At 39.9% G+C, this 57,671-nt stretch carries 46 protein-coding genes (2 of these 46 running past the window's edge); 15 read left to right on the top strand and 31 right to left on the bottom strand.

All coding sequences use genetic code 11. The annotated features are described in order from the left end of the window. A protein-coding gene (locus tag MED121_RS23530; protein ID WP_009831991.1) for a CHASE domain-containing protein crosses the window boundary here: on the top strand, positions 1-1,702 show its 3' portion. The gene continues 803 nt to the left of window position 1, outside the view; the window shows 1,702 of its 2,505 coding nt (coding positions 804-2,505); the start codon falls outside the window, past its left edge; the stop codon is at positions 1,700-1,702. A gap of 18 nt (positions 1,703-1,720) precedes the next feature. Then, positions 1,721-2,134 carry a response regulator gene (locus MED121_RS02360; RefSeq protein ID WP_009831990.1) on the top strand — a complete coding sequence of 138 codons (414 nt, stop codon included), beginning with the start codon at positions 1,721-1,723 and terminating at the stop codon, positions 2,132-2,134. A gap of 90 nt (positions 2,135-2,224) precedes the next feature. On the opposite strand, the gene MED121_RS02355 is transcribed toward MED121_RS02360, so the two are convergent. From MED121_RS02355 to MED121_RS02345, 3 genes are all read right to left on the bottom strand, one after another. Further along, positions 2,225-3,157, bottom strand: coding sequence for an exopolyphosphatase (locus MED121_RS02355; protein ID WP_009831989.1), 933 nt, complete (start codon positions 3,155-3,157; stop codon positions 2,225-2,227). A gap of 153 nt (positions 3,158-3,310) precedes the next feature. Next, complete coding sequence (locus tag MED121_RS02350; protein WP_009831988.1) at positions 3,311-5,935, bottom strand: cyclic nucleotide-binding domain-containing protein; 2,625 nt, start codon at positions 5,933-5,935, stop codon at positions 3,311-3,313. 26 nt (positions 5,936-5,961) lie between these two features. Then, positions 5,962-6,567 (bottom strand): flavin reductase family protein, encoded by a 606-nt coding sequence (locus MED121_RS02345; protein WP_009831987.1) that lies wholly within the window; start codon positions 6,565-6,567, stop codon positions 5,962-5,964. A 164-nt stretch (positions 6,568-6,731) separates the two neighbouring features. On the opposite strand from MED121_RS02345, the gene MED121_RS02340 reads away from it, so the two are divergent. The 5 genes from MED121_RS02340 to yegD all read left to right on the top strand — a co-directional run bounded on the left by MED121_RS02340 (position 6,732) and on the right by yegD (position 14,107). Then, entirely contained in the window at positions 6,732-8,654 is a 1,923-nt protein-coding gene (locus MED121_RS02340; protein WP_009831986.1) for a PrkA family serine protein kinase, read from the top strand. A 105-nt stretch (positions 8,655-8,759) separates the two neighbouring features. Next, a complete protein-coding gene (locus MED121_RS02335) occupies positions 8,760-10,052 on the top strand; it encodes a YeaH/YhbH family protein (RefSeq protein ID WP_009831985.1) in 1,293 nt (430 codons plus the stop codon). Further along, positions 10,033-11,550, top strand: a complete 1,518-nt coding sequence (locus MED121_RS02330) for a SpoVR family protein (protein ID WP_009831984.1) — start codon at positions 10,033-10,035, stop codon at positions 11,548-11,550. The genes MED121_RS02335 and MED121_RS02330 overlap by 20 nt, the downstream gene beginning before the upstream one ends. 149 nt (positions 11,551-11,699) lie before the next feature. After that, entirely contained in the window at positions 11,700-12,182 is a 483-nt protein-coding gene (locus tag MED121_RS02325; RefSeq protein ID WP_009831983.1) for a GreA/GreB family elongation factor, read from the top strand. 545 nt (positions 12,183-12,727) lie between these two features. Beyond that, on the top strand, positions 12,728-14,107 hold the full coding sequence (yegD, locus tag MED121_RS02320; protein WP_009831982.1) for a molecular chaperone: 1,380 nt from the start codon (positions 12,728-12,730) through the stop codon (positions 14,105-14,107). Positions 14,108-14,148: 41 nt separating this feature from the next. Here yegD and holA read toward each other — a convergent pair whose 3' ends face one another. The 3 genes from holA to leuS all read right to left on the bottom strand — a co-directional run bounded on the left by holA (position 14,149) and on the right by leuS (position 18,272). Beyond that, positions 14,149-15,186: a DNA polymerase III subunit delta gene (gene holA, locus MED121_RS02315; RefSeq protein ID WP_009831981.1), complete on the bottom strand. Its 1,038-nt coding sequence runs from the start codon at positions 15,184-15,186 to the stop codon at positions 14,149-14,151. A 31-nt stretch (positions 15,187-15,217) separates the two neighbouring features. Continuing rightward, positions 15,218-15,754: an LPS assembly lipoprotein LptE gene (lptE, locus tag MED121_RS02310; protein ID WP_009831980.1), complete on the bottom strand. Its 537-nt coding sequence runs from the start codon at positions 15,752-15,754 to the stop codon at positions 15,218-15,220. A 61-nt stretch (positions 15,755-15,815) separates the two neighbouring features. Next, entirely contained in the window at positions 15,816-18,272 is a 2,457-nt protein-coding gene (gene leuS / locus MED121_RS02305; protein WP_009831979.1) for a leucine--tRNA ligase, read from the bottom strand. Between the two features lie 136 nt (positions 18,273-18,408). Here leuS and MED121_RS02300 point away from each other — a divergent pair, with 136 nt between their 5' ends. Next, positions 18,409-18,849, top strand: coding sequence for a leucyl-tRNA synthetase (locus MED121_RS02300; RefSeq protein ID WP_009831978.1), 441 nt, complete (start codon positions 18,409-18,411; stop codon positions 18,847-18,849). Between the two features lie 337 nt (positions 18,850-19,186). After that, entirely contained in the window at positions 19,187-20,734 is a 1,548-nt protein-coding gene (locus tag MED121_RS02295) for a BCCT family transporter (RefSeq protein WP_009831977.1), read from the top strand. A gap of 45 nt (positions 20,735-20,779) precedes the next feature. Here MED121_RS02295 and lnt read toward each other — a convergent pair whose 3' ends face one another. The 5 genes from lnt to miaB all read right to left on the bottom strand — a co-directional run bounded on the left by lnt (position 20,780) and on the right by miaB (position 26,197). Continuing rightward, positions 20,780-22,330: an apolipoprotein N-acyltransferase gene (lnt, locus tag MED121_RS02290; protein ID WP_009831976.1), complete on the bottom strand. Its 1,551-nt coding sequence runs from the start codon at positions 22,328-22,330 to the stop codon at positions 20,780-20,782. Between the two features lie 75 nt (positions 22,331-22,405). Then, a complete protein-coding gene (locus MED121_RS02285; protein ID WP_009831975.1) occupies positions 22,406-23,275 on the bottom strand; it encodes a transporter associated domain-containing protein in 870 nt (289 codons plus the stop codon). Positions 23,276-23,287: 12 nt separating this feature from the next. Beyond that, positions 23,288-23,752 (bottom strand): rRNA maturation RNase YbeY, encoded by a 465-nt coding sequence (ybeY, locus tag MED121_RS02280; RefSeq protein WP_009831974.1) that lies wholly within the window; start codon positions 23,750-23,752, stop codon positions 23,288-23,290. Continuing rightward, positions 23,753-24,808 (bottom strand): PhoH family protein, encoded by a 1,056-nt coding sequence (locus MED121_RS02275; RefSeq protein WP_009831973.1) that lies wholly within the window; start codon positions 24,806-24,808, stop codon positions 23,753-23,755. 33 nt (positions 24,809-24,841) lie between these two features. Next, the gene (gene miaB / locus MED121_RS02270; RefSeq protein ID WP_036178545.1) at positions 24,842-26,197 is read right to left on the bottom strand and encodes a tRNA (N6-isopentenyl adenosine(37)-C2)-methylthiotransferase MiaB; all 1,356 of its coding nucleotides are present in this window, start codon (positions 26,195-26,197) and stop codon (positions 24,842-24,844) included. A 322-nt stretch (positions 26,198-26,519) separates the two neighbouring features. On the opposite strand from miaB, the gene MED121_RS02265 reads away from it, so the two are divergent. Then, positions 26,520-27,623: an HD domain-containing phosphohydrolase gene (locus tag MED121_RS02265; protein WP_009831971.1), complete on the top strand. Its 1,104-nt coding sequence runs from the start codon at positions 26,520-26,522 to the stop codon at positions 27,621-27,623. 65 nt (positions 27,624-27,688) lie between these two features. On the opposite strand, the gene MED121_RS02260 is transcribed toward MED121_RS02265, so the two are convergent. From MED121_RS02260 to MED121_RS02245, 4 genes are all read right to left on the bottom strand, one after another. Then, positions 27,689-28,921: a hypothetical protein gene (locus tag MED121_RS02260; protein ID WP_009831970.1), complete on the bottom strand. Its 1,233-nt coding sequence runs from the start codon at positions 28,919-28,921 to the stop codon at positions 27,689-27,691. A 613-nt stretch (positions 28,922-29,534) separates the two neighbouring features. Beyond that, the gene (locus MED121_RS02255) at positions 29,535-30,173 is read right to left on the bottom strand and encodes an RluA family pseudouridine synthase (protein WP_009831968.1); all 639 of its coding nucleotides are present in this window, start codon (positions 30,171-30,173) and stop codon (positions 29,535-29,537) included. Positions 30,174-30,176: 3 nt separating this feature from the next. Further along, positions 30,177-32,996 (bottom strand): RNA polymerase-associated protein RapA, encoded by a 2,820-nt coding sequence (rapA, locus tag MED121_RS02250; RefSeq protein ID WP_009831967.1) that lies wholly within the window; start codon positions 32,994-32,996, stop codon positions 30,177-30,179. Between the two features lie 5 nt (positions 32,997-33,001). Continuing rightward, positions 33,002-33,616: a YigZ family protein gene (locus tag MED121_RS02245; RefSeq protein WP_009831966.1), complete on the bottom strand. Its 615-nt coding sequence runs from the start codon at positions 33,614-33,616 to the stop codon at positions 33,002-33,004. Positions 33,617-33,671: 55 nt separating this feature from the next. Here MED121_RS02245 and MED121_RS02240 point away from each other — a divergent pair, with 55 nt between their 5' ends. Beyond that, on the top strand, positions 33,672-35,033 hold the full coding sequence (locus MED121_RS02240; protein WP_009831965.1) for a DNA recombination protein RmuC: 1,362 nt from the start codon (positions 33,672-33,674) through the stop codon (positions 35,031-35,033). 45 nt (positions 35,034-35,078) lie between these two features. Here the strand turns inward: MED121_RS02240 and MED121_RS02235 are convergent, their stop codons facing one another. The 3 genes from MED121_RS02235 to MED121_RS02225 form a co-directional block, all read right to left on the bottom strand. Further along, complete coding sequence (locus MED121_RS02235; RefSeq protein ID WP_009831964.1) at positions 35,079-36,302, bottom strand: cation diffusion facilitator family transporter; 1,224 nt, start codon at positions 36,300-36,302, stop codon at positions 35,079-35,081. Positions 36,303-36,532: 230 nt separating this feature from the next. Then, entirely contained in the window at positions 36,533-37,435 is a 903-nt protein-coding gene (locus MED121_RS02230; protein WP_009831963.1) for a recombination-associated protein RdgC, read from the bottom strand. 2 nt (positions 37,436-37,437) lie between these two features. Beyond that, on the bottom strand, positions 37,438-38,016 hold the full coding sequence (locus MED121_RS02225) for a thymidine kinase (protein WP_009831962.1): 579 nt from the start codon (positions 38,014-38,016) through the stop codon (positions 37,438-37,440). A 73-nt stretch (positions 38,017-38,089) separates the two neighbouring features. Between MED121_RS02225 and MED121_RS24705 the strand changes: the two genes are divergently transcribed. Beyond that, positions 38,090-39,163, top strand: coding sequence for a methyl-accepting chemotaxis protein (locus MED121_RS24705; protein ID WP_009831961.1), 1,074 nt, complete (start codon positions 38,090-38,092; stop codon positions 39,161-39,163). Between the two features lie 119 nt (positions 39,164-39,282). Here the strand turns inward: MED121_RS24705 and ybfE are convergent, their stop codons facing one another. After that, on the bottom strand, positions 39,283-39,615 hold the full coding sequence (gene ybfE, locus MED121_RS02215) for a LexA regulated protein (protein WP_009831960.1): 333 nt from the start codon (positions 39,613-39,615) through the stop codon (positions 39,283-39,285). A gap of 32 nt (positions 39,616-39,647) precedes the next feature. On the opposite strand from ybfE, the gene MED121_RS02210 reads away from it, so the two are divergent. Continuing rightward, positions 39,648-39,857 (top strand): DUF2788 domain-containing protein, encoded by a 210-nt coding sequence (locus tag MED121_RS02210; RefSeq protein ID WP_009831959.1) that lies wholly within the window; start codon positions 39,648-39,650, stop codon positions 39,855-39,857. A gap of 48 nt (positions 39,858-39,905) precedes the next feature. Here the strand turns inward: MED121_RS02210 and MED121_RS02205 are convergent, their stop codons facing one another. Continuing rightward, positions 39,906-41,936, bottom strand: coding sequence for a carboxy terminal-processing peptidase (locus tag MED121_RS02205; protein WP_009831958.1), 2,031 nt, complete (start codon positions 41,934-41,936; stop codon positions 39,906-39,908). A 119-nt stretch (positions 41,937-42,055) separates the two neighbouring features. On the opposite strand from MED121_RS02205, the gene MED121_RS02200 reads away from it, so the two are divergent. Further along, the gene (locus MED121_RS02200) at positions 42,056-43,354 is read left to right on the top strand and encodes a M18 family aminopeptidase (RefSeq protein ID WP_009831957.1); all 1,299 of its coding nucleotides are present in this window, start codon (positions 42,056-42,058) and stop codon (positions 43,352-43,354) included. Positions 43,355-43,440: 86 nt separating this feature from the next. Here MED121_RS02200 and MED121_RS02195 read toward each other — a convergent pair whose 3' ends face one another. Together MED121_RS02195 and MED121_RS02190 are read right to left on the bottom strand one after the other, a co-directional pair. Continuing rightward, positions 43,441-44,754 (bottom strand): TolC family outer membrane protein, encoded by a 1,314-nt coding sequence (locus tag MED121_RS02195; RefSeq protein ID WP_009831956.1) that lies wholly within the window; start codon positions 44,752-44,754, stop codon positions 43,441-43,443. 130 nt (positions 44,755-44,884) lie between these two features. Further along, complete coding sequence (locus MED121_RS02190) at positions 44,885-46,144, bottom strand: hypothetical protein (RefSeq protein ID WP_009831955.1); 1,260 nt, start codon at positions 46,142-46,144, stop codon at positions 44,885-44,887. Between the two features lie 156 nt (positions 46,145-46,300). On the opposite strand from MED121_RS02190, the gene xni reads away from it, so the two are divergent. Further along, positions 46,301-47,089 carry a flap endonuclease Xni gene (gene xni, locus MED121_RS02185; RefSeq protein ID WP_009831954.1) on the top strand — a complete coding sequence of 263 codons (789 nt, stop codon included), beginning with the start codon at positions 46,301-46,303 and terminating at the stop codon, positions 47,087-47,089. Here the strand turns inward: xni and MED121_RS02180 are convergent. The 9 genes from MED121_RS02180 to MED121_RS02135 all read right to left on the bottom strand — a co-directional run. Next, a complete protein-coding gene (locus tag MED121_RS02180; protein WP_009831953.1) occupies positions 47,081-47,941 on the bottom strand; it encodes a hypothetical protein in 861 nt (286 codons plus the stop codon). The two genes, xni and MED121_RS02180, sit on opposite strands and share 9 nt — an antisense overlap. A 424-nt stretch (positions 47,942-48,365) precedes the next feature. Beyond that, positions 48,366-48,680, bottom strand: a complete 315-nt coding sequence (locus tag MED121_RS02170) for a DUF3301 domain-containing protein (protein ID WP_009831952.1) — start codon at positions 48,678-48,680, stop codon at positions 48,366-48,368. A gap of 299 nt (positions 48,681-48,979) precedes the next feature. After that, a complete protein-coding gene (locus MED121_RS02165) occupies positions 48,980-49,519 on the bottom strand; it encodes a flavodoxin (protein WP_009831951.1) in 540 nt (179 codons plus the stop codon). An 80-nt stretch (positions 49,520-49,599) separates the two neighbouring features. After that, positions 49,600-50,490 (bottom strand): helix-turn-helix domain-containing protein, encoded by an 891-nt coding sequence (locus MED121_RS02160; RefSeq protein ID WP_009831950.1) that lies wholly within the window; start codon positions 50,488-50,490, stop codon positions 49,600-49,602. 108 nt (positions 50,491-50,598) lie between these two features. Continuing rightward, a complete protein-coding gene (locus tag MED121_RS02155; protein WP_009831949.1) occupies positions 50,599-51,972 on the bottom strand; it encodes a sigma-54 dependent transcriptional regulator in 1,374 nt (457 codons plus the stop codon). Continuing rightward, positions 51,969-54,035: an ATP-binding protein gene (locus MED121_RS02150; protein ID WP_009831948.1), complete on the bottom strand. Its 2,067-nt coding sequence runs from the start codon at positions 54,033-54,035 to the stop codon at positions 51,969-51,971. Before MED121_RS02150 ends, MED121_RS02155 begins: the two co-directional genes overlap by 4 nt. Before the next feature lie 395 nt (positions 54,036-54,430). Then, a complete protein-coding gene (locus MED121_RS02145; RefSeq protein WP_009831947.1) occupies positions 54,431-55,381 on the bottom strand; it encodes an AEC family transporter in 951 nt (316 codons plus the stop codon). A 192-nt stretch (positions 55,382-55,573) separates the two neighbouring features. Beyond that, a complete protein-coding gene (locus MED121_RS02140) occupies positions 55,574-56,251 on the bottom strand; it encodes a response regulator (RefSeq protein ID WP_009831946.1) in 678 nt (225 codons plus the stop codon). A 20-nt stretch (positions 56,252-56,271) separates the two neighbouring features. Further along, positions 56,272-57,671, bottom strand: partial view of an ATP-binding protein gene (locus MED121_RS02135; protein WP_009831945.1) — the 3' portion only. It continues 7 nt past the right edge of the window; the window shows 1,400 of its 1,407 coding nt (coding positions 8-1,407); the start codon falls outside the window, past its right edge — the gene reads right to left on this strand; the stop codon is at positions 56,272-56,274.

The following is a 57,671-nucleotide window of genomic DNA, read 5'->3' as shown; positions in this document are numbered from 1 at the left end:
TGAAGCTTTAGGGTTTGATCAAGACCCTTTATTTTCTAAAGTCGTTAAAGTGAATATGTACGGTAGGCAGTGGTTATTTCAATTACAGTCTACTCGCTTGTTTCGTCACCAAGTCACTAATAATCAACCAAAAATGATCCTCATTGGCGGTATCTGTATTGACCTGATGCTACTCGCATTGTTTTTAATTCTTTCAAGGTCGAATAAAAACGCTATTTCTTATGCAAACCATGTAACCAAAAAGCTGAGAGTGAGTGAGAATAAGCTGCAAACCACGATAGATAGTATGCGTGACGCACTGATAACCATTGATAAAAACAATACTATTTTAAGTTTTAACAAAGCTGCGGAAGCCATTTTAGGTTTTCAAGAGCAAGACTTAATAGGTAAAAATATCACAGCTTTACCCGATCCTAGCTTAGAGGGGCCTGACGAAACGAATCACTACTTAAATGTTAAAAATAAATCGGCCTATGAAGAGAAAAAAATTATTAATATCGCAAGTAAGGAGGGTGGTCTCTTACCAATTGATCTAACGATTACGAAAGCAAGCTCAGGTGCTATTAATTATTTTATCGCTTTAATTCGAGACCTATCTAATGAGGTGAGAATTGAAAAAGCGTTAGAGACCTCTGAGGCACTATTGGATACCGCGGTTAATGCTTCGCCTACAGGGTTTGCTATTTTAAATTTAAATGGTGAATTTATCGAGTTAAACAAATCTATGAGTCGCTGGCTTGAGTATGACAAAGATGAGTTATTAGGCCGACATTTTGAGCTGATATTAGAGGGACAGAGTAAGCCAATTATTCGAAGCATGATTCAGAATATGCTTGAACAAAAACAAACCTCGATCCACATAGAAAATCAATATATTCAAAAGGATGGCTCTTTAGTTTGGGGGCTTTTAACGGGTGCATTAGTGCTTGATAAAAACCAAGTCATTGCAAATATAGTATTGCATATTGTGGATATTCAAAAAGAAAAAGTGCTGTTACAAAATCTTATTCAACAAAATAAAGCGTTAGAAAAAAGTAATGCAGATTTAGAGCAGTTTGCCTATGTTGCCTCCCATGATTTGAGGTCACCTTTAAATGGCATCCAGCAATTAGCTCAGTGGATAGAAGAGGACTGCAGGGAATTGCTTCCTTCTGATTCTAAGGCCCATTTAAACCTAATGATGGGACGTTCCGGGCGTATGATAAAGCTGCTTGATGATTTGTTAAAATATTCACGGGTAAGTCGCTATGACTATAAATATGAAGCGATTGAATTAAAAACGTTAGTGAATGATCAGTTTGCACTTATCGATAGCCCTGATGGGTTTAGTTATAAATCTTCTAATTCACTTTTATTAGTGCCAAGGGTGCCGTTTGAAATTGTGGTCAGAAATATTCTGTCTAATGCGATAAAACATCATGATAAAAACACAGGTGTAATAGAGGTGACATTCAATAAAAGTGAGTCTTTCCAAATTATTACGATCACAGATGATGGGCCTGGCATCCCCCCTGAAATGCAAAATAAAGTGCTTGAGATGTTTCAAACACTTAAAGCTAGGGATGATGTTGAAGGAAGTGGCATGGGGTTGGCTATGACTAAAAGAATCATTAATCACTACAAGGGGGATTTAGCCATTGACTCAGATGGTGTTAGGGGAACTTCATTTATCATCAGCTGGCCTTTACCAGGACAATCATAATGAATAAGGAAATCTAAAATGGATGTTAGTATCCTATTAATTGAAGATGATGATGTAGATGTCATCGGAATCCAAAGATGTTTTAAGAAACGCCATATGCAAAATGAAATAATAAGGGCAAAAAGTGGAAAAGAAGCGTTAGCTTTAATGAAAGCTAATGCAATCCCGTTTCCTTTTATTATTTTATTAGATTTGAATATGCCATCAATGGATGGCTTAGAGTTTCTAGCTTACTTAAGAGAATTTGATAAGTTCAAACACAGTATCGTGTTTGTTTTAACTACCTCAAAATCAGAACAAGATGTACTTCTTAGTTTTGAAAAACATGTGGCAGGCTATTTTCTCAAAAATGAAGCCGGTAAGGGGTATGAGTCTATAGTTGATTGTTTAGAGGCTTATATTCAGGTTGCTCATTTTCCAATCCCCAGATAGTTCTCAACCCTTAGACGTTAGGTTAAATATTTAGTAAGAATAGAAGGCTATTATTCTCTGAGTAGGGCCTTCTATTCAATAAGGAATGACTTAACCGTCTTGGTTGATACGGCTAATAATATCTTTTAGAGCATTATCGGCGTCTTCGTTGGCTACCTGACAGGTGCCAGCATTCATATGTCCGCCACCATTGTAAGATAAGCAAAGTTCTCCGACATTTGTTTTAGCGCTTTTATCTAGAATCGATTTACCTATAGCAAATACGGTATTCTGCTTTTTAAGCCCCCATACTTTATGGATGGAGATATTACAGTTAGGGAATAGGGCATAAATGATAAAGCGGTTTGTGGCGTAGATAACCTCTTCATCAAGTAGATCGAGAACGACTAAATTGTCGTGTTTGGTGGCACAACGGCGAATTTGCGCTTTAGCTTGTTCATCATGCTGATGGTAAAGTTCCACCCTTTCTTTAACATCCTCTAGCTCTAGAATTTGTTCGATAGTATGGTTTTTACAATAATCGATTAAGGTCATCATGAGCTGATAGTTTGAGATACGAAAGTCACGAAAACGGCCAAGGCCAGTACGTGCATCCATAATGAAATTTAATAATACCCAATCTTTAGGGTTGATAATTTCTTCTTCTGAGAATTGCGCTGAGTCGCCTTTATCAACGGCTTCCATCATATCAACTGAAATAGTTGGAAACTTATCAAGGCCACCATAATAGTCATAAACGACTCTGGCTGCAGAGGGCGCTTCGGGGTCAATAATGTGATTTTTGATGTCGGCATCATTCCTCACGGTTTCACTTAAGTGATGGTCGAAAGCAAGGTGACACCCTGCAACATAAGGCAAGTTAGTCGTGATGTCATTCTCACTAATGTCTATTTTACCGTCCTGCATGTCTTTAGGATGAACGAATAAAATGTCATCGATAATATCAAGATCTTTTAACAAGACGGCACAAACTAAACCATCGAAGTCACTTCGGGTAACAAGGCGAAATTTTGTTTCAGACATGGTGTTTTCCAAATAGTTGTATATAAATTACCACTTCAATATTCTTCAAAGAATATAGTGAGTAGAAGATACAAACAATACAATTATAGTTAAATTCAATTTTTGATAAATTTCATAACGCATTGATTTATATATCGAGAATATCAATGTAAATCATGTTTTTTTATGAAAAATAAAGTTCTCAAATGCTAAAATGCATTGGCTAATGAGTGCGTAGCCCTTCTCATTTAAGTGTAATTCATCATCGCAAAAAAGTGTGGTTTTTAACTTTTTATCTTTATTAAAAAAAGCGCTGTAAATATCAATAAAGGCGGTATTTGGCCTGGTAAAAGCGAGTCTTTCTAATAGTTTATTGACCTTAATTATCTCTTGTTGATGATGCATTCTTGCTGGACTTGGTTTAACGCTAACGATAGCGACAGGTAAGTCAGTAAAGTGTTGGTCAATTTTTTCCAGAAGTTGGATATAGTGCTCAGCAATTTGGTTATAACTTTGCCTATTACCAATATCATTATCAGCCAGATATAGCACAAGCGATTTAGGCTGTTGTGCTACCACGAGTCGTTCAAAGTAGTAAACGCAAGCCTCAAGTGTCGCGCCACCAAAGCCTAGGTTGACGGTATTTATATGGCCTAAAGCGTGCTGCATATTCTCCCACAACTTGAACGTTGAGGAGCCATAAAATGCCGCTGCTTGATTCTTATTTGTGATTTGAGCGAGTTGGCTTTCTAATGCTCTAACATCAGATTCAAATTCGGCTTCAACCTGATTTAATTTCAACATGTTTGAGCGATAACCCGGCTGGTGACTTAATGACGGCGTAATGGCAATATCTCTCGCCAGTTGTCTTGCCTCATTAACATAGCCCTTGAATTCGTTTTGATATTTTTTCAAAAACTTGGTTAGGCTGTCTTTACGTTTGAGATTTACCCTATCTGATAATTTAAAGGCGGGCTTAATGACAACCGAATAAATTGTATGGTCAACTCGCTTATCAAAGTTGGCAACAGCAATAGGCACTATCCAAGGCTCTTCATCTAATTTACTCGATTGAGTTAAAGTAAAAGCGGATTCACCAAAAATAGATGGCGATTCTTCTGTAGTAAAACGTGCCCCTTCTGGTGATATCAATAACGGAATATCATCATTAATAACACTCGTTGCATCATTTAAGAAAGATTCATATGAAGCTTCGTCTTGTCCTAATGACTCCCAGCTATCGACAAAAATGTGACCAAATTTTTGATAGTAATCATCTCGCCAGTATTCATTTTTGTTACTTCGACCGACTACCCTCAAGCCGGTGACACCATATTGATTATCAATGATTAAGGCACTAATAAATTGAGCATCTAAGGGGAAATTAAAACCATTGGGCAAGGTTGTGCTTGCGGCATTCGCGAGATGGTTATAAATAAAAAGGCTACCTGCTTTTTTCGGCAAGTTTTCTAACCCTTTGATAACATAGGGTACCTTCTCAAAGGCCTGTTTGAATCTTTGTGCATTTTCTCGGCGTATATCTGTTTTGGGTGTATCAACATCTAACCCATTCACTCTGTCATAGGCTTTTTGTAACTGTAAGTAGAAACCATTTTCTCTTTGTACGTCTTTTAATATATCAAGGCACATGCCCGCAATGGTTTTTTCTAAAGCATTACCAAAGTGAAGGCTCTTATAAATTAAACCAAAGGCTTCATTGGTTGTGATTTGGCTTTTGAGTAGTTCACTGATCTTATATAAGGGCGAACTAACAGAAAGTAGAGCGGCATTTTGAGCAATGACATTGCTTACAGCAGTGACTTCGTTGTTCAGTGTTTGTGATAACAGCCTCATTCTAGCTGCGAGCAAATGGGTTCCCACTAACCAGATTAAGCGATACCAAAATTTATGTTTAATTTTGGGCGATAAGGCTAATAAGTTATCTAGTTTTTCCTGAGAGATATATAAAATACTGCTATCACGTGATGCAATAATCGATGTTCTGTTATTTATGTTCTGATTTGGTGCAGTCCAGCTGAGTACGGTCCCTTTTCTTGAAATAGTTCGTGTGGTTAGAGTGCGGCCTTTATTCGTCTGGTAGCTCACGATGACCTTACCTTGAATTAGCAAATATAAGCCATCGGATGCTTTTTCTTGTTGGCTGATAATATCGCCCTGGTTTACCAGAAAATAGCTAACTGATTTGCTGAAAATTCGCTTTTCCTGCTGGTTAAAGCCTTCAAAGAATGCGCTTGATTTAATCAGTTCAAATGCTTCTTGTGTTGAATAGTTACGACAACTGGTGACTTCTAACGGGCGGGTTTCATCGAAAGCTAAGCTTTCGTTAGAAAAGAAGGGACGGGTCTGGTTCTGCACTTCTTCTAAAACGGGTAAGCAAGATGTATAGATAAAAGACAAGATATCATTACCGAATTCTGGGTTCTGATTAATTAATGTCGTCAAAGGTTGAATAGGTAACCTTAGAAGTTGTGTCTTTTTATGGGCGATATAAGTCGTGGTGTAACGTGCGGGTGACCGAAAAGCAGACCAACCAATAGGGGTGTTTTTGATCTTTACTGTGCCAATATTGTGCTCGACATTATTCTCTTTAAGGGGAATGAGGGTACCGAGTTCTCCTGAAAGTAGAAAATAAAGGTGCTTTCCAATATCAAACTGCTTTACTAGATAGTCATCTTTTTCTAACTCAATAATATCTGCAACCTGAATTAAGCTACTAATGACTTCAGGGGCTGCTTTTTCAATAAAGGGCAGTTGTTTTATTTGCCTGGTTAAATTCACACGACTTCCTCTTCTTATGACTTGATTTAGCTGGGTCTTTTTAGGGTTAGCTTCTCATTTAAAATGCCATAGTCAGCGCTACCTAAACGACTTAAAGGCGATAAGCCTAAGCTATCAATGTAATATCTACCTTCAGACTCATTGATTAGAGAGTCTTCAACATGAACACTGATGACTTCAAGGTAACAGGCGCTTTGTGCATCGCTTAATTGATGAACATCATATAAACGACAATGCATGGCCACTTTTGTGTCTGTTAATCTAGGTAAGTTTTGACTAAAAGGTGTGAGAGCTAAACCTTGTTCACTTACTTCTGACTTACCATACTCAAGAGTTGCTGCACTTGTATTAACATCTTCAGCATTACTTGAACTTGGAATATGCAATACGCATTCCTTTTCTCTCAATAAATTTGCTTTTGTGTCTTTTTCTAGGTGTTTTTCTTTGTTTCCTATCGATACCACCACTAAAGTGGGTTCAGAGCTGAGTGCCGCAAAATAGGAAAAAGGCGCTAGGTTAAAGCTGTCTTTTTCATTAGCGGTTAATATCCATGCGATAGGCCTTGGTAATACGGTTTGGGTGATTAAATGATAGCGCTGATTTGGCGACATTTTTTCGAACTCAAAAATCATACTTAGTTTCTCAATAGAATGCTGATATCTAACATTATTCTTTTTGCATCAATTTGTTAATAGACTTGCCGAAGTTTTGGACTGTGCTAAACCTTAGTTATGGAATCAACAAAAACTTTACCAATAATGGGTAAAGATTAATTTTGATTATAGGGGACAAAAGCATGAGTATATTTGACCATGTTCAATCTCGTTATGATGCTCAGCAAGACGAAGAGATGTCATTAGACGAATACTTGAACCTATGTAAAACGGATGTTGGTGCGTACGCAACGCCTGCTGAGCGCCTGCTAAAAGCGATTGGCGAGCCTAAAATCATAGATACGTCTAAGGAACCAAGGCTGAGCCGTATTTTTTCCAATAAATTAATTAAACAGTATCCAAGCTTTGAATCTTTTTATGGCATGGAAGAAGCGATAGAGAGAATCGTTGCTTTTTTAACACATGCATCACAGGGCTTGGAAGAATCAAAACAAGTGTTGTATTTATTAGGGCCTGTTGGCGGTGGTAAATCTTCTCTTGCTGAAAAACTAAAAGAGCTTATGCAAAGTGTGCCTTTTTACGCGATAAAAGGGTCTCCTGTTTTTGAATCGCCTTTATCAGTATTTGATGTCAGGGAAGACGGCGATATATTAAGCGAAGTATATGGTATTCCAAAACGATACCTTAAAGGCTCTATGTCTCCTTGGGCAACAAAGCGTTTGACTGAGTTTAATGGTGATATTAGTCAGTTTAAAGTTGTTAAGGTTTACCCTTCCATTTTACAGCAAGTTGCGATCTCGAAAACCGAACCTGGTGATGAGAATAACCAAGATATTTCTGCGTTAGTGGGTAAGGTGGATATTCGTAAGCTTGAGTTCTTTGAGCAAAATGATGCGGATGCTTATAGTTTTTCAGGTGGTTTATGTCGAGGAAATAGAGGTATCATGGAGTTTGTTGAGATGTTTAAAGCACCAATTAAAGTGCTGCATCCTCTATTAACTGCTACCCAAGAAGGTAACTACAATGGTACGGAAGGGCTAGGCGGTATTCCCTTTGATGGCATCATCTTAGCTCACTCTAACGAATCTGAGTGGCAAACCTTTAAAAACAATAAAACTAACGAAGCTTTTATCGACCGGGTTTATACGGTGAAAGTACCTTATTGTACTCGAGTCTCAGAAGAGATGAGTATCTATCAAAAACTACTTGAGCATAGCTCTCTAAAATCAGCACCATGTGCTCCTGATACCTTAAAAATGCTTGCTCAATTTACCGTGCTATCACGGGTCAAAGAGCCTGAAAATTCTTCTGTTTATTCAAAAATGCGAATTTATGATGGCGAGTCATTAAAGGATGTGGATCCTAAAGCTAAGTCTCTTCAAGAATATAAAGACGCTGCAGGTGTTGATGAAGGAATGGATGGGCTATCAACTCGCTTTGCCTTCAAAATTTTATCTAAGGTGTTTAACTTTGATCCGATCGAAGTGGCAGCCAATCCTGTGCATCTTATGTATGTCCTTGAGCAACAAATCGATCAAGAACAGTTTGATCAAGAGCGTCATGATAGATATCTAAGAGGCCTTAAAGAATACTTAGCTCCTAGGTATGTCGAATTTATCGGTAAAGAAATTCAAACCGCATATTTAGAGTCTTATTCAGAATATGGGCAAAATATATTTGATCGATATGTAACCTATGCTGATTTTTGGATTCAAGACCAAGAATATAGAGACCCTGAAACAGGAGACATTTTAGATAGAGCTTCGATCAATGATGAGCTGGAAAAAATTGAGAAACCAGCCGGTATTAGTAATCCGAAGGACTTTAGGAATGAGGTGGTTAACTTTGTTTTAAGAGCGAGAGCCAATTACAACGGTAAAAACCCTTCCTGGTTAAGTTATGAAAAACTTAGGATAGTGATTGAACGTAAAATGTTCTCAAATACTGAGGATTTATTACCTGTTATCTCTTTCAGCGCTAAATCATCAACGGAAGATAAAACCAAACATAACGAATTTGTTAAACGTATGGTTAAACGAGGGTATACAGAGAAGCAGGTAAGACTATTGTCAGAATGGTATTTAAGAGTGCGTAAATCTCAGTAAAGAAAACCTTACAGCACCTTCTTTTTAAAGTGGGTGTTGTAAGCCTATTCAAGGTATTGGTTAGATATCAATACCTCTTCTTTAAGCTGCATAGGAGGTGTGCCCATGTCTTATATAATTGACCGCCGCCTGAATGGAAAGCACAAAAGTAGTGTTAATCGACAACGTTTTTTACGCCGTTATCAAAAGCATATTAAAAAAGCGGTTGAAGAAGCGGTTAATGAAAGAAGCATTAAAGACCTTAATCGTGGTGAGCAAATTACCATCCCACAACAAGATATTCATGAGCCTTCTTTTGGACACGGACAAGGAGGCACTGGCTCAATTGTTCATCCTGGTAACAAGGAGTTCAATACTGGGGACCGCATACCTAAACCACCAAGTGGTGGCGGACAGGGGAGTGGGTCAGGAGACGCGAGTGATCAAGGGGAGGGGGAAGATGATTTTGTTTTCCAAATTTCCCAAGAAGAATTTTTAGACTATGTGTTTGAAGACTTAGAGTTGCCTAATCTCTTGCAAAAAGAGCTAAAAGAAATCAAGGAGTTTTCATTAAAGCATGCGGGTATTGTATCTGACGGTACACCCTCTAAGCTCAATATTGTTCGTTCTATGCGTAATGCACAAGCAAGACGTATTGTGATGAGCAAAGGGGCAAGAAGAATGCTTGAGGAAGTAGAAGAGCAGATTGAAGAGATTGAACAAGCTGAAACGGCCTTAAAAGATGAAAAACTGCTCCAAGAGTTATTAGCACAAGCTGAGCAATTGCGTCAGCGTATTGAGAAGACCCCTTTTTTAGATAGCTATGACCTTAGATATAACCATCATGTAAAAGAGCCAAAACCAAGTAGTCAGGCGGTTATGTTCTGTATTATGGATGTCTCTGGGTCCATGACTCAAGAAACGAAAAATATCGCTAAACGCTTTTATATTTTGCTGTATCTATTCTTGCGTCGAAATTATGAAAAAATTGAAGTGGTGTTTATACGTCATCACACCAGTGCAAAGGAAGTGAATGAAGAAGAGTTCTTTTATTCAAGAGAAACCGGGGGAACCATAGTTTCTAGCGCGCTTAAATTAATGGATAAAATAATTCAAGATAGATACCCATCGAGTGCTTGGAACATTTATGCAGCACAAGCATCAGATGGTGATAACTGGGATGATGACTCAGAAACATGCCGTAAAATTATAGAAGAATCTATTATCGATCAGGTTCAATATTTCACTTATATAGAAATTACACCTCGTAACCACCAAAGCTTATGGTATGCCTATGAGCAAGTTCAAAGTATTCATCCAAGCTATTTCTCTATGAGACACATCACTGACTTAACTGATATTTATCCCGTATTTAGAGATTTGTTCCAAAGGAGGTTGCATGAATCAAGCAAAAACTAAGCGAAATTTCTTGTCAACAGGATCTGATTGGACATTTGAATTAATAGAAACCTATGACAAAGAAATTGGCAAAATAGCGGCTGAGTTTGGGTTGGATACTTATCCTAATCAAATCGAGGTCATCAGCTCTGAACAAATGATGGATGCTTATGCGTCTGTTGGTATGCCTTTGGGTTACCATCATTGGTCCTATGGTAAGCAGTTTCTAGACGTAGAGCAGAATTATAAGCGTGGGCGTATGGGGCTCGCTTATGAGATAGTGATTAATTCGTCTCCTTGCATCGCATATTTAATGGAAGAAAATAATATGATGATGCAGGCCTTGGTCATTGCCCATGCCTGTTATGGTCACAATTCTTTCTTTAAAGGTAACTACCTATTTAAAACTTGGACAGATGCAACAGCCATCATAGATTATCTTGTATTTGCTAAAAAATACGTTCAAGAGTGTGAGGAAAAATATGGTATCGAAGACGTAGAGCTCACATTAGACTCTTGTCATGCCTTGATGAACTTTGGCGTAGATAGGTACAAGCGTCCCGTGCCATTATCAGCCGAAGAAGAAAAAGCGAGGGTGACAGAAAGGGAGCACCAACTTCAGCAACAGGTAAATGATCTTTGGCGAACCATTCCTAAATTAGATAAATCCGATGCGGATGAGGATATGAGGGAGTCATTTCCAAGTGAGCCGCAAGAAAACCTCTTATATTTTCTCGAAAAACATGCGCCATTATTAAAACCTTGGCAGCGAGAGCTGGTAAGAATAGTGAGAAAAATGGCGCAATACTTCTATCCGCAAAGACAAACCCAAGTAATGAACGAAGGTTGGGCTTCATTTTGGCATTATACCTTGGTTAATAGCCTTTATGATAAAGGCTTAGTTGAAGACGGTTTTATTCTTGAGTTCCTTCAATCTCATACGAATGTGGTTTACCAGCCTGCGTTTGATTCTCAATATTACTCGGGCATTAACCCTTATGCGTTAGGGTTTGCTATGTACAATGATATTAAACGTATTTGTGAAAACCCAACCCAAGAAGACAGAGATTGGTTCCCGGATTATGTTGATAAACCTTGGCTTGAAGTGCTGGACTTTGCTATGCGTAACTTCAAAGATGAGAGTTTTATTTTGCAGTTTCTATCGCCAAAGTTAATGCGAGACTTCCGTTTCTTCGGCCTTGAAAATGATGTGTTAGATCCTTTTGTTGAAGTAAAAGAAATTCATAATGATGAAGGTTATCGTTTGCTTAGGGATAGGCTTGCTCAGCAATATAATCTGAGTTATCGAGAGCCAAATATACAGGTGCAAAAAGTCAATATTCTGGGAGATAGGAGCCTGGTATTAAAGCACACAATGAATGGTGACCGTCCTTTAAACGAAGATACCGTTGAAGTGCTTAAACACTTTAGACGACTATGGGGTTTTGATGTCAGATTAGAATCTTGGGGAAAAGACGGATTGGTTAAAAGCTATACCTGTACCGAAGAATCTGAATAAACCTTAATTTAACTTCTCTACTAAGCCTTGATTAGCTTAATACTAATCAAGGCTTTTCTTGTATTTAAACCTAGCTTAGCGTATGCCTCTTGCTCTTATGCTTAAGAGTATGATTTCATTTATATTTTGATATCCTGAGTCACTTCTTCATGAACAAATCACATTTAATTCACACCATTAAAAAAATGTTAGAGAAACGCTTTGAAACTGCAGCAACAGCGGCTCACCAAGCCTATGAAGCGGCTACGGATAAAGAGAGTGTTGCAGAAAATAAATACGATACATTTGGATTAGAAGCTTCTTATTTAGCGCATGGACAATCCCAGCGTGTGATTGAATGTGAAAATGATTTAAAACATTTTTTATCGATGACATTTAAAGATTTTAATGAAGATGATGCTATCGCAATGGGAGCCTTAGTTGAGCTTGAAGAAAGTGCAGGTAAGCAGATTACGTGTTTTATTTCTCCTTGTGCTGGTGGGCAGGCCTTTGATTTTGAAGGCAAGAACTGTCTTCTCATTACGCCAAGTTCTCCTTTAGGTCGGGCACTTTTAGGTGCTAATTTAGAGGATGAGGTGAAAGTTACGATAGGCGCTGATACTAAATTCTATGAAATTACCCATTTAAGCTAAGGGTATTGCAAGTGTAAAGTGACGCCTTGTTTGACACTTTTTCCCCATATACCTTTAATGAGTAGACTGAGAAGAGGTAACTTAATCACAGGTTTCTTAGTGTGAATAGGCTGCCTGAGACTTAAGGTAATTGGCATCACTCAGTCATTTATTATTGATAGATCAGGTTCAAAATTTATAGATAAGGCTTCGAGGTTTTGTCTTATGGAATCTGTTCTTTCAAATCTGATCTATCAAATCTGATCTATAGAACCTTAGTATTTTTTTGCATGCAGCATTATAAGGTGGTGCCCTAATCAAGCTTGTTTAGGGGGAAGCTTGTTTAGGGGGAAGCTTGTTTAGGGGGAAGCTTGTTTAGGGGAAGTTTGATCTAGGGGGAGGGTTGAGAGAGATAAGCAAGTTGCAGGTTTTTACTAGCATCTACAGCTCATTTTTTATCAGATAATTTGAATATTTTGCTTTCACATGGATAAAGACTCGAATCCTTTTTTTAGCTGTGTTATTTTGCCCGCCCTTTTTTAATTGAGAGAATAGGCTGATACAAAATGATAGCAGGCTTTGATTACGGTACCTCCAATTGCGCAATATCAGCCATAACAGATAACACAGTTGCACACCCGCAAGTGTCATTAGTTGAATTAGAGCAAGGTAAGCCTTTTGTACCCTCAACTTTATATGCGTTAGAGCGTGAACTTATTGTTGAGTCAGTTGCATTAAATATCCAAAACGATACACATAAGTCTGAGTTTCTTCAAAGCCGAAAGAATCAGCTCGCTATGGCGCAAAGAGTAAGGCGTGAAGCGGATATCCAGCAAGATGAGCAAAGTTTATTCTTTGGCCGCGAGGCTTTTGCTCAATACTTGGCACAACCTGATGAGGGCTATTTTGTAAAATCGCCTAAATCTTTCTTAGGGGGAAGTGGCTTTAGAGCAGAATTTATTCACTTCTTTGAAGATGTTGTAACCGCCATGATGCAAAACATTAAGCAGCAAGCTGAGCATACGTTAGGGCAGGAACTTTTGCATACGGTAATTGGCCGCCCTGTAAACTTTCAGGGAATAAACGCAGATAATGCGAACCGTCAAGCGCTAGATATATTATCAATTGCTGCTAAACGTGCTGGCTTTAAATCGGTTGAGTTTTTGTATGAGCCAATTGCTGCAGGTTTAGCCTTTGAGAGTCGATTAGAACAAGATAAAACGGTTTTAGTAGTTGATATTGGTGGCGGTACTAGCGATTGCGCCATGGTGAGAATGGGGCCAAGTTACCGCTCGAACTTAGATAGGTCTGCTGACTTCCTTGGTCATACTGGTGAACGTGTTGGCGGTAATGATCTAGATATTCAACTAGCGGGTAAAAATCTCATGCCTCTTTTTGGTATGGAGTCCAGTTTAAAAAATGGTTTGCCTATGCCTACCCAGGTGTTTTGGGATGCGGTAACAACCAACGATGTTAGCGCTCAAGCAAGCTTTAATAGTTTGCAGACACAGGTGCACCTCGAACAAATGTATCGAGATGCTAAAGAGCCAAATTTGCTAGAGCGTTTTATAAACTTACGTGACGAAAAACAAAATTTTCATCTTGTTAGGGATGCAGAGCAATGCAAGATTGCTTTGTCTGATAAGCTGACTCATACCCTAGATCTTGGCTATATTGAGTCCGGCTTAACCTGTGATGTTTCTCGTGACAGTTATGCGGATCGTATTCAACCACCTTTAACAAAAATGCTGAATCTGATGGAAGACGTGGTTAAGCAAGCGGGCTCCCAACCTGATCTTGTATTTGTCACCGGTGGCTCAGCTCAATCTCCCGTTATTAGAGAAGCAATTGCTCAGCGTCTAGGCAATATTGAAATCTTGGATGGGGATCATTTCGGTAGTGTTGCAGCGGGCTTAGGAGTGTGGGCAAATAATATCTATCGTTAATCAATGATGAGAATCGACCCATTAAGTTAGCGTCAACTTAGCTAACTTAATGGGTCAATATCTAATTCTGTTTTTACTGCCTTGACGCCACAAAACATCATCACTAAATTTCTTAGACCTGTTTCAATATCAAGGGCATGTAACCCCTTAATTGTTTGATCAACTAATGCCATATACCTTTGCATATAGTTTAATGTATTGATGTTATGTCGACTTAAGGCGCTTTCATAAAACGGGATACGTTTATCCCAAATCCTTTGTTTCTGGCATGCCTGTCTGATAGACATACTTGCACTTGCCTGTACTAGCTTATCTAATGTTTGAATTTCACGATTTAGAAGCCAGAGCATGATGTTGTGATCCACACCTTCTGCACCAAGTTGCTGTAAGCAATGAAGTGATTCTTTCACCTTGCCCATGAGTATTCGATCACTTAAATCATAAATAGAATAACGACTACTATCTGAAACTGAGTCGGCAATGGTTTGCTCATCAATTCGACTGCCAGGTCCTTGTATTAAAACCAGTTTTTCAAGTTCTTGAGATAGCGCAAGCAGGTTGCCTTCGTTGCGTTCACAAATAAGAGCAGCAGCATCTCGCGTTAAACTTAGGTCAATGGCACTGGCTCTTTTTTGTAGCCATTGTCCGAGTCGGTTCGCTTCAACTGGCCATATTTGTACAAATACACCTTGAGATTCTAGTTTCGTGAACCACTTAGTCTTTTGTGTACGGCTATCTAATTTAGGTAATGTCAGTAAGATAATATTGTCACTCGTTAACTCATTGCCCAATTGAGTGAGTGCTTTGGTGTGCTTTTCAGACATTTTATCTATCTGAATATCAAACAAACGCTGAGAGGAAAATAAGGACAATGCTTGGTTTTCTTGCAGTACCTCTTGCCAGTCGAACTGGGCGTCGGCAACAAATCTAAGCCTCTCATCTATCCCCTTACTGGGTAATAGCTTACGAATAGAATCACTTGCTTCTTGTATTAATAAAGGTTCATCGCCTGAAATAATATAAATAGGATGAAGTTCTTTATTAATGGTCTGCTCAAGTTGCTCTGCTTTAATTTTCATAGGCTAACAGATGCGTAAGTGAGTAGGTTGATTATAAGGGGGCATAGGCAAGATCACTTACTAGTTGTTTTGCTAAATCATCAGTCATATCAAGCATTTGCTCATTATTATAAGCAAGTACAGTATCGTCACTCGCATCTTGATTTGATAAGGTCCTGGTAACAGTGACTGAACGAGGGCCGTATAAAGATTTGCCTGTTTTGTTACGAATAAAATAGCTGGCTTTTAAGCGTCGTTCTTTTTCTGTGACATCATTATTGCTGGCGGTTGAAAGTACTCTATCTGTATAGGTTATTTTCAGGACTTTTAACTCAAGTACATCATTATCAGTGGTTGAGTTTTCATCTAACAAAGAGACTTTGGCAAGTTTTAATTGTTTTTCTAAAGATTGATCAAAATTTGGCATCCCACTTTCAGACGCCAACTTAAGGGTCATGAGTACTTGTGGAATAGGAAGTTGACCTTTTAGGTGAAAGCCACAAGCGCTAATAAAAAGTGCTAATAAACTAACCACTAAGGTTTTAGACCAGTTTGAAAAAAATTGCGTGAGAAGTTGAGAAAATACCATTTAATTGTCCAAGCAAAGAATGAAAGAGAGTAAGAGGTTTGCCCTTACTCTCTTTGTCGCATTAATTTGCGACGATATTAACAAGTCGACCAGGTACGACGATGACTTTACGAACGGTTTTACCTTCAATGAATTTGATAACGTTTTCATTGGCAAGCGCAAGTGCTTCAATTTCATCATTGGTTGCATTGGCAGAAACAGACATCTCAGCACGCTTCTTACCTAATACTTGAACAACGATCGTTAGCTCATCTTTAATCAATGCGCTTTCATCAACGGTTGGCCAAGGCGCATCAACGACGTTAGTGTCATGGCCCAGTGCTCCCCATAACTCGTGTGAGATATGTGGCACGATCGGAGAAAGACATAAGGTCGCAGCTTCTAAGGCTTCTTGTTCTACCGCTAATCCAAGCTCTGATTTGTCTTCGTATTTACTGATTTCATTACACAGTTCCATAAGCGCAGCAATAGCCGTGTTGAAAGTCTGACGACGTTCAATATCATCCGTTACTTTAGCAATGGTTTCGTGTGTCTTACGGCGTAATGCTTTTTGATCTGAGGTTAGTTTGCTGGTATCAAGCTTACCCACTGTACCTGCATTATTATGACGATAAGCCAAGGCCCATAATCGGCGTAGGAAACGCGATGATCCGTCAACACCCGCATCGTTCCACTCAAGTGATTGCTCCGGCGGTGCAGTGAACATGATAAATAGACGTACTGTATCAGCGCCGTACTTCTCAATCATTTCTTGAGGATCCACTGTGTTGCCTTTAGATTTAGACATCTTAGTACCATCTTTATTCACCATACCTTGAGTAAGAAGGCGTTTAAATGGTTCGTTAGATGTTACTAGACCCGCATCACGAAGTAGTTTGTGGAAAAAACGAGCATAGAGTAAGTGCAAGATAGCATGCTCAACGCCCCCAATGTATTGGTCAACAGGAAGCCAGTAGTTTGCTTCTTCTGTTAGCATCATCTCATCACTTTCAGGGCTGCAATAACGAGCATAATACCAAGAGGATTCCATAAAGGTATCAAAGGTATCTGTTTCACGTTCTGCTTGCATGCCATCAAATTCAATGGCAGAGAACTCAGGGTTGTTTTTGATCGGTGAATTAACGCCATCCATCACAACATCTGTTGGAAGTTCAACAGGAAGTTGATCTGCAGGAACGGTTTTAACTTCGCCATTTGGCATGTTGATCGTAGGGATTGGTGTTCCCCAATAACGCTGACGGCTAACACCCCAATCACGTAGGCGGAAGTTAACTTTAATGTCACCTATCCCTTGGGTCTTCATCCATTCACTGACCGCTTTAAATGCTGCGCTGAAATCTAAACCATCAAATTCACCAGAATTACATAACACACCTTTTTCAGTGTAAGCGGCTTTTGTTAAATCAAACTCTTCGTCAGCGGCTATGATTACTTGTTTGATTGGCAGGCCGTAGGCATTAGCGAATTCAAAATCTCTTTGATCGTGTGCAGGGACAGACATGACTGCGCCTGAGCCGTAATCCATCAAGACAAAGTTAGCGGCGTAAACAGCAATTTCTTCACCGGTAATAGGATGAATGGCTTTAAAGCCAGTATCCATACCTTTTTTCTCCATTGTTGCCATGTCGGCTTCAGTTGTGGAAGTCTTCTTACAGTCAGCAATAAAGTTCGCAAGCTCTGGATTTGTTTGAGCTGCTTCTAAGGTAAGAGGGTGCTCTGTTGCTACTGCCATGTAAGTCACGCCCATAATGGTGTCAGGGCGTGTTGTGTAAACACTGATTCTATCTTCGAGCTTGTCACCTTTGCCTTTAATAGCAAAGCTGAACTCTAACCCTTCAGAACGACCAATCCAGTTACGTTGCATGGCTTTAACTTTTTCAGGCCATTCATCTAATTGGTCTAGGTCGTCTAATAATTCTTGAGCGTAATCCGTGATACGAATAAACCACTGTGGAATCTCTTTTCTTTCGACAGTTGTGCCACAACGCCAGCAACCACCATCTTCAACTTGCTCATTGGCTAGTACCGTCTTATCGTTCGGACACCAGTTAACGGCAGACGTTTTTTTGTAGGCCATGCCTTTTTCAACTAGTTGAGTAAAGAACCATTGCTCCCAGCGATAATACTCTGGTGTACAGGTTGCAATCTCTCTGTCCCAATCATAGCCAAAACCCAGTTGCTTCAACTGATCCTTCATATAGGCTATATTTTCTTTAGTCCACTTAGCTGGCGCTGTTTTGTGCTTAATGGCAGCATTCTCAGCCGGTAGGCCAAAAGCATCCCAACCCATAGGTTGAAGGACGTTTTTACCTTGCATGCGCTGATAGCGAGAAATAACATCGCCAATGGTATAGTTACGTACATGACCCATGTGAAGTCGCCCACTTGGGTAAGGGAACATGGAAAGGCAATAAAACTTCTCTTTACTGCTATCAGCAACAGCTTTAAAGACCTTGTTTTTATCCCAGAATGACTGAGCGGAAGTTTCAATGTTTTGCGGATTATATTGTTCTTGCATGACGGTAAACGTGTCCCAGTTTGGCTTGATATAACGCTTTTGTTATCAGCCTAATGTTAATTATCAATAGAGTTGTAAATTGTGAGCTATTTTATATAGATGAGGCAGTAAATAGAAGGCACAAGAGGGTCTAGTTATGAAATCAGATAAAAAAGAGAGCAAAACAGACAGCGGATTAGTCGAAGAGACAAAAAAAACCATCGAAGCCGCAAAATCTTGGGTCATTGAAGATGTGCATTTTGCGTCAGCCTATTGGCATCATAAAATGGGATACATGGAAGCTTGGGTATCTGCCCATTGGCATCTAGTGCTTGAAAAAGGTCATGACGCATTAGAAGACCTTGAGGAAATAGAGGATTTAGGTTTGTTATGGCTAGTCGACCATGTCAATCAGAATCCGGTGCCTTTAGCTCATTGTCATACGGCAGGAAGTCCATGCTTACCTGATGAATATTTATGTATGTCATGTAGTCAAGTTCAACGTTTGGATGTAGAGCAAGAGTTAGAAGTTTGTTCCAATTGTGGCTATGGTGTTTTTTCTAATCATAAGAAAGTAGACATTGATGATAAAAATTGATCGCTAAAACTTATAGTAATGAGTTACATGAGTTCAGATTATGAGCTCGCTTTGACAAAATTAAGAACAATCTCAACAAATCAGCTATCTGGTTTGCACTTTTCTACTCCCCTATATTATTCTTGCCGCGAAATAAGTTTCAAGGATAGAAACTTTCTTGCTAAAAAATCCGCATTTCCTGCTATTCAATATCCTTGAATTTAGTCTATTTCCGCTTTAGCTCATTTCAGTTCAACTCGCTTGAAACTTTATGTGCCTATTTGAATTAACTCTGTGCACCTAATTTGATTAGGTGATTTCACGTCTTACAAGATCCCTGTTAATAAGGATATAAAATATGAAAACAGGTAACCCTAAGGATATAGATATTGTCTCCAAGCGAGCCATTAGCTCTAACCTAAAGGAGAAAGGCTTTTTTTCTCCCACTTTTATTCTATCTATTGTCGGTTTATGCATTATTTGTCTTTTAAGTATATTTTTACCTGAAATGGCTAAGCATGTTTTTGAAAACAGCCGCCGTTGGTCTGTTATTAATCTAGATTGGCTTTTTGTGAGCTTAGCTAACCTATTCTTGTTGGTGACCATTGTATTAGCGCTTTCACCTTTAGGTAAAAAGCGTCTAGGCAATCAAGCAAAGGAATATTCTAACCTAGCTTGGTTTTCTATGATTATCACGACTGGGTTTGGGCTGACATTAGTGTTTTGGGGGGTGGCAGAGCCAGCCGCCTTCTACTCTGATTGGTGGGGAGCGCCTTTAGGACAAACACCTAAGACGCCAGAAGCGGCTCCCTTGGCATTGGCTGCTAGCCTTTATCATTGGGGGCTTCATCCTTGGGCAATGTATGCCATGATGGCTTTAGCTGTGGCCTACGCTACATATAATTTAGGGTTACCACTTAAATTAAGTTCTGCGTTCCAACCATTATTAGCAGGCAGATTTGCCAAGCCGATTGGGTCGATTATCGATTCACTCGCAGTTATTGCTACTTTGTGTGGTGTCGCAACGACAATGGGCTTAGGAGCAAGGCAGGCGAGTAATGCTTTATCTCATTTGTATGATATTCCCAACACATTATTGAGCCAAAGTGCGGTGATTATTTTGGCAAGTATTCTGCTTGTTATCATTTTGCAAAAAGGCATAAATAAAGGCATCAAGCGCTTTAGCTTAATTAACTTGGTGTTACTACTCGTGTTCGCTTTTATCTTATTTTTGGTAGCGGATATGTCAGGTGCGCTGTCTCTAATGCTTTCAACGCCTCAAGTTTATGCTGAAAATTTTGTTGCTATGAGTCTTTGGGATGATCGCTCAGATACAAAATTCTTCCATGGCTGGACTGTTTTTTATTGGGTCTGGTGGTTTTCATGGGCTCCTTTTATCGGTATTTTCATCGCAAAAATTTCGCAAGGTAGAAGTATTCGTGAGTGTGTTTTTGCCGTCGTGGTTGTACCTACAATCTTTACCTTTATCTGGTTTAGTATCTTGGGGGGAGTGGGCTTAGATCAGTTATTAAATAATGTGGGAAGTATTTTAACGCCTCGCTTATCTCCTTCAACGGCTCTATTTCAAATGTTAGCGATTTTACCACTGTCACAGTGGTTATCTTTATTGGGTATTTTGCTGGTTTTATTTTGCTTTGTTTCAACCTCAGATACCTCGCTCTATGTGATTAATAAGTTGACCAGTGATAACCCTGATTCAACGAATAAACTAGTCACGCAATTCTGGGTGCTAGTCCAAGGTGTCGTTGCTTTAAGTTTGTTAGCGTTTGGTGGTAAAAAAGCCTTGGAGTCGGTTCAATCCGCCTCTTTAATGATTGGTGTGATTATGTGTGTGCTGCTTTTAGTGGCAAGTGTGATTTTTATCTATAATTTGAAGCGAAAATAATATGCGACAACCACAGGTCTAGGCCTGTGGTTGTCATTAGCTAAATTAGTGTTTAGCCGTGGTTTTTATTTTCCCAACAAAAGTGTAATAGGCTAAATAACCAAGTATCAGGCTTATTAAAAGACTAAAGAAAAGTAAGTTGCCATAGTGCACGTACGGGGTGATCCCTTTAAGTAGTTTTACTTGGGTCGTTAGGCTTGTTTGTGTGAACTGAGGGAGCTGATCGATAATCCTACCCTTCTCATCCATCACGGCTGTTACCCCTGTATTGGTTGCTCTAATTAAGTAGCGTCCCGCTTCCTTCGCTCTAAATTGCGCAATTTGTAGGTGTTGTAATGGGCCAATTGATTCACCAAACCAACCGTCGTTACTGACTGTCAGGAGCAAATCACTGTCTCTTACCATATTTCTGACGAGTTCAGGATAGACAATTTCATAACAAATAAAGCTAGAGATTGCCCATTCGCCAATTTGCATACTTGGTTGGTTTGCTTCACCTTTTTTAAAAGATGTCATAGGTTGGCCGAAAATATCAAAAATAGGCCCCATCCATTCTTGAAATGGAATGTACTCGCCAAAAGGAACAAGCTTCTGTTTTAGGTAAAGGCCAAAACCGTCACCAAGCGTCCATAAACCATTGTAAAAGTTACCTTGCTCTATTGGTTTGCCTGGAACTTGGGTGAGTACGGGCACGCCGGTAATGAGGCTGGTGTTACTTTGTTTCAGGATTGAATCAAACTCAGCTAAATAAGGCTTTACTTGATGATGTAGATAGGTAATTGCCGTTTCTGGCCAGATGATCAGATCACTATCAAGATGCGCTAAACTGGTTGATTGATAATAATTAAGAGTAGGGCCCGCATTTTCAGGTAACCATTTCTCATCTTGTTTAATATTACCTTGTATGAGAGTCGTTTTTAGACTGGCCATTTCTTGCGTAAATTTGATCGGAAAATGGGTCAGATATGAGCCTGTTCCCCAAAAAACGACAAGCATAACTAGAATAAAGGACTGTTTACGAATACCTTCAATAAAAAGGCTAGCGATGACGGTATAACTCATAATCGCGATAGCACTTAGTAACCAAATTCCACCGTAAGAAGAAAGTTCAAAAGCCCAAGTATTATGTAAGCTGTAACCTGGTAGCAACCAGGGAAAGCCAGTAAAGAGTGTACTTCTTAGATACTCACAGAATAAAAGGGATACGCTGAAAAGGAGTGTAATAGGCCAGTGTTTAAGATATGACTTAAGTTGCCAAGTTAAACTAAAAGCGAGCCCATAGAAGCTGGCTAAAAGGCAAACAAATGTGAGAGTAATTAAGAGTGAGAGAAAAAATCCGATTTGGCCGTAAGTAGCGATACTGACATAGATCCAAGAAATTCCTGCCCCAAAAAAGCCTAGCCCCAAAAAGAAACCTGTCTTTATTGCCGTTTTATGGTTTTTTGCACGACTAAATAATAACAAGCCTGAAATCAGAGTAACGGCGTAGGCTGGCCAAATATTATAAGGGGCAAAAGCAAGTACACCGCACATGCCTGCCAGAGTTGCGACAAGATATCGTATCTTGCCGCCATACTTTTCAGTAACAAGGTGCATAAACTTTGTATACCTGTTTAAGGCTAAGAAGCGGTTTTGGTGGATAAGGTTTGAACGTCCATGTTTGGTAATCGTTTAAGCGAAGTCTTCTGCTTCAGGCAGTCTGACTTGGAGTGTTTTTACACGACGACCATCGGATTTGACGACGGTGAATTGAATATCATCAATTGCGATTTCTTCACCTCGGCTTGGCACATGACCAAACTGTTGTACTATGATGCCACCGATTGTATCGAATTCTTCTTCGCTAAACTGTGTTTTAAAGTATTGGTTAAAGTCTTCAACGGCATATAAAGCTGGTACATGATAGGTGCCTGGTAACTCTAGTTTTTGCACATCTTCGTTTTCAAGCTTATCTGTCTCGTCTTCAATCTCACCAACGATTTGTTCTAACACATCTTCAATGGTGACCAGCCCAGAGACACTGCCATATTCATCAAGCACGATGGCCATATGGTAACGCTTAGTACGAAACTCATTGAGTAAAACGTTTAGGCGTTTACTTTCTGGGATGAAGTTTGCTTCTCTGAGTCTTTCTAGAAAATCATCGTTTGTGATTTCACCTTCATTAAAAAGAAGAGGAAGTAGGTCTTTAGCGAGAAGCACCCCAAGTATTTCATCTGAGTCTTCGCCTACTACAGGAAAGCGAGAGTGAGAGGAATCAATGATTTTTCTTAAGGTGGTTTTTGGATCATCATCTGATTTTACTACCACCATTTGAGATGGCGGAATCATGATATCCCGAACTTGCACTTCGGATACTTCAAGTGCGCCTTCAATAATTGTAAACGCGTCCTTATCAATGACTTCAGATTGAACTGATGCTTCAAGTAGATTGATAATATCTTTTCTACTCTTAGGTTCGTCATTAAAAGCCTGACTTAGGCGCTCAAACCAAGATTTTGGTTGCTGATCGTTTGAGGGACTCGATCGGTCTTCGCTCATAGTAGTCTGATCTCACTCATTTATCAGATAGGGGTTAGGAATATCCAATTGCCCGAGTATGCTTATTTCTAAGCTTTCCATTTCTTGCGCATCATCTTCCTTTATATGGTCAAATCCACGCAAATGCAAGGTCCCATGAATAACCATATGAGCCCAGTGATGAAATAGTTTTTTATTTTGTTCTACCGCCTCTTTTTCGACCACCTGACGGCAAATAACCAAGTCACCTAATAAAGGTAATTCTATGCCATCTGGTACCTCAAAAGGAAAGGAGAGAACATTGGTCGATTTGTCCTTGCCTCGGTATTGATGGTTTAAATTTTGGCTTTCTTCTTCGTCAACAATACGAACTGTTAATTCAAAACAGGTATCATTTTGAGGTAGGGCAGGTTGAATCCATTGCATAAAATCTGCTTCACTCGGTAGGCCTTTTGTGTCCTGGCTAGCGAGTTGCAAATCAAGATCTAGATTGTCCATTTATGAATTATCACCTGCATTAAGTTGTTCTAATTTCTCTTGTTGCGCTTTGATGTTTGCGGCTTTTTTTTCTGCTTTTTCAATTTCTTGCTCTTCATCAAAAGCATCGTAAGCTTCAACAATACGCTGAACTAGAGGGTGTCTTACCACATCAATAGAACTAAATTGGGTCATGCTAATCCCTTTCACACCATCAAGTACATGCATGGCATGGGCAAGGCCAGAGGAGGTGCCTCTTGGTAGGTCGATTTGGGTTCTATCACCGGTAATCACAGCCGTCGAACCAAATCCAATACGAGTCAAGAACATCTTCATTTGTTCACGCGTTGTGTTTTGTGACTCATCCAGAATAATGAAGGCATTATTAAGAGTACGACCACGCATGAAGGCAAGAGGGGCAATTTCAATGACATTTTTTTCGATCAGTTTATCAACCAGTTCAAAACCTAACATCTCATATAGGGCGTCATAGAGAGGGCGTAAATATGGGTCTATTTTTTGAGTTAGATCACCTGGCAAGAAACCGAGTTTCTCGCCGGCTTCAACTGCCGGTCGCACCAGCATTATGCGCTCAACTCTATCGCTTTCTAATGCTTCAACAGCACAGGCAACAGCAAGGTAGGTTTTACCTGTACCCGCAGGTCCAATACCAAAGTTGATATCATTTTGGCGGATTTGCTTAACGTACCCTTGTTGATTTCGGCCTTTTGCTTTGACATGAAGCTTTCGTGTTTTGATTGTTTGAAAGGCAGGTGTTGATTCTTTTGAAGACAGGGCCTCAACGGCTGATTCTTGTAAAAATAAATGTATCATTTGCGGGCTTAAATCAGCCTCGACCAGTGCTTCGCGATACAAGTTTTCTAGCAAGGTTTTACAGCTTGATAGGGCTTTTTGATCTGAGCCGCTGATGGTGAAAAGTTCGCCACGATAACGAATCTCAACATCAAGTCTCTCTTCAATTAGCTTCAGATTACTGTCTAATTGGCCACATAAATTGGCAAGTGCTGCAGCCTGAGCTGGCTGCAGTCTAGTATGTAAGGTTGTGAGTGTTTCCAAGGGTTACCTTAAAGCAAAATTGAGTGAAAGAATTTAATTAAGTTTAAACTCTAATTCTAGTTCAGAGCTGATCATCTCACCTAATAAAGAATTTGGATAAGCATTGGTGATAATGACATCTGCAAACTTACCCACTAATTGAGGCTCAACCGCAGAGAAGTTTACGATACGATTATTTTCAGTTCTACCTTGCATTTGACCTGGGTCTCTTGGAGAGTAGCCGCTAACCAATATGCGTTGTGTTGACCCTATCATTGCCTGGCTATAGTCATAAGCATGTTGCTTAATGCGACGTTGTAAAATAGCTAAACGCTGCTTTTTAACGTCCTCAGAAATATTATCTTCTAAATCAGAGGCCGGTGTGCCTGGGCGCTGGCTATAAATGAAGCTAAAGGAGTGGTCGAAACCAATTTCTTGAATCAAGTTCATGGTATCCATGAAGTCTTGGTCAGTTTCACCCGGAAATCCGATAATGAAATCTGAAGAAAGGCTAATACCAGGACGTGCTTCTTTAATACGGTTGATTTTATCAATATAAGATTGTCTATCATGGCCACGTTTCATGGCTTTAAGAATATTATCCGCGCCACTTTGTACTGGGAGATGAAGATGGCTAACCAGTTTCGGAATATTTCTGAAGGCTTCAATCAAACTATCAGTGAACTCAACCGGATGAGAGGTGGTGAATCTGATACGTTCAACCCCATCAATTTGAGCAATAGCACTAATCACATCGGCTAAATCTGATTCTGTGCCTTCATTGTCAACGCCTCGATAGGCGTTGACGTTTTGACCTAATAAATGGATTTCACGCACACCTTGTTCTGCAAGTTGCATGACTTCCACGAGAATATCAGTAAAAGGTCGGCTGACTTCTTCTCCACGAGTATAAGGCACGACACAGAAAGTACAGTATTTACTACAACCTTCCATGATAGAGACGAACGCTTCTGCGCCTTCTACTTTCGGTGCTGGTAAGTGGTCAAACTTTTCAATCTCAGGGAAGGTAACATCCGTGATTGGAATTGAATTGGCAGCAGCATCGACCATTTCAGGAAGCTTATGTAATGTTTGAGGGCCAAAAATCATATCAACATGTTTGGCTCTCTTACGAATAGAGTCACCTTCTTGGCTGGCAACACAGCCACCCACACCAATTTTTAAATCTGGGTTCTTATCTTTTAGCTTTTTCCAGCGACCTAATTGGTGATAAACCTTATCTTGTGCTTTCTCTCGGATAGAACAGGTATTTAAAAGCAATACATCTGCTTCTTCCGCGTTATCGGTAAGCTCCATTTCGTGACTATCGCCAAGTAAATCAGCCATGCGAGATGAATCATATTCATTCATTTGGCATCCATGGGTCTGGATGAAAAGTTTTTTTGCCATTGTGTTGTTAAGAACCGTGCAATTAATCTTAAAAAGGTGTCAGTTAGACTTGGACGACATTATATGGAGCTTTGCATGAGAAACCTAGACTTGAATTCTAATCAGTGCATTTTTATTAAGTCAGCACTTTGTCTCTAGCCTTTAAAAAGAAAGATTCGCCTAGGCTAAGTAAAAAAATATTACGGTTAGAAAGCTTATGTTTGTTTATGTCTTAGTTCGTAGGAAAAAGCGGCAAAGCTGGCTGTTAAGTTCTAATCTTGATTAAAGATATTAGGAGTAATGCGAGATAACTCCTTGGTTTGTATTCTATGAGGGAGCTTGTATGGGACAATTTGTTTGTAAAGAGTTCTCCTCTTTAGAGCAAGAGCTTAAAAATGACCTTTTGGAGTGTTATCAAGAAGCCCAGTTAGAAATCGAAGAGATTATTAATAGCATTGAAGATGAAGGGTTTGAATTTGAGAAGCTTGATACACTTTTTCGCTCCTTACATAGTATGAAAGGAAATTGCTCTGTTTGTTTTTTAGATCCCTTGGTGGATGTTTTACATAAACTCGAAGAAATTGTTGATGGTATGCGTGGTCGCTATATTGAATATCGGACATCATTAGGCGAGTTAACTAATGTCGTGTTGGAAGAAGTGGGTGAGATTTTAAAGCAATTATTCACATCACATATTGCTGAAGATGAAATGTTAGAGATGTTAAGAGTTAACTTAACTGATCTTTATGCGTTAGAAGATGATGCCTTAAGGGGCGATAAAGCAGAAGATATCCTTTCCCTTGTCGAACATTCAAAAACAGATGAAATAGAAACGGAAAGTGAAAGCGACGACCTGTTAATTAAGGCTGAATTTTCTGAAGCGCAAAGTCAAGATATTGAACAATTTAGAGCGCTTTCTGCCAAGCTCAATCGTTTACTAGGCTATTCTCCTGAACGGGGGGAACGTATTTTAAAGTTATGTTTACTGATTAATCATGGATTACATAAGCCTGTCGATAAAGCGCAACTCAGCGCTGCCGCCTATATGCATGGAATGGGAAGGGCGCTCGTTTTAAAAGCGCAAGATGATGAAGAGGCAAGGCTAATTGCAGAAAGAAATCATCCTATCGTCGGGGCTAAATTATTGAGTAAACATCCTGGCTGGGAGGAGGCCGTTGAAATGGTTAAAGCCCATGAAGAGCGTTTTGACGGGACAGGTTTTCCTGAAGAATTAGTTGGATCTCTCATTCCCGCTGGGGCCTTCGTACTGTCAATGGCGGTCAAGTTTATTGATACCGTTTGGGGGGCATCCGCAGGGGATTATAAACGTAGTGCAATGAAGGCAGTGCAAACGGTTAACTTTGAAAGTGGTAAACAGTTCCCTCCTCACCTGATTGATGCATTTAATCAAGCTATTCGAAAAGTCTTAGTGGCTAAAAACAAATAAAAAGCTCAGCTAATGTATGACCAAAAGCTGAGCTTAAGTTGTCATTTACCTAAATAGGTTATTAATTAAAGAGACTCATTCGGCTCCGCTTCTTGCTCGACGAGATCTTTTGTTAATTTATCTACCAAAGACTGTTTTAACGTCAATTGTTGTTGTAGTGATTCAATTCTTTCCCTTAGTACAGTCTGTTGTTTATTTGATTCTGCCAAAGCTGATTGCTCTTGAGTGAGCTTAGTTTTGTTGGCTTCAAGCTGGGCTGAAAGTTTTGCGATTTCATTTTTCAATTGAGACTCAGTGTCTGCGTTATTTAGTGCCTCAATTAATTCAACAATCATTTCGGTTTGAACACGAGGTGGCTTATCTCTAAAGTCTGAATCATTAATCGCCTTAGAAATACTGAGTAAACGGTTTTCAATTTCTAATGCAACCGCTTCAAATTTAAGATTAGATGTCGCTCTTAGTTGCTTCACTTCACTGGCGACTTGAGTGGTGTGGTTTATCTCAAATTTCACCTTTTCAGTCATTGTTTTGATCAGGGCTTGGTTTCTTGCGTTATTTTCTACTTCACTGGTAGCCAGTACTAATTCAGCTTTTGCTTTGTTGTAACTAATGGGGGCTAAGGTGGCAATGCCGCCTTTTTTAAGTTGTGCGATTTCAAGCTCAAGGGGTTCAATATTGACTTTGAGTATGACTTTAACTTCTAGGGCTTTTGCATCATTTAAAAATTCTACCTGCTTGTTTTGAGCATCACCTATGTCATTGTCCGCGACATACTCAAATAAATCTTCATAGTCAGATTTCACGCTTGTGTAGTTTTGCTTGAAATACTTATCCGCCTCTATGCTCTCTAGATAGGCCATTTGATCAATGGCGTCAGCTAAAACCGTATCTGCTTTTTCTTTTAATTCTAATAACTTGGCATACTTAGTTTTTACAATAGCCAGCTTTTCATTAAACTCATCAGCATAGGTGCCTGATGAGAAAATTGAAAAATCTTTAATTGCTTTTGCAGGGTCTTCTGAAAAATCCCCATAAACATCAACCGCATCTTCCCAAGCGCTCAAAGTATCCTTGTAAATACTTTTGGAATAGAGGGCCAGAGGTTCTACATCTTTTAGGTTTTTAAGCCACAATTCATAATCACTTTTTGCTGCCTGATAGACTGTTTCAGCTTGAACACTCTCATCGACAGGAGAGATGCTGCCAGCAACTTCGGCTGGCTTTGTACTTGAACTACCGCAAGCAACAAGGGTGGTGCCTGTGATAAGAACCAAGGCACATTTTTGAATTCTGTTCATGTTATATCCCTAATAAAGACAAATTATTTGGTTGATTAAGCTAACGTTATCATTCTACTTACAAGATTAAAAATGCTAACGTCGTTTTTATTGATTGTGATGGGTATGTCAAAAAATAGTGGACTCATTTTTTATCCTTACTTTAAAGGTATAAGCTTTTATGCAGAAGGTGAAGGGGCCTGTTAAGGCTATTTCGATGTGTTTTCAATTCGTTACATTAGCTAGGGAAGCTGAGAATAAGTCCTCCCGCCTCAGCGTGTGGATAAAAGCCTCTAGATTTATGGCGAGGGGCGCAACTTAATAGTTATTCTATTGATAAGGTCCTCAACCTAAAGATAGGGCTATTAGACCACGCCCTTCGGGTCTTTCAGAAAAAATGTCACTCTTCGTTGTCCCTTCTTGAAAGGTACCTACATTACTTCAAAGTGACGCCTTGTTTGACTCTTTTTCTGATAAGACTGAGAAGAGGTGACTTAATCGCAGTTTCCCTAGTGATTAGTTTGCTTCATTGATATGGGGGTCACTTGAATTTGTGACGACATGTTAAAAGTTCAAGGAAAAGTTGCTAGGTGTATTTAAGGAAGCTAAACAGCAGAATAAGCTTTGTTCTTGCTTAAAAGGGGCAAACAGCAATAAATTTTAGCCAAGCTGTTGTAAATGGATGATTGAACTCAAGCCGATAGGCATGTAAATGCAGGCGCTCATCCGCGGGACTAGATAAAGCATCATAAAACTCATCACCTAAAATGGGGTGAGACATACTTTGCATATGGACTCTTAATTGGTGAGAGCGGCCAGTAATAGGAAAAAGTGCCACATGGCTATGAATGCTGCCAGGTGGTGTTTTTAATTTTTTCCAATGGGTGGTTGCCGCTTTTCCCCACTCTCTGTGGACGATTTGTCTAGGACGATTAGGCCAGTCACAAATTAAAGGCTTATTAACCACGCCTTCTTGAGCAAGCACCTTGCCTCTTAAAATAGCGCGATACTCTTTCTGCACTCGTCTTTCACGAAAATGTTCAGATAAACGCTTATGACTTTCAAGGGTTTTAGCGACTAATATCAAACCAGAGGTGGCGAAATCAAGACGATGCACCGCATGGGCTTCACCAAATAAGCATTGAGCTCTATGGGTAACACTGTCTTGTTTTTCGGGGCCACGACCTGGCACGGATAAAAAGTTCGCGGGTTTATTAATAACCGCGAACCATTCATCTTCATACAAGATCTCTAGCGACAAAGGGGTTGGCATAAATTAAGGTTTGGTGGTCAAGATGATACGAATAGCGTCTAACCTAATCTGGCAATCATCAATTCGAGAAATGCCATCTTGTAAGTTGTTTTCTAGTTGTTCAACATCTTCATTCTTTATTAGCCTGTTTTGCTTTTGAAGCTCAATAAGTCTGTCTATTTCACCTTGCCACTTTCTCTGATATTGCTGTTTAGCTTGGGCAATAATAGGACGGGCTTGTTCGTAGGCATTTAACTGGTGGTTTTGTAATAACTCAATCAGGTCTTTTCTAAGGGCAGCCACCCATTGCTCAGCAACACGGTTAGGGACACTTTCTAAGCGATCTGCCCACTTTTCAGGGGTGAACTGACTATGCAGAAACTTACCGTTAGCATCAGATAATTGCCAAATAGGTGTCATAGGTAATGACTGGCTTAATTTAAGCCTTGGATGAGCACTGGCTTCAATAACAAACAGACTTTCTACCAATACCGTGCCTTCAGGAAGTGCTGCAATTGGCATAGTAGAGGCAGTTAAACGGCTTGAATCAAAGGTTTGAACTTCATCCATTAACATGGAGATTAAAGGGTGCTCCCAAGTAGCAAAAGCAACATCTTCACGTTGGCTTGCTTTGCGACGGTTAAGCACTAGGGTCTTACCTTCTTCTTCAATTCCTGGCAATGCTTCTAACATCATGTCGGTGGAAGGTCGAATAAACCATTCACTGTCGTCGCCTTCTTTTTCAATGCGATCAGTATGAATGTTAAAAGCATGGGTGACTTTTTCGATATATTCGTTTAGCCCAGCTGATGCATTTTCTTCAATCTCTTCAATTAAAGCTTTTGCTTTTTCTGGACGACAAGAGGTCATTTCTAAAAGGCGATTACGGCCTTGCTCAAGCTGTATTAAAAGCGCTTTGTGATAGGCTTTTGCTTCCTCAATTAAAGTAATGTCGTCATCATTGCCCTGTAAGAAGCTGTTTAGACTCTCTTTAAAGGTATTATTTACCTTGTCGCCACAAGGTGTGGTATGGCAAAACGCGTTAAGTGCTTGGTGATACCATTGGAATAGCCTTGCCTGTACCGTGCCTTCAATGAAAGGAACGTGGATTTTTACATCTTGGGTTTGACCTAAACGGTCTAGACGGCCAATACGCTGTTCCAGTAAGTCAGGGTGTTCGGGTAAATCATACATGACTAGGTTGTGGCTAAACTGAAAGTTTCTGCCTTCACTGCCGATTTCTGAGCATACTAAAATTTGTGCCCCTTCAGGGTCAGCAAAATACGCTGCTGCTCTGTCCCTATGGATAAGAGACATTTGTTCATGAAAATCAGCGCTTTGAAAGCCAGCAAAGGTAAGCTGCTCACTCAACCATTGAGCCATATCTGAGTTATGACAAATTATAAGAACTTTATCTGCTTGGCATTCTAAGAATTCTTTTAACCATTCCCAGCGCGGATCTTCGCCCCATTTAGCTTGCTCTAAACTGTTTTGAGGGAAGACAGAGTCTTTGCTAAACGTATGATTAGGGTGAGATTCAAGAGGATAGCTGGTCAAGATACGTGTTGGAAAACCACCAATCGCAGCACGGGTATTACGGAAAACTTCGCGCCCCGTACCATGCCTATCAATAAGCCAGCTTATGGCATCTTGTATTGCCATAGCAAAAGCGTCGCCTGCTTGCTGAGTTAATACCTGATACCATTCTTTTGAACTCACTTCGCTTAAATAAGGTGCGAACCACTTTTCCCAATCTGGGGCAGTTTCAGGCGCTTTACCTTGGCTTAATGGCAGTAGTTGTTCTGCTAATAATGCTGCTTGTTTAAAGTCAGATTGTTGCTCTTGGTATTGATCAAAGCTGTGGTAACTGTCTGGATCTATGAGTTGTAAACGAGAGAAATGCTCCATTTCCCCCGTCTGTTCAGGTGTTGCACTCAATAAAAGTAGTGATTCTGATTTAGCCGCTAATGCGGCGGCAATTTGATAGCCATTGCTTGGTGCTTCAGGGCTCCAGCTTAGGTGGTGAGCTTCATCTATGATCACCATATCCCATTCTGCACTAAGCATTTGTTGAGCGGCTTTTGAGTTACCTGCAACCCAGTCAATTGGTGCAATGACAAGCGGTTGTTCTTCAAAGAGGTTAGCCTCTTCATCCCAATTCTCTTCATAAGCCGCTTCATTAATTAATGAAAAATGCTGATGAAAACGGCGTAGCATTTCCACTAGCCATTGGTGCTGTAAATTAGTTGGCGTCAGAATAAGAGCGCGCTTACATAAACCATTTAGCATTCTGTGGTGAAGAATTAGTCCCGCTTCTAATGTTTTACCCATACCCACTTCATCACATAAAAGTGCGCGAGCTTTAGGGCGGTTAGCAATATCATGGGCAAGATAAATTTGGTGTGGCAGGAGCTCTGCCTTTAAGCCCATTAAACCTCTCACATCAGAGGTGGCTAATTTAGATTGGTGGTTAAGTGTCTGATGGCGCAAATCAAACCACATACGTTTTGCAGGCGACAAAGATAAAAGTGCATCAATTTCATTTTTATCGTTACGAGGAAATTGAATGATGGATTCTTCAATCCAATCATCACCAATAAAATATTCAACTAAGCCGTCAATTTCACGTACTTCTTCGATAACGAAGGCCTGATCTTGAAAGTAAAGTTCGTCACCTTCTGTCAGAGTGCGTCTTACTAAGCTGGTTTGTGATACGGAGTAATGGCGGTCCATTTCTGATTCTGCAAAATGCACAGTGAAAGACTTAGCTTCTAATTCTACTATCATGCCGACACCTAAATCAGGTTCGTTACGGCTACTCCATCTTTGTCCAGTTTGGTACATATTCGTTATTCATCCACATTTTTGAGGGTAAGGCTGCCCTGACATAAGTTAGTCAAGGCCGCTTTTTGTTCTATCCAAGAGTTAGGTATGACAGCTAGATCAAAAATGATATCGCTATCGAAATGTTTATTATTCACTTCGATATCACTTTGCTCTAACCAATATTCAACCTTGCCTAATAAAGCGTAGGATATTTTGAGCTGTATATTATTTCTGGGGAAAACTTGCTTGCTTTGTGTTTGGCTAAGCGCTTCTTGGACTGCTTGGCTATAAGCGCGAACCAATCCGCCTGCACCGAGTTTAATACCGCCAAAGTAACGGGTAACGACAACACAGGTTTCGCCAAAATCTGAGTGCTGTAACACATTTAACATAGGCTTTCCTGCCGTGCCTTTGGGCTCTCCATCATCACTTTGATCCCACAAATGCACATTACTTGGATGCCCTGCTACAAAAGCCCAGCAATGATGGTTTGCATCAGGAAACTGATCTCTTACTTGCTGTATAAATTCTTTTGCCTCTGCTCTCCCTTTGGTTTGGCAAACCTGGGTGATGAATTGACTTTTTTTGATAATCAGGTCAAAACGCTGAGACTCAGTTGGGCTTAAGAAATAATCCATGTACACTTGAATATTAAGTATTGATTTATAAATGATTTTAGCAGGTGGCAAGTAAATGAATAGTAGTCAAGTGAGTGCTGAACTAGGGCCTTTTTTAGTGGCGCTGACAGGCTTCTCTGTTGGTGTCATTCTTTGCATAGTGCTGTTTGTTGCTATTGTACATTCAATGCGTCGTAAGTGGCAGCATGGGCAAGAAAAAAGTGAACAAGATTTAAAGCAAATTCAGCTGATTAAGGGTGAATTGGAGCAAAAACTCAGACATCAATCAGAACTGATTCATAGTATGGAAAAAGAAGCCATTATTTTAGAGCAACAATTTGCTGCCGCTCAAACCGTATGGCAAGAAAAAGAAGCCATGTTTGCTTCTCAAAAAATGCAAATGCAAGTGGAATTTAAGCAACTCGCTCAGGACATTATGCAACAGCAGCAAAAGCATCTGGTGTCTGAAAATGAAAAACAATTAGGCTCATTATTAAATCCTCTTGGCAATCAGATTAAGCATTTTCAAGAGAAGGTTGAGCTTAGCTACCAAACAGAAGCAAAAGAACGCTTTTCCCTTGTCAAAGAGATTCAAAACCTTCAGCAGCTGAATCAGCGGATTAGTGATGATGCAGCGGGTTTAACGCAAGCCCTCAAAGGACAAAATAAAATACAAGGTGGCTGGGGAGAGGTGATCTTAGAGCGTATTTTAGAACGTTCTGGTTTAGAAAAAGGCCGAGAATACCAAGTACAGGTATCAGCTACCACAGAAACAGGTCGTCGCTTTCAACCTGATGTGATTGTTAATTTACCCGAAGGTAAGCAGGTCATCATAGACTCAAAAATGGTGTTGGTGAGTTATCTCGCTTATGTGGAAGCGGATTCAGAGGAAGCAAAGCAAAAAGCATTAAAACAACATTTAGAGGCCATTAAACGTCATATTAAAGATTTAAGCGGTAAAGCCTATGAAACTTTACCCGGTATTACTAGTTTGGACTTTGTGCTTCTCTTTATTCCTATTGAAGCTGCGTATTTATTGGCTATTCAAGCTGAGGCGAATGTCTTTAGCGATGCATTTGATAAAAACATCATTGTCGTTGGGCCTTCTAATTTATTGGCGACCTTAAGAACCATTCAAAATATTTGGCGTAATGAAAAGCAAAGCCAAAATGCGGTTGAAATTGCCAGGCAAGCTGGCGCCATGTATGACAAGTTTGTCGGTTTTGTTGCTGATATGGATGAAGTGGGATCCCGCTTAGGTATGGCTCAGCGTGGCTATGATACAGCGATGAATAAATTAAATACGGGTAGGGGAAATCTAGTCAGTCGAGCGGAGCAGCTAAAAGTCATGGGGGCTAAAGCCAGTAAGCAATTGCCCGCATCACATTTAGAGTCATCTCAACCTAGCTTAGCCTTGGATGAGGTTAAGCCAGATTAAAAGCGAATAAAAAATACCAACAAAACTATTGGCTGCTATTGGCTACTATTGTTTAGATATGGGTATTGCTGCTTGCATATCCCAAAGTAACTTAATGGAGTTTGCATAACGAACAGACTGACTGTCCATCTCAATGGCGGCACAGCATTTTTGAATGTTTTGCCCTTCATTAAGCGAGGCAGCATAAGCAATCAAGGTAATATCAAGGCCCGTATCTAGGTAATCTAATTTGATATTGGCTAAATCAAGATAATGTTTGTGTGATCTTAATAAAAAGCCTAAGTCCGCTTGTATTTGATTACGATCGGGTAATTTTGCAATCTTATCTTTAGTTTCTTCACTATGGCTTTTAACTTTATCGCTGCTATCGGTTGGGATTTCTAGCTCAGGCTCATCACGATCAAAACCGTTTAAATCAATATGAATTAGAATATCTTCTACCATGGGGTTGTGCTGTTTGATTTTACTTGCGACCTTTTCCCCTAAAAAATGCCCTTCGCTTGCACTAATGCGTTTATCTACACGTAAACGCATATCTAAATACACCTTCCCCGCCATGGTTCTTGCTCTGATTTTGCTTGGTATCGCTTGTGATTCAATACTCTTAGCGCAACTTATAATATTTTTCATGGTGTCTTTGCTTGGCGCTGTATCGATAAGCTCAGCAAGGGTTTTCCAAATGGTGCTGAGCGCAATTTTAGCAATTAAAAGGGCGACAATAATGGCTGCTACTTTATCTAGCCAAGCGTAACCAAAATACATTCCCAACATACTGATTAACACAATGAGGGAAGAAAGTGAGTCGGTGCGGCTATGCCAAGCGTTGGTAATTAATAGTTGGCTATTAATTTTATCCCCTGCTTTTTTGGTATAGAAAAAAATAACTTCTTTGCAAATGATCGTGATAAGAAGGCTGCCAACGCCAAGCCAGGTAAGATGGCTCTGACTGCTTCTAAGAATGGCGTCCAAACCTATGCCAATGGCGACTAGAAGTAATATGAATCCAAGAATCAAGTTGCCAAGCGATTCAAATCTAAGGTGACCAAATTGATGGTTTTTATCGGGAGATTGACGAGAAATTTTGAAACTGATGAGTACTAATACATCTGTGAATAAATCTGAGAGGCTATGGATGCCGTCCGCCATAAGGGCTTGAGAGCCTGATAAATTGGCTGCTATTATTTTCAGTACACCTAGGACCGCATCTAACGCACTGCCAATCAGTGTTACTTTTTGTGCAACCTCTTGTTCCGTTTCTATTTTGTTCATCAGATTTGAATTATTTATAAGCTAAAGGGGTGAAAAAAATATTTAAAAAAGTTTAACAAAACACTTGCATCAAGTGTCATGCTAGAGCAAATCTAGCCTGCCTGAATCTCTCCCCAACTTATCCACCTAATCTGTGGAAAAAGATAGCTTATGTGTAAATTTAGTAAGCATCTGAAAAATAACTTAAAAGTTGAGTTATAGGGGTTATAACCCAACTTTTACAAACAGATTTATTTGTCTTGGATATCAAACCATAATTTATAAGAGTCGTAGAACTCACGTAACTCTAATGACATTAAGGCAAAATTAGCGTCTAAATCTGATAGGCCGCCACCTTGAGAATCATTAAAGGCTTTCTCTTTGATAGTGTCGTCAAATTTGATTTTACGCAGGGATAAGTCTTCATGTAGTACAAAGTTTAGCTTCTCTGTCCATTTAAGGGCCAAGCTTTTCACTCTCATACCTTGCTCGATATGACGGGTAACATCTTCAGAGAGTGGCTCTAGTGCTTTAAATCGAATGCTTGCTTTTTCTTCAGAGCCGTCTTGTATTTCACATTCTTCACCTGTGTTTAAACTGGCAGGGAGTTCATTCTTTAATAGCCAATTACTCATCAGACCACTGGGTGACTCTTGCGGCATTAATGGTGCCATCGGGAAACTGCCTAGGGTCGTTTGCAATTGCTTAAACAATAACTCTGTCATAGAGGCGTTAGTACTGTTTATCACTAATAGTTTTGCCTCCATATCCAAGTAAGCCCAAATGTCGGATCGTTTTGAAAAGGCTTTAGGGCGAAGCGTGAAAACTAACTCATCTTTAATATCTGCTTTTTCTTTGCGACCAACTTTGCGGCCTTCTATCAGCTCGATTTCAGATATTTTGATTTCTAATTCTTCACGTACAACAGAAGAGGGTAATACCTTCTCTTCTTTACCTGCACGGATTAATACACACTTGTTACTCGCCAGATACCATTGTTCGCTATTTCGAATTAACGGCATCCAACCAAATGAATATTCCTCTTGGCTACCGCACTCTTTAAGCGGAAAGTCCGCTAACTTATCGATGAGTTCATTAGTATCAATGGCATCGGTATCTGTTAACTGAAAAAATTGTACGTTTTTAAACCACATAATTAATCTACAACAGCCTCTTTAAAGTGTTTTCGGCAAACGGATACATAGCGGCTGTTGCCACCAATTTCGACCTGCTCACCCTCGCGTAATGGGTTACCTTCACCATCTATTCTAATTACCATGGTGGCTTTTTGACCACAGTGACAAACGGTTTTTAGTTCAATTAGTTTATCGGACCAAGCAAGCAATGCTTTACTGCCTTCAAAGAGCTGCCCTTTAAAATCTGTTCTTATGCCAAATGCCAGCACAGGGATGTTAAGTTTATCGACAACTTCTGATAGCCCATATACCTGCTCTTCGGTTAAAAATTGAGCTTCATCGATCAGAATACAATCAATTTTTGATGACTTAGTGGCATCTTTAATTTCTAAAAATAAATTTGAATCAGGCAGGAAAACTTGAGCGTCTGCTGCAATACCAATACGTGATGCAATTTTTCCTGTGGCCATTCTATTATCAATCGCCGCAGTAAATAATAAAGGTGTCATACCTCTTTCTTTATAATTGTGTGCAGACTGCAATAAAACGGTCGACTTTCCGGCATTCATGGCCGAATAATAAAAATACAATTTTGCCATAGGTTTATATATATCAAAGTGTTAGTTTAGTTTGGTTGCAGAGTATAACAAATACATGAGGATAGGGGATTATATGTGGGGAAAAGCGAAACAAGTTGCTGAATTAGAAACAAAGCTGGAATCTATTCAACTAGATTGCACAGGTTTGTCGACAGAACTTGATCAGTTACAAGGTAAATATCAGCAAACTTTAGCTGAATTAGAAGGCCTTAAAGCCCATGACAAGGCCTCACCATTAGAGACCATGTATCTAGAAGCCATGTCTCCTTTTGATACTATGCGTGAATCTTTAGCGGTTAGTTTGTCAGATTTAACTCAAGAGAAAGATAATCTGGCTGACTTTAGTGAGTTGGCGCAAAAAAGCAATGAGGCGATGAAAACCCTTGAAGCTGAAATCAAGCGTATTCAAGATGGTGCTCGTGAGAGTAATGAAAGTGTTACTGAATTAAAAACACTGGCCAGTAACATTACCCAATTTGTTGGTATTATCAGTGGTATTTCTGAGCAAACAAACTTACTTGCTTTGAATGCTGCGATTGAGGCCGCCCGAGCGGGTGAGCAAGGGCGTGGTTTTGCCGTGGTGGCAGATGAAGTTCGTTCTTTGGCACAAAAAGCAGGTGACGCGAGTTCTGAAATAGCCCAATTGGTCGAATCGATAGAGCGTAATACTGGTATTGCAGACAGCCATATTAACTTGGTTGTGACAGGTTGTAATAAACTCGTCGAAAGTACAGATGAAACCTTTAAAGGTGTTAAAACAGTCTTTGATACGGCTTTAGGCACACAGAAAACCATTAATACCCAAAGTATTCACTGCATGTTGCAAACCGCAAAAATGGATCACCTGGTTTGGAAATCAAATATCCACAGTGCTTTTGTTGACAAAACAAGCTTATCTTCCCATGAGATTACAGACCATACGCAATGTCGTTTAGGTCAATGGTATCAAGGGGAAGGACACGCTTTGTTTGCTTCTAATCATGCTTTTAAGCAGCTGGGTGAAGTCCATGCGGATTTTCATCAGTATGGGGTTGATGCGATTACCGCTAAGCAAAATGGCGAACTAGATAAGGGCATCGAAAGCTTGGCTAAAATGGAAGATACAAGCCGTCGTGTTATTGGCTTGTTGACTCAACTAGAGGCTTAATAATGACCTCTTTAATAGACCCACTTTCCTAAGTGGGTCTATTTAGTCGTTCTCTGCTCGCTGGGGCTTATTCGCTGTGATTTATTGGTTGCGGCTTATTCGCTCTAGCTCATGACTTCTTAATTTTTTACTCTGGGCTCTTCATTATTATTTGCCTCAATTACTTTAAGGCGTTTCTTTGTCTTTGGTTTTGCATGCGCCAAGGCAATCTGTTCACTAATCCAATCGGCCCGTTTTTGGCTATCAAGTTCACATAGCTGGTCTAATTTTTCTAGTGTCTCAGTATCGAGAATAATTTCTACCCTTTTAAGCCCTTCCTTTTTATCTTTAAGTCGTTGATTTCGTTTGTTTGTTTTTAATTGATCTTTTCGTGTAAGAGGGCGAGTTTTCGGTCGGCCTCGTGTTTTTGAGAATAAATCTATAGTATTGCGATCTGAAGAAGATTTTGCCATTTGAATAAACTATCTGAGGTCGTTAGATTGTTATGGAAATTGAAGAAATAGAATCCATTATGTTAACAGTTTGCGTAACTGGTATCGTGCTTTTTATGGGCTTTATTATGGTCGATTTAGCACGTAAATCCAATGCCGGAAAGCTTGGAACTTTCGTGATTTTAGGCGGGTTAGGATTAGGTGTGTTCGGCTTTGTTATGAAAGGCTTTATTGTTGAGCTGATTTTAGGAGTAAAGCTGTAAGGCTTACGTTTTGGGGCATGACACACTCATGTCATACCCCAAATTCATTTATTGTTGCTGACGTTGATTCATGCCAATAAAGTCCAGAAGAATTTCTGAGGCTTCTTGAGAATAAATATCTTCAGCTTCTTCATCATTAATATCATCTAGTGAAGTGATGAGCTCTAAACCAAGGGCTTCACGTCGAGTATTTTCACGATTTAATTGTGTTTCTTCGCTTTCTTCCCTTTGTTTAATACGGTCATTTTCATTCAATGAAATAGCGCTGAAGCGATCTGATTGTTCTCTGATCTGCTCAAGCTGTTCATTTAATGCGATAAAGTTAGGATCTTGATCCATACGCTTTTGATGACGTTCATCCAGTTCTGGTAAGAAATTAGGAATATCCCAGTAAACAGGGTAACGGGTTTCTAAAATCTTATCCCAAGCAAGTGGGTTGTCTAATGCGCTTTCACCGACGCTGTTTTCATCTAGCATAGAAGGGAAGCTAATATCAGGCATCACACCTTTATGTTGGGTGCTTTCACCGGAGACACGATAGAATTTAGATTGGGTGATTTTTAACTTACCTTGATCAAGATCTTGTAGGATTTGAACTGTCCCTTTACCAAAAGATTGTCCGCCTAATATAAGACCGCGACCATAGTCCTGAATGGCACCTGCTACGATCTCAGAGGCAGATGCACTCATTCTATTGATAAGCACTGCCATAGGGCCGCTATAGGTGACGCTTCTATCCTGGTCTCCTAAAATGCTCACACGACCGGCTGAATCGCGAATTTGAACGACAGGACCTGCTGGGATAAAGAGACCCGTAAGTGCATTGGCTTCTTGAAGCGATCCACCACCATTGTTTCTAAGGTCAAGTATCAAGGCGTCGATACCTTCTTGGCGTAGTTCTTCAATTAAATTTTTAGTATCTCTGGTTGAGCTTTTATAATTTCTATCGCCTGCTTTTATGGCGGCAAAGTCAGAATAAAAAGTAGGTAGCTGAATCACACCTACTTTGTAAATTTCGCCATTACGCTCGACTTCAACCACTTCTTTTTTTGCAGATTGATCTTCAAGTTTTACTTTTTTTCTGACGATAGTGATAATTTTGTTGCCTTGAGCGTCATTATTCGATGGCTTGATTTCCAATCTCACCTTGGTATCTCTTTCACCACGAATCATATCGACTACATCGTCAAGGCGCATGCCCACCACATCAATCATTTCTTTGCCTTCTTGGCCAACAGCAACGATTTTATCGTTTGGTTTAAGCTCACCTTGATTATCTGCTGGGCCTGCAGGAACTAAACGAACAACTTGTGTATATTCATCTTCTTGCTGGAGTACCGCACCAATACCTTCTAAGGATAGGCTCATATTGATGCTGAACGTTTCTGATGCTCGAGGAGCAAAATAGCTAGTGTGAGGGTCGAACGCTTCGGTAATGGCATTCGCGAAAATTTGATAAACATCGACTGAATTGGTTTGTTCAATCTGATGCAGCTGATTGGTATAGCGACGACTTAGTGAGGTTTCAATACTTTCTTCTTCTTGACTATTCAGCCTTAACGTCAGGGCGCGGTTTTTTATGCGCTTGCGCCAAGTGTCACGGAGCTCTGCTTCTGTTTGGGCCCATTTTGCTTGGTCTGGATCTGCATTGAAGGTTTCTTCTTTTTCAAAGTCAAAGCTCTCAATCATGCTAGGCATATCATTAAGTACTTTATTTAGCCTATCTTCCACACGCTCAGAGTAAAGGTTATAGATGGTATAGGCCAAGGAGACATCGCCAGATGTAATCGCATCGTCAAAGCGATAACGGTATTGTTCAAACTCTTTAATATCGTCTGCTAGAAAGAAACTTTTGCTTGGGTCTAATGAATCTATAAAGGCATCAAAGGCGAGACTGGAAATTCGATCATCCACTTGAGTTTTGTTATAGTGGATGCCCTCCAACATTTCGACTAACTGAATGGACACTTTTTTATATTCAGCTGGTGGCTTAAGTTCATTAAAAGCCTGAAGTGAAGGTGAAGCTAATGCACATCCGGTGAGAAGGCTTAACAATAGTCGTTTATATTTTCTCGGCATATTTGTCTCTTTAAAGTTGAGTCTGGCGCATGTTGAAATCATATTAGACTCATTCGAGTATGACCAGCTAATCTACAAAAATCTGTGAAATATTTACTTAAATATGTACAAAGGAAGTTATGGAAAATCAATCTTTTAATACCTCTTTACTCTCTTTCTTGAAGGCATCGCCTACTCCGTTTCATGCAACATCAAGTATGAAGACAGCACTAGAAGAAAAAGGTTTTACCGAACTTAAAGAAAATCAAGATTGGAATCTTCAAGCAGGAGGACGTTACTTTGTTTGTCGTAATGCTTCTTCAATTATTGCTTTTACGACGCCAAGGTTAGATGTCCACCAAACTGGTTGGCGTATGGTTGGGGCGCATACTGATAGCCCATGTTTGAAGCTTAAGCCTAATGCACATGTTAAGCGTTATGGATATGATCAATTAGGTGTTGAAGTCTATGGTGGGGTATTACGCCACACTTGGCTAGACAGGGATTTATCCCTAGCTGGACGAGTAAGCTTTAGCCAAACAAACGGAGATATTCATAGCCGCTTGATTGATTTTAAAGACCCCATTGCCACCATTCCTAATCTGGCTATTCACCTAAATCGTGGTGTAACCGATGGTTTTAGTGTGAACCCTCAAGAAGAGCTGTTACCTATTTTAGGTATGGGTGATGATCAATTTGAGTTAGAGGCTTGTATACAGGCCCAACTAGAAAAAGAACATCCAGAGCTTGAAGTAAAGGCAATCTTGGATTTTGAACTTAGCCTATATGATCACCAAGCGCCTGCTTTAGTGGGATTAAAGAAAGAGTTTATCTGCTCTGCTCGATTAGATAATTTATTGAGCTGCTTTGTTGGCTTATCTAGCCTTTTAGAAGCGGGCGATGAAAGGCCAAGCTTACTTATTTGCACCGACCATGAAGAGATAGGTAGCCTTTCTGCTTGCGGCGCTAATGGCCCTTTCTTGGAAGATGTTTTACGTCGTATTTCGCCTGACCCTGCCCATTATGTTCAAAGTATGAATCGTTCTATGATGATTTCTGCTGATAATGCCCATGCTTTACATCCTAACTATGCCGCTAAGCATGATAAGCTACATGCTCCGCTAATTAACTCTGGTGCAGTTATCAAGGTTAACTCTAACCAAAGGTATGCGACCAATAGTGAAACCTCAGCTGTCTATAAGAAGTTGGCTGAGGCAGAGGGCTATCAGGTCCAAACCTTCGTGGTTCGAAGTGATATGGCCTGTGGTAGTACCATAGGGCCTATTACCTCTGGTGAGGTTGGCGTGCCAACACTGGATATTGGTTTACCCACTTTTGGTATGCACTCTATTAGGGAGCTTGCGGGTAGCCAAGATGCGATTGGTCTTTATCGAGTACTAAATCGTTTTTTGAAGCTTGAAACCTTGATTAGCGAATAATATTCAGTATCAATCTCAGTAGTAGAAAAACTAAAAAGGGCGCTAATAGCGCCCTTTTTGATGTTAAGCTTTTTTTATGAAAAAGATTAGTAAGTAAGCCAAGAGTTTAGCTCACTGATTTTTTCTTCTGTGAGTTCACCTGTGTATTCCAATAATGACATTTGCTTCACGGCAAAGCTGTATCTTAGTTGTTCTAATGTGCCTTGTGAGTCGTAGAGGTCAGACTGAGCATCTAACAACTCAACAATGTTACGTGTGCCGACATCATAGCCTGCTTGCGTGGCTTCTAATGAGCTGGTGTTGGAGATAATCAATTGCTTTTGCGCGGCAATTTGAGCGACAGAGGTTTTAAGATCACGGTAAAGGGATCTCACCGCAAGCTCAGTGGTTTGGATACCATCTTCTAAGTTCTCTTCAGCAGCAACCGCATCATACACAGACTGCTTTACCGTAGCATCAATGGCGCCACCTTGATAAAGCGGGATGCTCACGTTTACGCCAATGTAAGCGGCTAAAGCTTCGCCATCAGAGCTGGCAGTCGGAGAGGTGTCGCTGTCGCTGCGAGTCAGGCTGCCAGAGACAGTGACGGTTGGTACACGGCCATTGGATTTTTGAATCTCAATGTTAGTTTGAGCGTATTCGTTCGCCAGCATTAGACTTTTAATGTCTTTGTTTTGTCTTTTAGCCAGATCCACATAGTTAGTGGCGGTTTTACCAATTGGCATAATGATAGGGTAATCTTTAGACAAATCTGGCACATCAGTAATGAGTTTGCCGGTTAACTGGCGTAAGGTTTCTTGTGCATTAATCATATCCGCTTCGGCGCTGATGATATCTACGATATTGGAGTCATACTCAGCCTGAGCGGTATGTAGGTCAGTAATAGCGACCTGGCCCACTTCATATTGCTTTTTCACCTGGTCTAGTTGACTTGCTGTTGCTTTCGCTTGCGATTTTGCCGTATTCAAGTTCGACATCTGGGTTAATAGGTCAAAGTAGGCAGAAATACTTTCAAAGCTTAAATCTTCTTCTGTATTGTCATAATCAACGCCAGAGCTTTCATAGTTGATTTCGACGGCATCGACAGCATAGCCAAGGGCAGGAGAGTAGATCGGATAATCAAGACTGACTTTTAGGGAGTTAGTATTGTTATCTGAGTCACCATAATCCGCATCAGTGTCGGTATAACCAAGATCAGCATCAAAGGCGATATCAGGAAAAAGGTTGCCCTTGGTGATGGTAACTTCTTCTTTTTGAGAGTTATAGGTGGCAGCCGCAGAGCGAAGCCCAGGGTCATTTTGCTTTGCAAGTCTATAAACATCTAATAAGTTTTCAGCATGGGCGCTCATACTAGAAGCCGTAGCCAAGGTAATTAAAGAGGCGATGATTGTCTTTTTCATGAAATTCTTCTGCTTTTAAATTTGTCGATATCATACTGAGATTACTATCCCCTTTCACTTGGTAGAGGGGAATATCAGATATGCCTAATTAGATATGTAACTATGTTTTCTACCTATAATTTGATGCCGCTTAGTTTGTGAGCCTTATTTCATAAGGGATATCGATTTTTTCATTTGCCACAAGTTGGTAAGAAAGCTTGAGTTTGTTAGCAGATATTTTACTGAGATTCGCGAGTGAATCCGTCTCTTTAAGCATCAGGCTTTCTAGCAAGCCATTGGTGTTATGAAAGACTTCAATCGTCTGATTTTTATTTGACAGGTTATGTAAGCTGAGTTGCCAAACTTGGGTTGAAGGGAATTTAAACGAGTTTGCTGAAACCAGTGAATATGATGCTTTAACATCCTGATTTTGATTGATTTTTAAACTTACTTTATTGCCCTTACGTAAATGACTTAGCTGGGTTGTGCCAGCAGGTAATAAATAGTCTTTATGTTGCCAGTAAGTGCGGTAACTGCCCGGCATTGCATCTTGTTCTAGGATAAGGTCAGACACTTGCTCAAGCTGAATATTCTGTTTAGCGCTAGCTCTTGGATTTGGGTAAATATCTGCACTTGAGCGAGAGTCTAAAATTTCAAGTTTTTGCTCTTTGAAAGGGAACAGTAGAGTTTGTCTGGCTTTTAATAGGATATCTTTGTCGGTTGGTACGGTTATCTCGTTATTCATGTACTCTACCGGAGCTGAGTCACTGAGCATGGATGCAGAGCGAGTTAAGCTCATTTTTTCCATGGGGGAAGGCGGCGCTTGATGTTGCTTAAGTTGTAAAATAGGGTGCGCTAATAATATCTCGTGAAAGGCATCGTTTTTAATCAGAGCATTTTGTTTTAAGACGGCATGTTCATCGCTTAAAAAAATACTGAGTTGAGGTTGCCAATGTATGTCATAGGTCTGATAAGCAAGGGCATCGTTAATCGAAAAGCGAGGTTTTAAACTTTCACCTTTGTAAGGCACTAGCAAATTATAATCCATCATATTAAGTTGCATACGCTGGCCATCCACTAGGATCTCAAAGAGTTCATAATTACTACTAAGTAGGCGACCTTGATAGCTAAGCTGATTTTGACGATGAATGATTTTAACTGTCTGATTAATATAAGCTTGCCAGTTTTTTTGAGTATCAATCTTGCGACTGATTTCTATCGGCTGGGCGTTAATGAGTGGTATTATACTGCCTTCTATAGGTGTCAGAGAAAGCTCAGGGTTTTGGTTGAGTGTTTCGATAAACTGGCTGCTATTTAATCCAATGACAGCTTTTAATGTATTTTGTGCCGCAACTTCGGTCGCAAAGGGGATGACCAATAAGAGTGGTAATGAAAAGCGTAAAGATCGCATGGTATTTCCTTATCTGGATCAAATGAGATAACACCATCTTAAAGGGTTATGCCTAGGGAGTTTAGTGCTATTACAAAATGATTTGTTATAAATTTTAAATAACAAAGTTAAGGTTTAAAAAAGTTAACTTAATGAATAAAGCGAAAAGGGCTGTGTGTGCAAAAACGTTTTTTAATTATTGATGGGCTTAATTTAATTAGGCGTTTGTATGCGGCTTTAGAAAAGGAGTCTGATCCTGTCAGGCGCATTGAACGTACCCAAAGCACCAGTCTTGATGCTTTAAGTCGCTTACTTCACCAGTTTGAGCCGGATTTTGCTGTGGTGGTTTTTGATTCAAATGGCCAAACGTGGCGTCACAAGGTATTTCCTGAATATAAATTAGGCCGCATTCCTATGGATGATGCCTTACTTCAATCTATGCCTGAATTTGCGAAACTTTTTCGTTTCAATCGAGTGCCGGCTTTGCGCTTATCGGGTTGGGAAGCTGATGATTTGATTGCCACTCTTGCGGTTAAAGCGGCTCAAAAGGATGTAAAGTCATACATCATTTCAACTGACAAAGGGTTTACTCAGTTATTGGATAACGAATGTATTTTGCAATACGACTATTTTGCAAAATTAGGGTATGACAAAGAATGGGTGAATGAAAAGTATGGGGTACCCGCAACACAATTAGGTGACTATTGGGCCCTAGTTGGTGATATCACAAACAAGATTCCTGGTATTAAAGGAATAGGGCCTAAAACGGCGGTTAAAGTTTTATCTCAAGCAAATACGGTAGAGTCCATTTATCAAAATTTAGAGGCTTTTGACCCTAAGATGAGGCAAATGCTTGAAGGGGGGTTAGAGCAGTGCCAATTAAGTCGTTCGCTAGCTTTGCTCAAAACCGATGTTGAAATTGGTGTTAAGCTATCTCAATTCAAATACCTGAAACAATCAAGTTGATGGCTGTGCTCTCTTTCTTTGCTTTGGCTGCAATATTACCTGAGTTTTTAATTCGTTCAGTCCTGTTTGAATGTTATTGAAAATGATATCGATATGAGAGCCCGCTTCATTAAAAAAAGTATCAGGGTTACGGTCACTGAGTGCCTGATCTTCCACCGATTTAGTTATCTCCTCAATAAAGCTCGTTAGCTTATTATAATGCTGCTTTTGCAACTTAGGTTGAACCTGGGATAAGTCACGTTGAATTTTGCTTAAGGTAAATAAAAGTAATAACTTTTTATCTGAAGAGCAGTATTTACTATGGGTAATCTGTAATGCAATGGCGCGTACTTGCCCTATGGCTTCTGTTAACTTTGGCAAGGTTCTAACTAAGTCGTTGGCTAAGGATTGTATGTTGTGGTCTGTATGAGTCGTTAAAGAGTAATCATCAGCAATGTCCCACAAGCAGTCTAATAACCGCTGAATCAAACTTGAATGTGTGTGAAAGCTTTTATTGATATCTCGACTGGGGTTTTGCAAGATATTCCCCCAAATTCTTTGGGACTTTTGAGCGAAGCGCTTAAGGGTTTTATCAAGATCTTTTCCTTTGCCTATTAACACTAGATAACGCTGATTTATTTGCTTTTCTATCGCCTCAAGTTGATTTTTTGCTAGATCTTGTCCCTTGAGGTGCTCTACATATAAGGCCCTGTGCTCTTGGGTTAGTTTAATAATTTCGATCAGTCTTGTTACGGCTGTAATTCCCCTAAGGCTTCTTTCCTTGGCTTGTTTACGAGCATGATAAAAACGGTAAATGGCTAGCAGGCTTAGTATAAAAATAAATAGAGCAAATAGTGTCAGGCTCGAGAGCATGTATTCTTCCTTATTAACTTGCTAAGTCACAATAACAAGTGGATATCTTACTGGATGGCTTTTTTCTTAGTGGATTTGCCCTGGTTACTTTTGCCTAGGTCGCTGCATTTTCATCATAGTGTTGTGAAACAGCTACTTTTTAGGGAGGGTGGCGTAAATTACAAAAACACTCTTTCTAAAGAGTATCGATTTTTAGAGCGTGAAGCTTTACGAAAACAACTTAGGCTTACTGGAATAGCAATTCTTATACCAGTTTAGAGAAGTGATTTTATGGTCTGTAAGCTACTGAATTATAAGAAAAAATATTTCAAATTTGTTTTTTCAAACGTAAAAACAGTGAGTGTTGAGCAAAATAGGTGCGGAAAAATGAAAGAGGCGGCTGCTTAATGGTGCCGTTAAACACAGCTAAAAGGTTTTCACTTTCTTAAAAATGGTGCGGATCTAGGTTTATATTTTCAAGCTTCTGATTAATAAAGCAAATATTACCTTGGTATCTCGCTTCACCGGTTGAGGTAAATTCGAAAGTAAAATGACGCTTTATTTTAATTTGTCCCCTGTGCCAGACAATGCGTGTCTTTTCTTGGGAAATGGTGTCGTCAAGTAACTGTACATTGAACTTCTTACAGTGTTGCTTCACTTGAGGAATGGCTCTTTCTTTTACGGCTTTGCCAAGCCACCAAAGATAAACGAAAAACCCTAAGGCAAAGAAAATAATAAGATCGGATAGTGTAAAGTTCATAAATCTGCAATTAAATAGTTTTAATCACTTAAGGTTATGATAAATAAAGGGAAGAAGTAAGCTGTTTATTGAAAAGTCATGCTATTTTCATAATTAACATCTTGTTCAAAGAAATAAAACGCAGACAACCTGGCAGGAGAGTTTAGGTTGCCTGCGTGCTTCACACTTGTATGATGGACTCAATAAAGACCAACATTGATATAAGGCGAATTTGGTCATTCGGGGCAGCGAATGAGTGGAGTTCCAAATTATGAGTCGTTTTGCCTCAGTGCATTATCAATGCGCCAGTCATAGGTCTTCTATTCAGCTTCAGCCATCATTTCAGCGTAAAGTTGGATGACCCACTGCTCAACACGTTCGTCAGTGAGTTCAAATTGTTGATCTTCATCGATTGCCAAACCGATAAATTGATCTTTAGATTCAATACATGCTCTTGACGCTGTGAAGTCATATCCTTCAGTAGACCAAGAACCAATAAAGGTTGCACCTGAGTTTTGAAGGTGCTCGTATATCCAGCCCATAGCGTCGACAAAGTAGTCACCGTAACCAAATTGGTCACCTAAACCATAAAGTGCAATCAATTTGCCTTTTAGGTTTAGTGCTGCAAGATCGTCTCCTATGTCTTCCCAGTCTGACTGAATGCCGCCAAAGTCCCAAGTAGGAATACCTAGAATCAAGAATTCATATTGCGCTAATGTGTCAGCATCAATGTCGCTGATATTAAAAATTTCGGTTGTATGTCCAAGCTCTGTCCATTGTTTTGCAATTTTATGAGCAATTTCTTCAGTGTTATTCGTATCGGTTCCATAAACAATGGCAATTGGTGTATCAGGTGACACTTTAACTCTCCTAACTATTCGGCCAAATCGTGGGCCATAAAAGGGTTCTAAAAACGCGTTCTAGAAATGATCCAAAGAACTTAATGTACTTGACCATACTGATTTGTAGGTACGCCAAATTGTCTAATAAACATAGCTTCAAACTGGTCTTCAGAAAAACCGGTTTTAGCGACAATTTCAGAACGTGAATAGTGGTCTGTACGTAACATAGCCGCGGCACGTTTCAATCTAAATTGGTCTTGATATTGTGAAACCGTTTGACCAACAAGATGATAAAAGCCCAATTCTAACGCATCTGCATTTAAACCTGCTTGGTTTGCAAACTCAGTAAGTTCTTTCGTAATGCCAATATCTGCTTCAAGCAGATTTTGCACATTGAATAGTTTACTTTGGCAATCATTGCAGGACAACATGTGAGACAAGGTTTGCATCTGTTCTAGGGCTAAAAATGCAAAAGCATAGACCTGACCCACTAAACTGAGCTGTCTTTGTTCATTTGCTGCCATTAATAAACCAACATTTGTCAGATTTCTTTCTGTAATTGGCAAACAAACCACATTTTTTGTAGGGGCAATCTTATGGATTAAGGTTTTAAAAAAGACCATTAAAGTCTCTGGCACTTCGTTTAATGCATTTGCCAGAAGTTCAGGTTCAAAATGAATTTGAATTAAACTACGTAATTCACCTGCTTTTACTTCGAATTCACCGGCGACGTCATTATCAAAACATGAGACTTGTAGAGAGTCAAAATCGGTAGGAGAGAATACCGATTTATTACCCAACAGGGAGAAGTACACTCCCGCCTTGGCTTCTTCAAAAAATAAGGTGTCTTCTGAACACCCTATTTCTTGTTGAGTGATGCTTAAACCTGACATTAGTTGATGTGTTTGTTTATAACCTGAAAAAGCATGAGACAAGTGGCTACTCACTTGTCCTTCTTGGTTATATAAATCATTAATGCCGATTCGCATTGCCCTAAACCTTTTGTATTTGATAATGATTACTATTTATAATATCAAATAAATGCAAATGCAAGTCATTCTCATTAAAAATAATCAAATACTTTGATTTAAGTTAAATTAGCCTTCATCTAGGTAGTCACTTCGGTTTAAACCATAGCGCTGCATCTTCTGATTTAAAGTTCGCCTAGGTAACTGGAGTGAGTCTAACGCCTGCTGAATATTGCCTTTACAATCTTTTAGGGTTTGATCAATTAGGCTTCTTTCATACTCTTGAACTTTGACACTTAATGGAAGAGGTGAAAGGTTAACGTGAGAGCTCTGGGCTTGATAACCACTTAAAATTTTGGCTACTGTACTGTTGGCTTCTAGGGCATAGCGTAGTGCCACATTACGAAGCTCACGCACATTTCCAGGCCAGCCATATAACATGAGGGTTTCATGGTCCATTGGGCTTAATTGGCGAAAGGTAACGCCTTTTTCATGACAGGCTTGTTGGCAAAAATGTTCGAACAATAACGGGATATCATCCCCTCGTTCACAGAGTGGCGGCAAATGTACTTGGGAAACATTGAGCCTAAAAAATAGATCTTGACGAAAGGCTTCCTGGGTTTGTAAATTGCCTTTAGCCGCCGCGAGTACTCTTAGGTCAACTTTAATCGATTTATTCCCACCAACCCGCTCTAAGGTATTTTCTTGTAGCACTCTTAATAGCTTGATTTGCATGGCTAAAGGCATGCTTTCGATTTCATCAAGAAATAAACTGCCACCACTGGCGAGTTCTAATTTACCTATGCGTTGTTTTTGCGCGCTAGTAAAGGCACCGGCTTCATGGCCAAAGAGCTCACTTTCAAATAAGTCAGCTGGAATGGCGGCGCAGTTAATTGCAATAAAGGGTTCGCTTTGTCTATGGCTATGTTCGTGTAATGCTTGGGCGACGAGTTCTTTACCACAACCCGTATCCCCATAAATGATGACGTTCGTATCAATTTGGGCAAAGGTTTTGATTTGCTCTCTAATGGCTTGAATTTCAACGCTTTTACCCAGTATTAATTCTTCAATACCTTTTACATTAGCCAGATAATCTTGTTGCTGTTTATGTTGTTCGTCTAATTGGCGTTGAGCGGATGCTTTATTGACTGTTTCAAGTAATCGATTGGGGTCAAAAGGTTTTTCTAGAAAGTCGAAAGCCCCATCTCGTAAGGCTTTTACTGCCATATCAATATCCCCGTGTCCGGTAATTAAGATGACAGGAAGCTTTGGGGCAAGCTGCAGCAGTTGAGACATCAAACCTAAGCCATCCAGTGGTTGCATTCGAATATCACTGATGACAATCACATTATCGTTAGCTTCAAAACGATTGAGTAAGGTTTGAGCATTATCAAACTCTTCTACTTCATAATCAGATAAACGTAACCATTGAGCCGTTGTTTCCCTTACGAGGGGCTCATCATCGACCAATAATAGGGTGGCTTTTTGGGTTATCGAATTCAAAGTGAACTGTGCTCCAAGGTTAAAGTGAAAATCAGGCCTGATGGTATCCCTTGCTCGACAGTTAATATGCCTTGCATGTCTTTTGCTAGGTTTGCGCTGATCGCTAAACCCAGGCCTAAACCTTTACCAATACTTTTACTGGTATAAAAAGGCTCAAATAAGTGAGCAATGGCTTCTGGCTCTACGCCAGGGCCATTATCATGTATACGGATCTGAACGTTATTATTTATACGTTCACTGGTAAACCGTATTTCGGGCGCGATTTTGTGCTCATCACATGCATCTAATGAATTGCTGATTAAATTAGCAAAAATCCGTTCTAGTCGCGTTGCTTCTGCCAGGACATTGTTTTCTGCCAATTCAATATTAAGCGATAAACCACTTGCCTTAGTCCCTAAGCTGACTAGGGCTTTATCAATACAGTCATCCAATTTTGTTTGAGTCAATTGCTCCGGCCTTTGGTAAGCAATGACCTTGAGTTCGCTGGTGAGTTTATGCATACGACCTATCATGCTTTCTACTTGATTTAGGGTCGATTTTGTCTCTTTTATTTGATTGCGATTTAGCAAAAGCTCCGCAGTGTAAACCAAGGTTCTAAGGCCGGTTAACGGTTGATTAAGCTCATGGGCTACCGCAGTCGACATTTGACCTATGGTGGCAAGTTTCTCTGCTCTTAATAGCTCTTTTTGTGCGGCTTTTAGCTCATTACTGCGGGCCTCAACACGGCTTTCAAGGTTATTGTTAACCAATATTAAATCTTGTTCAGCTTTTTTTCGTTTTGAAATATCTATTAAGGTGACGAGTGAGCCGCTTGAGTGCCCCCAGTTGATGGGGGAAATTGAAATGAGAGCGGGGAATATCGCTTGGCTCTCTCGCTTGAGCCAAGCCTCTTGCTCTTTGAATTTAAGAGGATGATTAAAATCTTCTGCTGTTAAGCTTGGTTGTTGATAGCCATTTGGTATTTTTTCATCTGCTGCTAGTAATTGGCTAACATGCTGGCCAATCAATTCGGGTTGGTGTCTAAAGTAAGCTTGACCTGTTGGGTTGATAAAGAGAATTCTGCCAAGCTTATCTAATTGAATTAACCCCACATGGGTTTTTTCAATCAAGGCTTTTTGTCTTTGTTCATTTTGTTCTAATAATTGTTCGTTCTCTATTTTGGAGGCGATTTTGAGTGCTCTCTCATTACGATAGAGGGCAAATACTATCAATAATGAGCCAATCATAAGGCTTACAAAGGCGATATAATTGGAGGTTTGCTTGCTGCCTTCCATGGGCGATAAGTAGATAAGCTGCCACTCTAAATCATCCAAAATAACGCTGTGAAGCATGTAGTCTTTGTTTTCAATGGTGAGTTGGTAGGTGTTTGTCCCTTCAATTAAGGGGTATCTAAGTGCTGATTGAAGACTCTTTTTGTCCCTTGACCAATTTAAGTCGTCATTCGCTAAGAATAGGTTTTTCTTTTTATCGGTAATAGCAATAATTTCTCCCGAAACGGTCCAACTTTCAATGAGTTGAGATAACTGTATCTGGATAGCAACAGCCCCAAAAAGCTCTCCTGAATCATAAATGGGAGCGGTTAATAGTTGGGTGGATTGGGTATGTTCTTTGTTATAGCCAGTTAATAAACTTGCTTCTCCCTGTTGCTGAATCAGTTGCTCGGCTAAATATTCTTGGCTAAAGAAAGGGGTGAGTACTGCTTGTCCTCTTTTATTTGTAGAGGTTAACACTTCACCATTTTGGTTGAGAATAAACCAATCGTTTGTCCCTGATACTTTGGCTATATCTTTTAAGTAACCCTGTAGATAGGGAGTGGGTTGTGGGTCAGAAATAAATGCTCTAATGGCAGGATTATCTGTAACTGAGTAGGGCATGTGACGGTATTCATTTAACTCTCGACGTAAATCAGCAACATAAGTGAGAAGTTGGTTTTGCCCTTGCTGATGAAGTTTTAGCATTAAAATTTGACTGGCAAAAAAATGGGCCACCGCAAAGAAAAAGCTCGCTGCTAGCAGGCTGCTGCTGATAAAAAATAATTTGTGCTTTTTATAACTAAAACTCAAGGTGTTTATCCTTGTTAAATGAATAAAACAGATGAAGCCCTATTCTAAGCTGTTTCCCGTCTCTCTAGGTAAGTATTTAGTTAGGGACGCTGCGAATAAGCGTTTCTGTCTCAGCGTGTGGATAAAAGTATTAAGATTTATGGCGAGGGGTGCAACTTAATTGTGATGCTATTGATAAGACCCACAACCTAAAGATAGGCCTTTAGGCCACGTCCTTCGGGTCTTTAAATAATCGCTATTCGACACGTTAGAAAAAGTAATACCTTGGGTTGTCCCCTCTCAAAAGGTGCCTTCACTGATTTTCTATTTCCAGCCTAAAGTGACGCCTTGTTTAATACTTTTCCCATCATTTTAAAAAGAGCAGATTGAGACGAGGTGATCTAATCTTAGGCTCCTTAGATTAATCCATAAGACTTCAGCACTGTGATGCCAATGCTGGTAGTCAACAAGGATACTATGGTGGTTAGCACAACAATATTTGCCGCAAGTTTGGCATTGCCTCCCATCGCTCTCACCATAATGTAGCCTGCTGAGGCTGAGGGAGCTGAAGACATTAAGAAGATGACACCTAGCTCCATGCCCCTAAATCCCCATAATATGCCTGCCACTGTCATCACTGCTGGTTTGATGAAGAGTTTGCCTAAACTGGCAAAAGAAGAAAGGGGTAAGTCGTTTTTTAAAGCGCTAAAACTTAAGGTCGCACCGGCGCATAAAAGGGCTAAGGGTAAAGTCATTTGGGCAAAATAGCCGCCTGTTTTTAACAGGCTTTCAGGTAAGCTAATACCTAAACTGGAGATGATGATGGCAGAAACAATGCTGATAATAAGGGGGTTTTTAACGATGCCTTTTATTGTATTAGCTATGTTTGCTTGTTTATTGAGCGATCGGTTTAACGTGATCACAGACAAGATATTAAACAACACTGTGACGCTGCCAAGATAAATGGAAGCAACCGAAAAGACACTTTCACCATAGGCGTTAACACAATAAGCTAGGCCAATAATGCCCATGTTAGAACGAAATGCCCCTTGTACTATGATGCCTCTATCCGCTTTGTTTTTAACCATTTTTGAACTGCAAAACTCAAATACTAAAAAAAGTATGAAGACACAGCTCAAGGCAAATAATGGCAAGCTAAAATCCGTTGATTGAGTTAAGTCGGTTTTAACTATGCTGATAAATAGTAAGGCGGGAAGGGTAATGTTAAAAACCAGCTTAGAGGCGACCTCAATAAAGTTGTCGTTAATCATCTTCTGGTTATTTAGCAGTACACCAAGCGCAAGAATAAAAAATATGGGGAGTGTGATGGAAATTGAAAAATTTAAGACAGAGAGAAAGCTTTCCATGGGGAGTCTCTAAGGTAAAAGAATAAAAATCTGATAAGCCTTGGCTTGGTGGCTTATCAGATTTTGAATTGTTAGTAAGCCTGTAATTCAGTGGCCTTTTCTCAGTCTACTTTTTTTAGCATTATGGGAAAAAGTGTCAAACAGGGCATTACTTTGACCTAATCTAGTCTCCTTTCAAGAAGGGGCCGCTAGTTAGTCATTATTTTCGAAACGATAACCCGCGCCGTATACAGAATGAATGACGTTTAACTCTGGAGCCACCATAGAAATACGTTTACGTAATTTTTTAATGTGGCTGTCTATGGTTCTGTCACTCACCACTCGACTATCGGTATAGATGCGCTTCATTATGATCTCACGGCCAAATACTCGGCCCGGTTCACTGATAAGCAATTGCAGTAGTTGGAATTCAACTGTGGTGAGATCAATCAGTTCACCTTTATAGGTAACACGCAATCTGTCCACGTCCAATTCAAAGCCTTCGGTTTTAGGTTCTTCAACTTGGTCAAAGCTAACACGACGTAGGTTTGCTTTAACACGAGCAACCACTTCACGAGGGCTATAAGGCTTACAAACATAATCATCAGCGCCCATTTCAAGCCCTAATAGACGATCAATTTCTTCCGCTTTTGCCGTTAGCATTATGATAGGAATATTGCTAAAAAGTCTAACTTGCTTACAAATCTCCATGCCATCAAGGCCTGGAAGCATCAAATCTAACAGAATCAAATCAACCTGATTTTGCTTTAGGTAATCAATAACAATATCACCACGGTCAAGGTGATGGCTCTCATAGCCAGATTGAGCCAAGTAAGCGGTTAGTAATTCAGCTAATTTTGGTTCGTCTTCAACAATTAAAATTTTACTCATGGCCAGTTATCTTTTTCCAATTATGTGAGTGGTAACTCGATACGAATACCAAGACCCTGTTTGTTTGAAGAATAAGAACTTATCGTACCCCTATGACCTGTCACTATGCTACGACAAATTGCTAATCCCAAACCACGACCACCTGTTTTTCGGTTACGCGAGCATTCAGTACGATAAAAGCGTTCAAAGATCTTTTCAATATCCTCTGAGCAGATCCCAGGTGCGGAATCTTCAAAGCGAATAACGACGCAATGCTTTTGTTTTTGCACATGAATATTTAATTCACCCGGTGCAGAGGTATATTTTAGCGTGTTACTCATTAGATTGGTAAACAATTGATTTAACCTGTTTGCATCTGCCGTAATAGGGATGGCCTTTTTCTTTTCAAAGGTCAAAGACAGGTTAAGGTTCGCTTCTTCAAAGGGTCTTTGCATGCTGGTAACGGTTTGTTCAATAATGTCCACCAAGTCATGCTCATCCATTTTATAATCCATGTTACCTGTATCATGCATGGATAATTGGTTAAGGTCTTCAATCAGACGACCAAGATGTACCGTTTCATTCAGTAATGAGCCTAAGCTATCAGGGCTTACCTTAATAATCCCGTCCTGCATCGCTTCAATTTCGCCCCTTAAGATTGCAAGGGGTGTGCGTAGTTCATGGGCGGTATCCGCCACCCAACGTTTTCTGGCTTCCGTGGTGTTTTGTAATGTGCTTGCCAAGTGATTAAGGTCAAACGCTAACATGCCAAGTTCATCTCGACTATTTGTTGGTAACCTGGTGCCATAACTCCCAGAAGCGAGTTGTCTTGTGGCTTGGCTCATCTGACAAATAGGTCGGCTCATGGCTTTAGCTAGACTCCAAGTAAAGAGTGCAACCACAGCTATCATAAAGGCTGAAATCAGTAAGAAGGATTCTGCCTGCTTCTTCACAAACTCCATGGTGTGATGCTGTACCACTTCTTTTAGGGAGCGAAGACCAACATAACCAACCACTTCTCCGGCGACCTTTACTTTCTGAGTTAAGGCAAACTTAAAGGGGATTTGCCCAATTAAGGCCTCTTTGTCAGCGTTGTAGAGCAAGAAGCGTTTACGATATTGCTGAGAAGGGTAAATCAGATCAAGGTTTGGAGTTAAAGGAGAGGGCACCATATCAGCCGTGCTGGCAAGTTTTGCTTTCTTCCAGTCTTCTTCCAACTGACTTTCTGATACTAAAAAGTCCCAATCTTCATAATAGATGTACAAATTAGCAGAGCGGTTAGCCATTTGACCTAAGTAAGACTTGTCCTGTTGGATGACATAATTAAAAAATCCCTGGTCAAAACTCCACTGATAAATCTGCCACATACTACCAATAATGAGAATATTGGACACAGCAAAGATAATGAAGAGTTTATATTTGAGTTTTAAGGTTGAAAGCA

This window comes from Marinomonas sp. MED121, assembly GCF_000153025.1.
Lineage (GTDB): Bacteria > Pseudomonadota > Gammaproteobacteria > Pseudomonadales > Marinomonadaceae > Marinomonas.
This window is presented reverse-complemented; position numbering and strand designations above follow the sequence as displayed.

What these genes read in the sequence shown, in the direction of transcription:
- MED121_RS02360 (WP_009831990.1), top strand. Translation starts at nt 1,721, where the DNA reads ATGGATGTTAGTATCCTATTAATTGAAGATGATGATGTAGATGTCATC.
- MED121_RS02355 (WP_009831989.1), bottom strand. Translation starts at nt 3,157, where the DNA reads ATGTCTGAAACAAAATTTCGCCTTGTTACCCGAAGTGACTTCGATGGT.
- MED121_RS02345 (WP_009831987.1), bottom strand. Translation starts at nt 6,567, where the DNA reads ATGATTTTTGAGTTCGAAAAAATGTCGCCAAATCAGCGCTATCATTTA.
- MED121_RS02340 (WP_009831986.1), top strand. Translation starts at nt 6,732, where the DNA reads ATGAGTATATTTGACCATGTTCAATCTCGTTATGATGCTCAGCAAGAC.
- MED121_RS02335 (WP_009831985.1), top strand. Translation starts at nt 8,760, where the DNA reads ATGTCTTATATAATTGACCGCCGCCTGAATGGAAAGCACAAAAGTAGT.
- MED121_RS02330 (WP_009831984.1), top strand. Translation starts at nt 10,033, where the DNA reads ATGAATCAAGCAAAAACTAAGCGAAATTTCTTGTCAACAGGATCTGAT.
- MED121_RS02325 (WP_009831983.1), top strand. Translation starts at nt 11,700, where the DNA reads ATGAACAAATCACATTTAATTCACACCATTAAAAAAATGTTAGAGAAA.
- yegD (WP_009831982.1), top strand. Translation starts at nt 12,728, where the DNA reads ATGATAGCAGGCTTTGATTACGGTACCTCCAATTGCGCAATATCAGCC.
- holA (WP_009831981.1), bottom strand. Translation starts at nt 15,186, where the DNA reads ATGAAAATTAAAGCAGAGCAACTTGAGCAGACCATTAATAAAGAACTT.
- lptE (WP_009831980.1), bottom strand. Translation starts at nt 15,754, where the DNA reads ATGGTATTTTCTCAACTTCTCACGCAATTTTTTTCAAACTGGTCTAAA.
- leuS (WP_009831979.1), bottom strand. Translation starts at nt 18,272, where the DNA reads ATGCAAGAACAATATAATCCGCAAAACATTGAAACTTCCGCTCAGTCA.
- MED121_RS02300 (WP_009831978.1), top strand. Translation starts at nt 18,409, where the DNA reads ATGAAATCAGATAAAAAAGAGAGCAAAACAGACAGCGGATTAGTCGAA.
- MED121_RS02295 (WP_009831977.1), top strand. Translation starts at nt 19,187, where the DNA reads ATGAAAACAGGTAACCCTAAGGATATAGATATTGTCTCCAAGCGAGCC.
- lnt (WP_009831976.1), bottom strand. Translation starts at nt 22,330, where the DNA reads ATGCACCTTGTTACTGAAAAGTATGGCGGCAAGATACGATATCTTGTC.
- MED121_RS02285 (WP_009831975.1), bottom strand. Translation starts at nt 23,275, where the DNA reads ATGAGCGAAGACCGATCGAGTCCCTCAAACGATCAGCAACCAAAATCT.
- ybeY (WP_009831974.1), bottom strand. Translation starts at nt 23,752, where the DNA reads ATGGACAATCTAGATCTTGATTTGCAACTCGCTAGCCAGGACACAAAA.
- miaB (WP_036178545.1), bottom strand. Translation starts at nt 26,197, where the DNA reads ATGGCAAAAAAACTTTTCATCCAGACCCATGGATGCCAAATGAATGAA.
- MED121_RS02265 (WP_009831971.1), top strand. Translation starts at nt 26,520, where the DNA reads ATGGGACAATTTGTTTGTAAAGAGTTCTCCTCTTTAGAGCAAGAGCTT.
- MED121_RS02260 (WP_009831970.1), bottom strand. Translation starts at nt 28,921, where the DNA reads ATGAACAGAATTCAAAAATGTGCCTTGGTTCTTATCACAGGCACCACC.
- MED121_RS02255 (WP_009831968.1), bottom strand. Translation starts at nt 30,173, where the DNA reads ATGCCAACCCCTTTGTCGCTAGAGATCTTGTATGAAGATGAATGGTTC.
- rapA (WP_009831967.1), bottom strand. Translation starts at nt 32,996, where the DNA reads ATGTACCAAACTGGACAAAGATGGAGTAGCCGTAACGAACCTGATTTA.
- MED121_RS02245 (WP_009831966.1), bottom strand. Translation starts at nt 33,616, where the DNA reads ATGGATTATTTCTTAAGCCCAACTGAGTCTCAGCGTTTTGACCTGATT.
- MED121_RS02240 (WP_009831965.1), top strand. Translation starts at nt 33,672, where the DNA reads ATGAATAGTAGTCAAGTGAGTGCTGAACTAGGGCCTTTTTTAGTGGCG.
- MED121_RS02235 (WP_009831964.1), bottom strand. Translation starts at nt 36,302, where the DNA reads ATGAACAAAATAGAAACGGAACAAGAGGTTGCACAAAAAGTAACACTG.
- MED121_RS02230 (WP_009831963.1), bottom strand. Translation starts at nt 37,435, where the DNA reads ATGTGGTTTAAAAACGTACAATTTTTTCAGTTAACAGATACCGATGCC.
- MED121_RS02225 (WP_009831962.1), bottom strand. Translation starts at nt 38,016, where the DNA reads ATGGCAAAATTGTATTTTTATTATTCGGCCATGAATGCCGGAAAGTCG.
- MED121_RS24705 (WP_009831961.1), top strand. Translation starts at nt 38,090, where the DNA reads ATGTGGGGAAAAGCGAAACAAGTTGCTGAATTAGAAACAAAGCTGGAA.
- ybfE (WP_009831960.1), bottom strand. Translation starts at nt 39,615, where the DNA reads ATGGCAAAATCTTCTTCAGATCGCAATACTATAGATTTATTCTCAAAA.
- MED121_RS02210 (WP_009831959.1), top strand. Translation starts at nt 39,648, where the DNA reads ATGGAAATTGAAGAAATAGAATCCATTATGTTAACAGTTTGCGTAACT.
- MED121_RS02205 (WP_009831958.1), bottom strand. Translation starts at nt 41,936, where the DNA reads ATGCCGAGAAAATATAAACGACTATTGTTAAGCCTTCTCACCGGATGT.
- MED121_RS02200 (WP_009831957.1), top strand. Translation starts at nt 42,056, where the DNA reads ATGGAAAATCAATCTTTTAATACCTCTTTACTCTCTTTCTTGAAGGCA.
- MED121_RS02195 (WP_009831956.1), bottom strand. Translation starts at nt 44,754, where the DNA reads ATGAAAAAGACAATCATCGCCTCTTTAATTACCTTGGCTACGGCTTCT.
- MED121_RS02190 (WP_009831955.1), bottom strand. Translation starts at nt 46,144, where the DNA reads ATGCGATCTTTACGCTTTTCATTACCACTCTTATTGGTCATCCCCTTT.
- MED121_RS02180 (WP_009831953.1), bottom strand. Translation starts at nt 47,941, where the DNA reads ATGCTCTCGAGCCTGACACTATTTGCTCTATTTATTTTTATACTAAGC.
- MED121_RS02170 (WP_009831952.1), bottom strand. Translation starts at nt 48,680, where the DNA reads ATGAACTTTACACTATCCGATCTTATTATTTTCTTTGCCTTAGGGTTT.
- MED121_RS02160 (WP_009831950.1), bottom strand. Translation starts at nt 50,490, where the DNA reads ATGCGAATCGGCATTAATGATTTATATAACCAAGAAGGACAAGTGAGT.
- MED121_RS02145 (WP_009831947.1), bottom strand. Translation starts at nt 55,381, where the DNA reads ATGGAAAGCTTTCTCTCTGTCTTAAATTTTTCAATTTCCATCACACTC.
- MED121_RS02140 (WP_009831946.1), bottom strand. Translation starts at nt 56,251, where the DNA reads ATGAGTAAAATTTTAATTGTTGAAGACGAACCAAAATTAGCTGAATTA.